At 68.4% G+C, this 54708-nt stretch carries 59 protein-coding genes and 2 pseudogenes (1 of these 61 only partly in view); 39 read left to right on the plus strand and 22 right to left on the minus strand.

Annotated features, from left to right (window positions below; genetic code table 11):
- Positions 1–231: 231 nt before the first annotated feature.
- The 5 genes and pseudogenes from WS64_RS16300 to WS64_RS16320 all read right to left on the minus strand — a co-directional run bounded on the left by WS64_RS16300 (position 232) and on the right by WS64_RS16320 (position 7733).
- On the minus strand, positions 232–1254 hold the full coding sequence (locus tag WS64_RS16300) for a c-type cytochrome (protein WP_155720440.1): 1023 nt from the start codon (positions 1252–1254) through the stop codon (positions 232–234).
- A gap of 81 nt (positions 1255–1335) precedes the next feature.
- Positions 1336–1745, minus strand: a pseudogene (locus WS64_RS35255) (cytochrome C oxidase subunit I).
- Positions 1746–4384: pseudogene (gene ctaD, locus WS64_RS34335) on the minus strand (cytochrome c oxidase subunit I); the annotation flags it as partial. It lies immediately after the preceding pseudogene.
- Positions 4385–4397: 13 nt separating this feature from the next.
- Positions 4398–5453, minus strand: coding sequence for a cytochrome c oxidase subunit II (coxB, locus tag WS64_RS16315; RefSeq protein WP_060966988.1), 1056 nt, complete (start codon positions 5451–5453; stop codon positions 4398–4400).
- Positions 5454–5906: 453 nt separating this feature from the next.
- Entirely contained in the window at positions 5907–7733 is a 1827-nt protein-coding gene (locus WS64_RS16320; RefSeq protein WP_060966989.1) for a thiamine pyrophosphate-requiring protein, read from the minus strand.
- 280 nt (positions 7734–8013) lie between these two features.
- Here WS64_RS16320 and copM point away from each other — a divergent pair, with 280 nt between their 5' ends.
- From copM to WS64_RS16345, 5 genes are all read left to right on the plus strand, one after another.
- On the plus strand, positions 8014–8397 hold the full coding sequence (copM, locus tag WS64_RS16325) for a CopM family metallochaperone (protein ID WP_059575094.1): 384 nt from the start codon (positions 8014–8016) through the stop codon (positions 8395–8397).
- Positions 8398–8524: 127 nt separating this feature from the next.
- A complete protein-coding gene (locus WS64_RS16330; protein WP_059575096.1) occupies positions 8525–9265 on the plus strand; it encodes an FRG domain-containing protein in 741 nt (246 codons plus the stop codon).
- A gap of 161 nt (positions 9266–9426) precedes the next feature.
- Positions 9427–9948: a low affinity iron permease family protein gene (locus tag WS64_RS16335; RefSeq protein ID WP_059575098.1), complete on the plus strand. Its 522-nt coding sequence runs from the start codon at positions 9427–9429 to the stop codon at positions 9946–9948.
- A gap of 165 nt (positions 9949–10113) precedes the next feature.
- On the plus strand, positions 10114–10593 hold the full coding sequence (locus WS64_RS16340; protein ID WP_060966990.1) for a BON domain-containing protein: 480 nt from the start codon (positions 10114–10116) through the stop codon (positions 10591–10593).
- A gap of 112 nt (positions 10594–10705) precedes the next feature.
- Complete coding sequence (locus WS64_RS16345) at positions 10706–11188, plus strand: hypothetical protein (protein WP_059637317.1); 483 nt, start codon at positions 10706–10708, stop codon at positions 11186–11188.
- Here the strand turns inward: WS64_RS16345 and WS64_RS16350 are convergent.
- Together WS64_RS16350 and WS64_RS16355 are read right to left on the minus strand one after the other, a co-directional pair.
- Positions 11163–11636 (minus strand): NUDIX hydrolase, encoded by a 474-nt coding sequence (locus WS64_RS16350; protein WP_059637321.1) that lies wholly within the window; start codon positions 11634–11636, stop codon positions 11163–11165. The two genes, WS64_RS16345 and WS64_RS16350, sit on opposite strands and share 26 nt — an antisense overlap.
- 210 nt (positions 11637–11846) lie before the next feature.
- Entirely contained in the window at positions 11847–12047 is a 201-nt protein-coding gene (locus WS64_RS16355; protein ID WP_060966991.1) for a hypothetical protein, read from the minus strand.
- 158 nt (positions 12048–12205) lie between these two features.
- Between WS64_RS16355 and WS64_RS16360 the strand changes: the two genes are divergently transcribed.
- From WS64_RS16360 to WS64_RS16370, 3 genes are all read left to right on the plus strand, one after another.
- Positions 12206–13597, plus strand: a complete 1392-nt coding sequence (locus tag WS64_RS16360; protein WP_060967459.1) for an HlyD family secretion protein — start codon at positions 12206–12208, stop codon at positions 13595–13597.
- A gap of 85 nt (positions 13598–13682) precedes the next feature.
- The gene (locus WS64_RS16365) at positions 13683–15275 is read left to right on the plus strand and encodes a DHA2 family efflux MFS transporter permease subunit (protein WP_059637324.1); all 1593 of its coding nucleotides are present in this window, start codon (positions 13683–13685) and stop codon (positions 15273–15275) included.
- Between the two features lies 1 nt (position 15276).
- The gene (locus tag WS64_RS16370; protein ID WP_155720441.1) at positions 15277–16905 is read left to right on the plus strand and encodes an efflux transporter outer membrane subunit; all 1629 of its coding nucleotides are present in this window, start codon (positions 15277–15279) and stop codon (positions 16903–16905) included.
- Between the two features lie 67 nt (positions 16906–16972).
- Here the strand turns inward: WS64_RS16370 and WS64_RS16375 are convergent, their stop codons facing one another.
- Positions 16973–17683 carry a response regulator gene (locus WS64_RS16375; RefSeq protein WP_059637327.1) on the minus strand — a complete coding sequence of 237 codons (711 nt, stop codon included), beginning with the start codon at positions 17681–17683 and terminating at the stop codon, positions 16973–16975.
- 473 nt (positions 17684–18156) lie between these two features.
- On the opposite strand from WS64_RS16375, the gene WS64_RS16380 reads away from it, so the two are divergent.
- Together WS64_RS16380 and WS64_RS16385 are read left to right on the plus strand one after the other, a co-directional pair.
- A complete protein-coding gene (locus tag WS64_RS16380; protein ID WP_244166604.1) occupies positions 18157–18579 on the plus strand; it encodes a hypothetical protein in 423 nt (140 codons plus the stop codon).
- A gap of 23 nt (positions 18580–18602) precedes the next feature.
- Positions 18603–18824: a hypothetical protein gene (locus WS64_RS16385; RefSeq protein WP_059575116.1), complete on the plus strand. Its 222-nt coding sequence runs from the start codon at positions 18603–18605 to the stop codon at positions 18822–18824.
- Positions 18825–18846: 22 nt separating this feature from the next.
- Here the strand turns inward: WS64_RS16385 and WS64_RS16390 are convergent, their stop codons facing one another.
- From WS64_RS16390 to WS64_RS16400, 3 genes are all read right to left on the minus strand, one after another.
- Complete coding sequence (locus WS64_RS16390) at positions 18847–19413, minus strand: GNAT family N-acetyltransferase (protein WP_060966993.1); 567 nt, start codon at positions 19411–19413, stop codon at positions 18847–18849.
- 333 nt (positions 19414–19746) lie between these two features.
- Complete coding sequence (locus WS64_RS16395) at positions 19747–19968, minus strand: hypothetical protein (RefSeq protein WP_059575120.1); 222 nt, start codon at positions 19966–19968, stop codon at positions 19747–19749.
- 65 nt (positions 19969–20033) lie between these two features.
- Positions 20034–20297, minus strand: a complete 264-nt coding sequence (locus WS64_RS16400) for an HPr family phosphocarrier protein (protein WP_059575122.1) — start codon at positions 20295–20297, stop codon at positions 20034–20036.
- A 359-nt stretch (positions 20298–20656) separates the two neighbouring features.
- Here WS64_RS16400 and WS64_RS16405 point away from each other — a divergent pair, with 359 nt between their 5' ends.
- Together WS64_RS16405 and WS64_RS16410 are read left to right on the plus strand one after the other, a co-directional pair.
- Positions 20657–21010 (plus strand): zinc ribbon domain-containing protein YjdM, encoded by a 354-nt coding sequence (locus WS64_RS16405; RefSeq protein WP_432206248.1) that lies wholly within the window; start codon positions 20657–20659, stop codon positions 21008–21010.
- A 67-nt stretch (positions 21011–21077) separates the two neighbouring features.
- The gene (locus WS64_RS16410) at positions 21078–21914 is read left to right on the plus strand and encodes a spermine/spermidine synthase domain-containing protein (protein WP_060966994.1); all 837 of its coding nucleotides are present in this window, start codon (positions 21078–21080) and stop codon (positions 21912–21914) included.
- Positions 21915–21958: 44 nt separating this feature from the next.
- Here the strand turns inward: WS64_RS16410 and WS64_RS16415 are convergent, their stop codons facing one another.
- Together WS64_RS16415 and WS64_RS16420 are read right to left on the minus strand one after the other, a co-directional pair.
- Positions 21959–22144: a ribbon-helix-helix protein, CopG family gene (locus WS64_RS16415; RefSeq protein WP_059575126.1), complete on the minus strand. Its 186-nt coding sequence runs from the start codon at positions 22142–22144 to the stop codon at positions 21959–21961.
- 79 nt (positions 22145–22223) lie between these two features.
- A complete protein-coding gene (locus WS64_RS16420; RefSeq protein ID WP_060966995.1) occupies positions 22224–22982 on the minus strand; it encodes a YoaK family protein in 759 nt (252 codons plus the stop codon).
- 235 nt (positions 22983–23217) lie between these two features.
- Between WS64_RS16420 and WS64_RS16425 the strand changes: the two genes are divergently transcribed.
- The 11 genes from WS64_RS16425 (at position 23218) to WS64_RS16475 (ending at position 32603) form a co-directional block, all read left to right on the plus strand.
- Positions 23218–23568: a hypothetical protein gene (locus WS64_RS16425; protein WP_060967461.1), complete on the plus strand. Its 351-nt coding sequence runs from the start codon at positions 23218–23220 to the stop codon at positions 23566–23568.
- The gene (locus WS64_RS16430) at positions 23565–23777 is read left to right on the plus strand and encodes a twin transmembrane helix small protein (RefSeq protein ID WP_060966996.1); all 213 of its coding nucleotides are present in this window, start codon (positions 23565–23567) and stop codon (positions 23775–23777) included. The genes WS64_RS16425 and WS64_RS16430 overlap by 4 nt, the downstream gene beginning before the upstream one ends.
- A gap of 72 nt (positions 23778–23849) precedes the next feature.
- Positions 23850–24146 carry a hypothetical protein gene (locus WS64_RS35260; protein WP_060966997.1) on the plus strand — a complete coding sequence of 99 codons (297 nt, stop codon included), beginning with the start codon at positions 23850–23852 and terminating at the stop codon, positions 24144–24146.
- A gap of 177 nt (positions 24147–24323) precedes the next feature.
- Positions 24324–25127: a transporter substrate-binding domain-containing protein gene (locus WS64_RS16440; protein ID WP_059637348.1), complete on the plus strand. Its 804-nt coding sequence runs from the start codon at positions 24324–24326 to the stop codon at positions 25125–25127.
- A gap of 4 nt (positions 25128–25131) precedes the next feature.
- Positions 25132–25866, plus strand: a complete 735-nt coding sequence (locus tag WS64_RS16445; protein ID WP_060966998.1) for an ABC transporter permease subunit — start codon at positions 25132–25134, stop codon at positions 25864–25866.
- Positions 25863–26630, plus strand: coding sequence for an ABC transporter permease (locus tag WS64_RS16450; RefSeq protein ID WP_060011094.1), 768 nt, complete (start codon positions 25863–25865; stop codon positions 26628–26630). Before WS64_RS16445 ends, WS64_RS16450 begins: the two co-directional genes overlap by 4 nt.
- Positions 26631–26656: 26 nt before the next feature.
- On the plus strand, positions 26657–28039 hold the full coding sequence (locus WS64_RS16455; RefSeq protein ID WP_060966999.1) for an LLM class flavin-dependent oxidoreductase: 1383 nt from the start codon (positions 26657–26659) through the stop codon (positions 28037–28039).
- 102 nt (positions 28040–28141) lie between these two features.
- Positions 28142–29719: a sugar ABC transporter ATP-binding protein gene (locus tag WS64_RS16460; protein WP_081103855.1), complete on the plus strand. Its 1578-nt coding sequence runs from the start codon at positions 28142–28144 to the stop codon at positions 29717–29719.
- Entirely contained in the window at positions 29716–30774 is a 1059-nt protein-coding gene (locus WS64_RS16465) for an ABC transporter permease (protein ID WP_060967000.1), read from the plus strand. The genes WS64_RS16460 and WS64_RS16465 overlap by 4 nt, the downstream gene beginning before the upstream one ends.
- Positions 30775–30941: 167 nt before the next feature.
- Positions 30942–32012: a substrate-binding domain-containing protein gene (locus WS64_RS16470; RefSeq protein ID WP_060967001.1), complete on the plus strand. Its 1071-nt coding sequence runs from the start codon at positions 30942–30944 to the stop codon at positions 32010–32012.
- Positions 32013–32072: 60 nt separating this feature from the next.
- Positions 32073–32603 carry an OsmC family protein gene (locus WS64_RS16475; RefSeq protein ID WP_060967002.1) on the plus strand — a complete coding sequence of 177 codons (531 nt, stop codon included), beginning with the start codon at positions 32073–32075 and terminating at the stop codon, positions 32601–32603.
- A 143-nt stretch (positions 32604–32746) separates the two neighbouring features.
- Here WS64_RS16475 and WS64_RS16480 read toward each other — a convergent pair whose 3' ends face one another.
- Positions 32747–33667 (minus strand): AraC family transcriptional regulator, encoded by a 921-nt coding sequence (locus WS64_RS16480; protein ID WP_060967463.1) that lies wholly within the window; start codon positions 33665–33667, stop codon positions 32747–32749.
- 138 nt (positions 33668–33805) lie between these two features.
- Between WS64_RS16480 and WS64_RS16485 the strand changes: the two genes are divergently transcribed.
- Positions 33806–34771 carry an SDR family NAD(P)-dependent oxidoreductase gene (locus WS64_RS16485; RefSeq protein WP_060967003.1) on the plus strand — a complete coding sequence of 322 codons (966 nt, stop codon included), beginning with the start codon at positions 33806–33808 and terminating at the stop codon, positions 34769–34771.
- An 82-nt stretch (positions 34772–34853) separates the two neighbouring features.
- Here WS64_RS16485 and WS64_RS16490 read toward each other — a convergent pair whose 3' ends face one another.
- The gene (locus tag WS64_RS16490) at positions 34854–36146 is read right to left on the minus strand and encodes a HipA domain-containing protein (protein WP_060967004.1); all 1293 of its coding nucleotides are present in this window, start codon (positions 36144–36146) and stop codon (positions 34854–34856) included.
- Positions 36136–36420: a helix-turn-helix domain-containing protein gene (locus WS64_RS16495; RefSeq protein ID WP_059637375.1), complete on the minus strand. Its 285-nt coding sequence runs from the start codon at positions 36418–36420 to the stop codon at positions 36136–36138. Before WS64_RS16495 ends, WS64_RS16490 begins: the two co-directional genes overlap by 11 nt.
- Before the next feature lie 502 nt (positions 36421–36922).
- Here WS64_RS16495 and WS64_RS16500 point away from each other — a divergent pair.
- The 4 genes from WS64_RS16500 (at position 36923) to WS64_RS16515 (ending at position 38627) form a co-directional block, all read left to right on the plus strand.
- Positions 36923–37633 carry an MgtC/SapB family protein gene (locus WS64_RS16500; protein ID WP_060967005.1) on the plus strand — a complete coding sequence of 237 codons (711 nt, stop codon included), beginning with the start codon at positions 36923–36925 and terminating at the stop codon, positions 37631–37633.
- Positions 37634–37704: 71 nt separating this feature from the next.
- Entirely contained in the window at positions 37705–38130 is a 426-nt protein-coding gene (locus tag WS64_RS16505) for a CBS domain-containing protein (protein WP_059575150.1), read from the plus strand.
- 27 nt (positions 38131–38157) lie between these two features.
- Positions 38158–38427, plus strand: coding sequence for a DUF2934 domain-containing protein (locus WS64_RS16510; protein WP_167351628.1), 270 nt, complete (start codon positions 38158–38160; stop codon positions 38425–38427).
- Positions 38428–38462: 35 nt separating this feature from the next.
- Positions 38463–38627 carry a zinc ribbon-containing protein gene (locus tag WS64_RS16515; RefSeq protein ID WP_060967007.1) on the plus strand — a complete coding sequence of 55 codons (165 nt, stop codon included), beginning with the start codon at positions 38463–38465 and terminating at the stop codon, positions 38625–38627.
- Positions 38628–38698: 71 nt separating this feature from the next.
- On the opposite strand, the gene WS64_RS34935 is transcribed toward WS64_RS16515, so the two are convergent.
- A complete protein-coding gene (locus tag WS64_RS34935; RefSeq protein WP_167351629.1) occupies positions 38699–38842 on the minus strand; it encodes a hypothetical protein in 144 nt (47 codons plus the stop codon).
- A 254-nt stretch (positions 38843–39096) separates the two neighbouring features.
- On the opposite strand from WS64_RS34935, the gene WS64_RS16520 reads away from it, so the two are divergent.
- From WS64_RS16520 to WS64_RS16545, 6 genes are all read left to right on the plus strand, one after another.
- Positions 39097–39378, plus strand: a complete 282-nt coding sequence (locus WS64_RS16520) for a hypothetical protein (protein WP_060967008.1) — start codon at positions 39097–39099, stop codon at positions 39376–39378.
- Between the two features lie 205 nt (positions 39379–39583).
- Entirely contained in the window at positions 39584–40510 is a 927-nt protein-coding gene (locus WS64_RS16525; RefSeq protein WP_060967009.1) for a TauD/TfdA dioxygenase family protein, read from the plus strand.
- Between the two features lie 48 nt (positions 40511–40558).
- Positions 40559–41590, plus strand: coding sequence for an ABC transporter substrate-binding protein (locus WS64_RS16530; protein ID WP_060967010.1), 1032 nt, complete (start codon positions 40559–40561; stop codon positions 41588–41590).
- Positions 41591–41657: 67 nt separating this feature from the next.
- Entirely contained in the window at positions 41658–42647 is a 990-nt protein-coding gene (locus WS64_RS16535; RefSeq protein WP_060967011.1) for an ABC transporter ATP-binding protein, read from the plus strand.
- Complete coding sequence (locus tag WS64_RS16540) at positions 42644–43531, plus strand: ABC transporter permease (protein ID WP_060967012.1); 888 nt, start codon at positions 42644–42646, stop codon at positions 43529–43531. Before WS64_RS16535 ends, WS64_RS16540 begins: the two co-directional genes overlap by 4 nt.
- A gap of 214 nt (positions 43532–43745) precedes the next feature.
- Entirely contained in the window at positions 43746–44963 is a 1218-nt protein-coding gene (locus WS64_RS16545; RefSeq protein ID WP_060967013.1) for an acyl-CoA dehydrogenase family protein, read from the plus strand.
- A 54-nt stretch (positions 44964–45017) separates the two neighbouring features.
- On the opposite strand, the gene WS64_RS16550 is transcribed toward WS64_RS16545, so the two are convergent.
- The 4 genes from WS64_RS16550 to WS64_RS16565 all read right to left on the minus strand — a co-directional run bounded on the left by WS64_RS16550 (position 45018) and on the right by WS64_RS16565 (position 49375).
- On the minus strand, positions 45018–46205 hold the full coding sequence (locus WS64_RS16550; RefSeq protein ID WP_060967014.1) for an LLM class flavin-dependent oxidoreductase: 1188 nt from the start codon (positions 46203–46205) through the stop codon (positions 45018–45020).
- A gap of 79 nt (positions 46206–46284) precedes the next feature.
- Complete coding sequence (locus tag WS64_RS16555; RefSeq protein WP_060967015.1) at positions 46285–46809, minus strand: c-type cytochrome; 525 nt, start codon at positions 46807–46809, stop codon at positions 46285–46287.
- Entirely contained in the window at positions 46802–48058 is a 1257-nt protein-coding gene (gene soxC, locus WS64_RS16560) for a sulfite dehydrogenase (protein WP_060967464.1), read from the minus strand. Before soxC ends, WS64_RS16555 begins: the two co-directional genes overlap by 8 nt.
- Before the next feature lie 132 nt (positions 48059–48190).
- A complete protein-coding gene (locus tag WS64_RS16565; RefSeq protein WP_059575242.1) occupies positions 48191–49375 on the minus strand; it encodes a porin in 1185 nt (394 codons plus the stop codon).
- A 489-nt stretch (positions 49376–49864) separates the two neighbouring features.
- Here WS64_RS16565 and WS64_RS16575 point away from each other — a divergent pair, with 489 nt between their 5' ends.
- The gene (locus WS64_RS16575; protein ID WP_060967017.1) at positions 49865–50209 is read left to right on the plus strand and encodes a DUF3088 domain-containing protein; all 345 of its coding nucleotides are present in this window, start codon (positions 49865–49867) and stop codon (positions 50207–50209) included.
- 51 nt (positions 50210–50260) lie between these two features.
- Positions 50261–51250, plus strand: coding sequence for an ABC transporter substrate-binding protein (locus WS64_RS16580; protein WP_060967018.1), 990 nt, complete (start codon positions 50261–50263; stop codon positions 51248–51250).
- A gap of 162 nt (positions 51251–51412) precedes the next feature.
- Here the strand turns inward: WS64_RS16580 and WS64_RS16585 are convergent, their stop codons facing one another.
- A complete protein-coding gene (locus WS64_RS16585; protein WP_060967019.1) occupies positions 51413–53110 on the minus strand; it encodes a M4 family metallopeptidase in 1698 nt (565 codons plus the stop codon).
- 832 nt (positions 53111–53942) lie between these two features.
- Here WS64_RS16585 and WS64_RS16595 point away from each other — a divergent pair.
- From WS64_RS16595 to WS64_RS32980, 3 genes are all read left to right on the plus strand, one after another.
- Positions 53943–54302: a type II toxin-antitoxin system HicB family antitoxin gene (locus tag WS64_RS16595; RefSeq protein WP_059637421.1), complete on the plus strand. Its 360-nt coding sequence runs from the start codon at positions 53943–53945 to the stop codon at positions 54300–54302.
- A gap of 95 nt (positions 54303–54397) precedes the next feature.
- Positions 54398–54655, plus strand: a complete 258-nt coding sequence (locus WS64_RS32975) for a colicin E5-related ribonuclease (RefSeq protein WP_244166620.1) — start codon at positions 54398–54400, stop codon at positions 54653–54655.
- A protein-coding gene (locus tag WS64_RS32980) for a colicin immunity protein (protein ID WP_244166606.1) crosses the window boundary here: on the plus strand, positions 54622–54708 show its start. Its footprint extends 306 nt past the window's final position; only the first 87 of its 393 coding nucleotides appear in the window; its start codon is at positions 54622–54624; its stop codon lies off the right edge, out of view. Before WS64_RS32975 ends, WS64_RS32980 begins: the two co-directional genes overlap by 34 nt.

A 54708-nucleotide genomic window follows, 5' to 3' on the forward strand; every position in this document is an offset into this window, starting at 1 on the left:
GAACTGCTCGCGAGCGCCGGCCCGTGATCGCGCACGCCCGTGCCGTCCGCACCGTGGCAACGTGCACAGAACCCGCATACACACCGGCCCCGGGCGCTTGCTGGCCGCTTTCCGGGCGCGGGCCGGCGGGCGTCAACCGCGGCACGCCGACGCCCAGCGGATTCGTCGCGGCGGTCGGTTGCGCGGGCAACGATTTGAGGTACACGGAGATCGCCCGACGATCGTCCTCCGTCAGCAATGCAGTGCTTTCGCCGACGACCGGGGCCATCGCGCCGAACACCGAGCCGCGCGCCGCATGGCGCTGCGCAGGAACGCGGCCGATGTCGTCGGTCCGACCAGCGGCCGAGGCCGTCCGAGTCCGCGCCGGTCAGGTTCGGCGCGAACCAGTGATCGTTGATACCGCCGGTCAGGAACGCGGGGGCTGCGTTCGTCGTAGCCGCGTTCGTTGTAGGCCGGCCCGCGCGGCGTATGGCATGCGCCGCAATGGCCGAGCCCCTGCACGAGATAGCGCACCGCGATTCCATTGCGCTGATTGCGACGGCTGGGCGTGAACCGGTCGCGGTTCGCGAACGCGAGGCTCCACAGCCCGAGGGCCCAGCGCTGGTTGAACGGAAACGGGAGTTGCGTGAGCTTCGCCGCGTTCGGGGAAGGCGCGACGCCGCGCATGAAATACGCGTACAGCGCGCGCACGTCGTCGTCGGTCAGGTGCGCGAGCGACGGGTACGGCATCGCCGGATACAGCCGGCTGCCGCGCGCACGCCGCGCCGCAACGCGTCGTCGAACTGGCGCAGCGTGTAGGCCGATCCCGTGCGTCGGGTCCGGCGTGATGTTCGGCGCATAGATCGGCCCGAACGGCGAATTCACCGGCTGGCCGCCCGCGTACGGCGTATGGTCGGCCGCGTCGTGGCACGCGGCGCAATCGCCGGCCAGCGCGAGATAGCGGCCGCGCGATCGTCGCGGCGTCGGCGCTCGCCGCCGCCGCAGCAATGACCGGGCGGGCGGGCGGTCGACGCGGGAGCGGAGTCCGGCGGCGGGGCGGCAAGCGCCGGACGCTGCCGCATTGGCGACACTCGCCTTCCGCTTGCGTGAAAGCCGCGGATCCTCTCTCGCACGAGCGGACATCGACGCACCGGCATCGGCCGCCGACGCGTGAATCCGCACGAACCGCCAGCCAGACGCTGGCTCGGGCGCTTCGGCCGCCGACGCGGCGTCGGCCGTATCGCCGGCTGCCGCTGCGTTGTCGTCGGGCTGCATGTCGCACGCGCCGAGCATGACACCACAGCGCGAGCGCGACACCCGCACGGCGGCCGGGAACGCAGCACGAAGCGAACGAGATCAGCGCCATGGACTGCAAGGCCCCACGAAAGCCGTGACGATTCCCGTGAACACGAGACCGATCACGAAGCCGAGCGCGGCGAGCATTCCGCAGCGCGCGAGAAAGCGCGTACTATCGTCGCGCGTCACGGCGGGCGCATCGGCATCGCGTCCGATATCGGTGCCGCCACGCCCGCGCGAGCCACGTCGCGCAGGCCGCGGCCAGTGCGAACGCGCCCGCGGCGATCAGTGCGAGCCACACGCCGACATGCGTCCAGCGCGGCGCGGCCTGCGCGACGCCGAGCGGATAGCATGCGGTGGACGCGAGCGTTTCGGACACGAGCATCTGCGCAAACCCACAGCGCGGGCGCGCCGACGAGGCCGGCCGCGATCGCGAGCAGCGGGGTCCACGCGCGTCGGGCGTCGCTCATCCCGTGCTCCTCCAGCCAGAACGGCGATACGTACAGCGCGGTGAAGATGAACAGCCACACGATGTCGACGAAGTGCCAGTAGAGCCCGCCGACCGTCCAGCGCGACGCGTCGCTCGCGGCTGAAGAAACCGGCGGCCGTCCACCCCCGCGAGCAGCGCGAGGATCGCGAGGCCGGCCACGACATGCGCGAGGTGGAACCCGGTGATCGTGAAATAGAGGCTGCCGTACAGGTGCGCGGTCGGGCCGTACGGATGGTCGCGCCATTCGTGAAGCTGGACCAGCGCGAACGCGGTGCCGAGCACCAGCGCGACGACGAGCATCGCGACCGCGCGGGCCTGCCGCTCGGCCCGCACCGCGCGCTCGGCGAGCCACACGAACACGCTGCTCGACAGCAGCACGACCGTGTTGACGGCCGCGAGCCCGATCTTCGGCATCCCTTCGGGCGGCCACGGCGCGGACCATTGCGACTGCAGGTAGAAATAGCAGAACAGCAGATAGCCGAACAGCCCGGCCTCGGTCACGATCAGCGTGAGCACACCCGACCAGCCGCCCCGCGCGTTCGCCGCAACTGCCGACCGGCAGCGGGTCGATGCAGCCGGCCGGCGCGCCGGCCGGTACCGTGGCCGACGGCGGTTCGGCCGGCTGCGGCCCGGCGGCCGCGGCAGGCGTCTGCGTGTTCGCGCGGGCGGGCAGGTGAGCACGTTGCCCGAGCGCGCGGCGCGGCCACAGCCACACGGCGGTGGCGACCGCGCAACCGGCCGCGGCCACGCACACGAGCGTCGGCGAGCGCACGAGCATCGCCGCGAACACGGCGGTCGCCAGCAGCGCGAGCACGAACGGCACGCAACTGTCGTCGGCATCTTCAGGATCGCGCTCGGCGCCGCGGCGAGCGGCGTGACGGCGAGCGCCTCGCGCCCGTGTGCGAGCCGGTAGCCGACCCGCAGGCTGGTGCGCGTCGGATCGTCGCGCGTTTCCCACAGCGGATGCCGCGACGCGACGAGCGGGAGCACCGCGAAGTTGTACACGGGCGTCGGCGACGCGACCGACCACTCGAGGCCCGCCGCGCCCCACGGATTGTCGCCGGCGCGCACGCCGCGCCGTGCGCTCACCAGCGCGTTGACGACGAACATCACGATGCCGATCCCGAACACGAACGAGCCGATCGTCGTCAGCAGGTTAGACGTGTCCCAGCCCATCCCCGATGGATACGTATAGATGCGTCGCGGCATCCCGAGCAACCCGGAAACGTGCATCGGGAAGAAGCCGAGGTTGAAGCCGATCAGCACGACCCAGAAGGTCCAGCGGCCGAGCCGCTCGTTCATCATCCGCCCGGTGAACTTCGGGAACCAGTACGCGACGCCGCCGAGCACCGGGAACACGTTGATGCCGAGCAGCACGTAATGCAGGTGCGCGACGACGAAGTACGTATCGGTGAGCTGCCAGTCGAGCGGCACGGCCGCCGTCATCACGCCCGACACGCCGCCGATCACGAACATCAGCACGAAGCCCGCGAAATACAGGAACGGCGTGCGAAACACGGGGCGGCCGGTCCAGATCGTCGCGATCCACGCAAACACCGCGACCGCGCTCGGAATCGAGATCAGCATGCTCGCGGCGCCGAAGAACGCGAGCGCGAGCGGCGCGATGCCGGTCGCGAACATGTGGTGGACCCACACCTCGAAGCCGATCAGCATCGTCGCCACCGTCGATACCGCGACGGCCTCGTACGCGACGAGCGGCCGTCGACAGAAGGTCGGCAGGGCGTCCGACACGATCCCCATCGCCGGCAGCACGACCACGTACACCCACGGATGCGCGAACATCCAGAACAGGTGCTGCCACAACAGCGGCCGGCCGCCGTGCGCGACGTCGAAGAAGTGCGTGCCCGCATTGCGGTCGAGCCACAGCAGCAGGAACGCGAGGCTCACCGACGGCACCGCCACCAGGTTCGCGACCGACGCGGTCAGCGTGCCCCACACGATGATCGGCACGCGGTCGATCGACATGCCGTGCGCGCGCATCCGCAGCAGCGTGACGACGAAGTTCGCGGCGCCGCCGGTCGTCGAGATGCCGAGCAGGATCATCCCGAGCGCATAGATGTCGATGTTCGCGCCGGCGCTGTAGTCGAGCGACGTGAGCGGCACGTAGTTGAACCAGCCGCCGTCCGGCACCGCGCCGAGCGGAAAGCTCGCGTACAGGAACAACCCGGCGAACAGGAACGACCAGTACGAGAACGCGTTCAGCCGCGGGAACGCCATGTCGCGCGAGCCGAGCATCAGCGGCCACAGGTAGTTCGCGAAGCCGGACAGCACCGGCAGCGCGTACAGGAAGATCATCGTGACGCCGTGCATCGTGAACAGTGAATCGTATTGCGCGGGCGTGAGCAGCGTCGCGTTCGGTCGTGCGAGCTGGATGCGCATCACGAGCGCCTCCACGCCGCCGAGCAGCAGGAAAGCGAACGCGGTGACGATGTAGCGCAGCCCGATGCGCTTGTGATCGACGGTGCCGAGCCAGCCGCGCCAGCCGGGTTCCGATTCCCACAGCTCGGCCAGCGCGCGCTCGTGCGCGGAACCGGGCGGCGCTTCGCCGAGATCGGGTACGCGGTTGAGCGGGGCCGGCGTGTCGCGGGCAATGGCCATCGGCATCCTCGATTCAGTGCAGCGTCGCCAGATACGCGGCGAGATCGTCGGCGTCGCGCGGCGCGAGCGCGATCGACGGCATCAGCGACTGCGGCTTGATCTGCTGCGCATGCGCGACCCAGCGGCGCAGGTTGTCGGGCGTGTTGTCGAGCGTGCCGGCCGCGAGCAGCCGGCGCGTGCCGACGTGCGTGAGATCGGGGCCCGCGTCGCCCGCCGCGTCGGTGCCGCGCACCGCGTGACAGCCCGCGCAGCGCGCGGCGAACACGCGCTGGCCGCGGCGTTCGGCGCTCGCCGCGGGGGCCGGAGCCGGTTGGCGCTGCGCGGCGAGCCACGCACGGAACGCGGCCGGCGGCTCGGCCACGACTTCGAACGCCATGTGCGCGTGCTGCGCGCCGCAGTATTGCGAGCACTGCCCGCGATAGACGCCCGGCCGGTCGGCCTGCAGCCATTGGCGATTGGTCTGGCCGGGTATCGTCTGCGTCTTGCCGGCGAGTTGCGGCACCCAGAACGCGTGGATCACGTCGGCGCTCTTCAGTTCGATTGCGATGGGTTCGCCTACCGGAATATGGATCTCGTTCGCCGTGACGAAGCCGGCCCCGTCAATATCGTCCGGATAACGCACGGCCCACCACCAGTCCTGCGCGGTCACGGCGATCGTCAGCGCGGGCGGACGCGGCGGCGCCGCGACGGCACCCAGCACCCGCAGCATGTAGACGAGCGCGCCGAACAGCAGCACGATCGAGATCGCGGTGCCCACGGTCACGATCGTCAGCCCGCTGCCGTGGCCGGCGCCTGCCTGCGCGCGACGGCGAAACAGCGCGATCAGCAGCAGCACCGCGATCGCGACGCAGACGAACGTGCACAGCGCGAGCAGCGCCCAGCCGAGCACGAAGACCGGCTGCGCCGCAGGGCCGGCCGCGTGCACGACGTACGCGAGCGGCAGCGGCGCGGACGGATTGCCGGGCTCGGCAGGCGCGGCGGCCGCGCGCGCGACGATCGGCACGATCGTCCACGCGACCGGTGCGATCCATGCGGCATGACGGGTTTTCAGGAACGGCGGAACGGGCAACGCGACTCCTTGCCGGGTTGGGCGGCATGACGACGGCCGTTCGCGGCGGAGCAAATTTCATGCGCACGCGGCTCGCACGCATGCGGCTGTGGAAGGGCGGGATGACGTGCACGACGGCCGGTGCGTTACAGCCGGCTTGTAAATTGGGCGGCCATTCACGTCGCCGAACGCGCTTTTCCGCGGCCGGCTTCCGGCTCGTGCAGGTGTACCGGATACAGCGGCGCGACGACGCGCACGCGCTGTTCGAACGGCCACTCGGCTTCCGTGACGATGTCGGGCTGCGATCCGAGGAGTACGACGTGAGGGCGCGGCCCATGTGCGGGATTTCCCGTTCACACTCGCGCAAGTCAGGCGTCGTAAACGCGGTGCTCGGCGGTGCTCGGCGGTGCTCGCACGGCCGGGCGACGGGCGAGACGACGCCGACATCGGCCAGCACCGTCCCGCGCGCTTGCCTTACGATTCGCCTTTGCCGCGCTTGTCGCCGTGTTCGCCGTTGCCGGGCAGCACGGCCGACAGCACCTGCCGCGCGGTCTCGACGATCACGTTCGCTTCACGCGGGTCGCCTTTCGCCAGCGTTTCGGCAAAATGCTTCGCCTGCTGCAGCGTCACGTGCGGCGGCAGCGGCGGCACCTCGGGGTCGCTCTTCACTTCGAGCACGACCGGCCGGTCGGACGCGAGCGCTTCGTCCCACGCGGCGCCGAGCTGTTCCGGATCGTCGACGTAGATGCCCTTGAGGCCGAGGAGGGTCGCGAAGCGGTAGTACGGCACGTTCGGGATCTGCTGCGACGCGTCGAACTTCGGGTCGCCCTCCATCACGCGCTGCTCCCACGTGACCTGGTTCAGGTCCTCGTTGTTCAGCACCATGCAGATCCAGCGCGGGTCGGGCCACTGGCGCCAGTATTTCGCGACCGTGATCAGCTCGGCCATGTTGTTCATCTGCATCGCGCCGTCGCCGACCATCGCGATCACCGGGCGCACCGGGTGCGCGAACTTCGCGGCGATCGCGTAAGGCACCGCGGCGCCCATCGACGCGAGGCCGCCGGACAGCGATCCCATCATCCCGCGCCGCATCATCAGGTCGCGCGCATACCAGTTCGCGCAGGAGCCCGAATCGCTCGTCAGGATCACGTCGTCGGGCAGGCGCGGCGACAGCTCGGTGAACGCGCGTTGCGGATTCACTCCGCGGCCCGCGCTGGCCTTCGCGGCCGCGCGGGCGGCGAGCGTCTCGCGCCAGTCGCGGTTCCATTTCGCGATCCGGTCGCGCCATGCGGTGTCGCGCCGCTCGTTCAGGAGCGGCAGCAGCGCGCGCAGCGTCTCGGCGCTGTCGCCGACCAGATTGACTTCCATCGGATAGCGCAGGCTCAGCATGTCGGCCTTCAGGTCGATCTGCACGCCGCGCGCCTGGCCTTCCTTCGGCAGGAACTCCGAATACGGAAAGCCGGAGCCGACGACCAGCAGCGTGTCGCATTCGGTCATCAGCTCGTAGCTGGGCTTCGTGCCGAGTAGCCCGATCGAGCCGGTGACCCACGGCAGGTCGTCCGGCAGCGCGGCCTTGCCCAGCAGCGCCTTCGCGGCGCCGGCGCCGAGCCGGTCGGCCACCGCGATGACTTCGTCGGTCGCCTTCAGCGCGCCGGCGCCGACCAGCAGCGCGACTTTCGATCCCGCGTTGAGCACGTCGGCCGCGCGCCGCAGGTCGTCCGCGTACGGGACGACTTTCGGTGCCGTATAGCCTACCCCCGAATGCACGGTGCCGTGCGCGCGCTTCGGTGGCGCGTAGTCGAGCTCCTGCAGGTCGTTCGGCAGCACGAGCGCGGTGACCGTGCGCGCGCCGAGCGCGGTGCGCACCGCGCGGTCGACCAGGTGCCGCACCTGGCCCGGTACCGTCGCAAGCTGAACGAATGCGCCCGCAACGTCCTTGTAAAGGGCCGGCAGATCCACTTCCTGCTGGTAGTGGCCGCCGAGCGCCGCGCGCGCCTGCTGGCCGACGATCGCGAGCACGGGCATGTGGTCGAGCCGCGCGTCGTACAGGCCCGTCACGAGGTGCGTGGCGCCGGGGCCGGAGGTCGCGACGCATACGCCGAGCTCGCCTGTAAATTTTGCATGCGCGGACGCCATGAAGGCCGCCATCTCCTCGTGGCGAGCCTGGATGAATTCGATCTTGCCGTCCGCGCGGTTCAGCGCGCCGAAAAAGCCGTTGATGCCGTCGCCCGGGTAGCCGTAGATGCGGCGCACGCCCCAGTCGTACAGCCGCTGGACGATGAAATCCGCCACTGTCGCCATGCCGTTTCTCCTTGGTTCGGGATGAGCCGATGCGGGGCTGCCGCGCAAGGCACGTGCCGCGCCGCGTGCGTCGGGCACGGCGGTTGCACGCGGCATCCGCGAGCAACGAGCAAGCTGACCGGAGCGCAACGATGGCCGCATTCGCACGCTGGTCGCGCCCAGCGACGCGCGTGCGTGGTGGCGGTAACGCGGGTCGCGCGGCCTCAGCCGTTTCAATGCGTGCGAACGGAAGGGGGATGACGCACGCGGACCGTTCACTTTCTTGTCGAGGATTCGTCTCATGCGTGCATTCAACCGTTCATCCATACGCCGTTGTGCCGCCAGCGCGCTGCTCGCGGCGTGCGCGTCGGCGCTGCCCGCGGCCGCACAGTTGCGCCCGGCCAATCCGGTCAGCGTGCCCGACACGTCCACGCAGGCGTTCAAGCGCGCCGACCGAAAAATGATGGAAGCGATGGAAAGCGCGCCGTATACGGGCGACGCCGACCGCGATTTCGTCGCGCACATGGCGCCGCATCACCAGGGCGCGATCGACATGGCGCAGGTCGAACTCAAATACGGCAAGGACCCGACGCTGCGGCAGCTCGCGAGCCGGATCGTCGCCGCGCAGCGCGACGAGATCGCGTTGATGGAGCGCTGGCAGAAGGAGCACGGCAGCACGCCGTGAACCGCGATGCGAGACGGCGATACGCGGGCGGCCGTACCGGTGGTTCCGCATCCGGCAAGCGGCGACGTCGGACGCGCGCCGAGTCGATGGCCGCGTGGACGGGCAGGCGCGACGGGAGGTGCGATGCATGGACGGTAAGCGCGAGAGCACAGGCCGCTCGATCGACAGCGTCGCCGACTACATGACCATGATCGGCGCGCAGCGGCAGACGATGGCGCTGCGGCTTTTTCGCGGCCAGTGCAATGCCGGCTGGCCGCTCGCGCCGGGCATCGCGCGGCAGCACGCGTCGCCCGACGTCGAAGCGCGGATGCTCGACGAATTCACGCGGCGCGCGCTGCCGCATCTCGAACCCGGGCAGAACCTCGAGGCATGCGACTGGCTCGCGCTCGCGCAGCAGCACGGGATGCGCACGCGCCTGCTCGACTGGTCCGGCAACGCGCTGGCCGCGCTGTGGTTCGCGGTCAGGCGCGCGGGCGAATCGGGCGGCGACGGCGTGGTGTGGTGCCTGTCGCACGACGCCGACGACATCGCGACCGCCGCGGACCGGCGCGCGCCGCTGGAGGTCACGCGCACCAAGGTGTTCCGGCCGCGTCACGTCATGCCGAGGATCACCGCGCAGGACGGCTGGTTCACGATTCACCGTTATGACGCGCGCGGCGGGCGCTTCGTGCCGCTCGACGAGGACGCGGATCTCGCCGGCCGCCTCGTGCGCATCGCCGTGCCGGGCGCCCGGTTCGCGTCGATCAGGCAGGAGCTTGCCGGCGTCGGCGTGAGCATCGCGACGATCTTTCCGGATCTCGACGGCATCGCCCAACTGACCGACACGCGCTATTTCCCGGACGACGAGGACACGCACGCACCGCGCTGAAGCCGGCGCTGCGTGGGCGTACGGGGCGGGCACGCGTGATGCTTCTCCCGACGGCGCGCACGCGGGACCGAACCCCGAGTGGCCGCTGGCGTACGGTTCGCGGCGGGCGGCGAGGCGGCTCATGCGCGCATTCAAACAGTCTATCGATCCGGGAGGCATTCATGCGCGAACTCAACGAACCACCGAGCGACCGTCGCGGCACGGCGTGCAAGCGCGGCGCCGGTTCCGGGCCGGCCGGGCACGCCGTTACCCGTGCGTTCGAACGTTTTGCGTCGCGCGTGACCACCTGGGCCGGCTCGCCGGTCGCGTTCGGCAGCGCGGTCGCGATCACCGCGATATGGCTCGTGAGCGGGCCGGTGTTTCACTACTCGGACGCGTGGCAGCTCGTCATCAATACCGGCACCACGATCATCACGTTTCTGATGGTGTTCCTGCTGCAGCGCAACCAGAATCGCGACAGCGTGGCGTTGCACCTGAAGCTCGACGAACTGCTCGCCGTCACGCGCGCGGCGAGCGACCGGCTGATCGGGATCGAGGATGCGTCCGAGGAAGAATTGCGCGCGTTGGCGCAGACCTACGTCGAAATGGCGCAGCGCGCGGCCGAGCGCGGCGACGACGAGCCGGGCGGAAAACGGGCGGAAGCGGCCGACACGAAAACGGCCGACACGCCGCCCGAATCCTGATCTCGCGATCGAGCGATGCGCGGCCCGATGATTTTTCAAACGCTTGTCGTTTCCGGCGCCGCATCGCGGCGCGACGGCTCGTACGCGCCGCTCGCGGCGGGGAACGGCACGTGCTGCATGCCGACACGAAGCCCGGTCGTTCCGGGTATAGCCCAGGGTGCCGCCATGAACTCCAGAGTCCCGTCGAATCCGTTGTTGAATCTTGCGGTGGCCGTCGCCTGCGGGGCGGCCGCGATGTACTTCCTCGATCCTGCGTCCGGCCGGCGCCGCCGCGCGTATCTGCGCGACAAGGCGGCCGCGGGCCGGCACGACGTGGCCGATTATGCGAATACGCAGGTGAAGCGGGCGGCCGACCATGCGCGCGGCGCGATCGCCGGGCTGCGGGCCGACTGGCTCGCGGGCGACGCGAACGACGTACAGGTCGCCGAGCGCGTGCGTGCGGCGCTCGGCCGGCTCGTCGCTCGCCCGCGCGACATCGACGTGAGCGTCGACCGCGGCAACGTGTGCCTGACCGGACAGGTCGACGAGGCCGAACGGCAGGCGCTGATCGACGGTGTCGCCGCGCTGCATGGCGTGCATCGCGTCGAGGACGCGATGGGCGCGCGCAGCGAATACAAGGCGCCGACCGACGGTCATTCGCAGTGACGCGGCCGCGGCTGCCCGCCCCGGCGGGGGCCGGTGAACGAGTACGACATGCATTCGGCGCACGCACGGCTGCCGGAACGACGGCAGCCTGGCGCCTCAACCGGAGCCACCCATGACCGAACGCCAGCCTCCCGACACGACGTCCGCGCATCCGGAGCCGGGCGCGCACGACGCGCTCGAACATCTGCTCGGCAGCCTGCATCGGCACGGCTTCCTGCGCTTCGCGAACGAGGTCGTCAGCGCGAACGCGCGGCTGGCCGACACGTTCGTCGACGCGCTCGACAAGCCCGGCATGCAGAGCGGCATGCAGAATCTCGCGATGCTCGTGACCGCGCTCTCGCGCATTCCGCCGGAACAGTTCGGCCGCGCCGCGTTCGCGGCGGCCGACGCGCTGCATCACGTCGGCGCATGGCAACCGGCGCAGCACCCGCACGTCGCGCCCGGCGTGCGCGGCGTCTACCGCTTGCTGCACGACGAGGCGCTGTGGGATGCATTGACGCCGCTGCTCGAAGGGCTGAAGGTCTTCGCACAAGGGCTTGCGCGCGATCCGCAGCCGCCCGTCGCTGGGCTCAGCGAGACGGCGAAAGACGCATGACCGCGCCCGGTCGCGGATCGCTCGCCACGCACAGGCCCGCGAACTGACGGATGATGCGCTGCGTCGGCGCGCTCGCCGGCCAGTGCGGCACCGCGTCGATGCCGACCCAGCGGCACAGCGCGATTTCCCGGCCCGGGCAAGCGTGCGCGCCGCGCGGCAGGCTCGCGACGAACACGTGATGACGCTTCACGCTGCCGTCCACGTAGAAGAAATACGCGAGTTCGAGACCGGTGAGCCCGGTTTCCTCGCGAAGTTCGCGATGCGCGGCGTCGAGCGCCGATTCGCCGCGCCGGATCACGCCGCCGGGCAGCGTCCAGCGCGACGATCGCCCGCGGGCGACCAGCAGCACGCGCCGGTTGCGATGGCAGACGATCGTGGCGCGTTCCTTCGCCAGCGGCGCGAGCGGTACCGCGCGAACGGGGAAATCGGACGGGTCGGGTAGCGTCATGCAGGGCAGGCGGCAGATGGGCGAAAGATCCATGCGCCGCCTGCCGCAACGTGCGTTCCCGCTTCGCTGTCGCATGTGCCCTCGTGCGAGTGTTTCGGGCCCTGCTGGCCAGCCTTCGTCCGCGATTTTTCAACGGCTTGTCATTTCTGCCGCCGCCCGCTGCGGCCGTTTCGCGCGAGTGGGACGGCGGTATGGCGCGACGCGCGTCGATCACGCGTCGCCGGGTTCGGCAGAGGGCGTGCCACGCGGCGGCGTCCCGCTTGGCGGTGCCGCCGGCTTGCCTTCCGCAGGGTCGTGCGCGCTGCGCGGCGGCGGCGTGGCGGTGCCGCGGCGCTTGCCTTCGGGGCCGGGCGTGCTGTCGCCGCGATCTTCGTCGCGTGTGTCGGTGTCGAGCGGGGTCGAGTGTGTCATGGTTCGCGAGTCCTGTCGGGGCGGTCGAGGCGTACACGTCGCGCATCGCGCATGCCGCGGTGGACGACGCGCGTTGCCGGGCCCGCTGTTTGCTCGATCGCGCGTTTGAGGTCGGCGCGGGCAATGGCGCCCGCGGCCGCCGCCTGGAGCCCCGTTTCATGTCCGATGCGATCCTGTGCCCGTGGTCCGTTCGTGAGCGATCTTGCGTCGCGCTGCGGCGCACGTCGACACCAGGACGGCGCGGCACCGGCGCGCCGGACGCGTTCGCGCCGGCGGTGGCCGGCGTCGTACTGTCGACGCCGCTGCCTACCCGCTGGCCTGCCGTCCTCGCCCGCGCGGGCGACGACCCGTCCGGCGGCGGCAGCGGCTCGGGAGCGGCGCCGGGCCGCAACGGCGAGCACCCGACCGACGCGCCGGGCGGCGGTGGCGGCGACGGCCATCCGCACGACGATCGTGGCGGCCGCACCGGCGGCGACGGAGACGGGAACGGCAACAACGGCGAAGGCGAACGCAAGCGGCCCAGTAAGAAAACGCTGATCATTCTCGGCGCGGTGCTGGTCGTGCTGCTCGTCGGCGGGCTCGTCTGGTGGCTCGCGACGCGCAACCAGGAAAGCACCGACGATGCGTACACCGACGGCAACGCGATCGCGGTCGCGCCGCACGTGTCCGGCTACGTGACGCGGCTCGCGGTCGACGACAACAGCTTCGTACGGCGTGGCGACCTGCTCGTCGAGATCGATCCGCGCGACTACCGCGCGCAGGTCGACGCGGCGCAGGCGCAGCTCGGTCTCGCACAGGCGCAGCTCGACGCGGCGCGCGTGCAGCTCGATATCGCGCGTGTGCAGTATCCGGCCCAGTACCGGCAGGCACGCGCGCAGATCGAATCGGCGGAAGCCGCGTACCGGCAGGCGCTCGCCGCGCAGGCGCGGCAGCGGGCGGTCGATGCGCGCGCAACTTCCCAGCAGGCGATCGATGCGGCCGACGCGCAACGCGCGACCGCCGACGCGAACGTCGCGATGGCCCAGGCGCAGGCGCGCACCGCGAGCCTCGTGCCGCAGCAGATCCGGCAGGCCGAGACGGCCGTCGAGGAACGCCGCCAGCAGGTGCTGCAGGCGCGCGCGCAGCTCGAGACGGCCAACCTGAACCTGTCGTACTGCGAGATGCGCGCGCCGTCCGACGGCTGGGTCACGCGGCGCAACGTGCAATTGGGCTCGTTCCTGCAAGCCGGCACGTCGATCTTCTCGATCGTCACGCCGCGCGTGTGGATCACCGCGAATTTCAAGGAGTCGCAGCTCGAACGGATGCGCGTCGGCGATCGCGTCGACGTGTCGGTCGACGCGTATCCCGATCTCGACCTGCATGGCCACGTCGACAGCATCCAGCTCGGCAGCGGCTCGCGCTTCTCCGCATTCCCTGCCGAGAACGCGACCGGCAACTTCGTGAAGATCGTGCAGCGCGTGCCGGTGAAGATCGTGCTCGACGGCCCGCTGCCGACCCGTCCGCCGCTCGGTCTCGGCCTGTCGGTCGAGCCGACCGTCCATCTGAAATGACCGGCCGCCGTGCCGCGGCCGGCGTCGACCGGAGCGATCCGATGCCCGATACCCGCATGCCGTTCCCGCCTCGCGAGGTCCGCCGATGAACCGGCCGCCCGACCGCGGCGGCGCGTCCGGCGGCGCATGGCGCCCCGCCGCGAACCCGTGGCTCATCGCGATCGTCGTCACGCTCGCCGCGTTCATGGAGGTGCTCGACACGACGATCGTCAACGTCGCGCTGCCGCACATCGCCGGCACGATGTCGGCGAGCTACGACGAGGCGACCTGGACGCTCACGTCGTACCTCGTCGCGAACGGCATCGTGCTGCCGATCTCGGGCTTCCTCGGGCGCCTGCTCGGCCGCAAGCGCTACTTCCTGCTGTGCATCGCCGCGTTCACCGTGTGCTCGTTCCTGTGCGGCGTCGCGACCAACCTCGGCGAACTGATCGTGTTCCGCGTGCTGCAGGGGCTGTTCGGCGGCGGGCTGCAGCCAAACCAGCAGTCGATCATCCTCGATACGTTCCCGCCCGAGCAGCGCAACCGCGCGTTCTCGATCTCGGCGATCGCGATCGTCGTCGCGCCGGTGCTCGGACCGACGCTCGGCGGCTGGATCACCGACCATTTCTCGTGGCGCTGGGTGTTTCTGCTCAACGTGCCGATCGGCGCGCTGACCGTGCTCGCGGTGATGCAGCTCGTCGAGGATCCGCCGTGGCGGCGCGGCGCCGAGCGCGGGATCTCGATCGACTACATCGGCATCGGGCTGATCGCGATCGGGCTCGGCTGCCTGCAGGTGATGCTCGATCGCGGCGAGGACGAGGACTGGTTCGGCTCGACCTTCATCCGCGTCTTCGCGGTGCTGTCCGCGCTCGGGCTGATCGGTGCGACGCTGTGGCTGCTGCGCACGAAGAAACCGGTGGTCGACCTGTCGTGCCTGCGCGACCGCAATTTCGCGCTCGGCTGCGTGACGATCGCGACGTTCGCGGCGGTGCTGTACGGCAGCGCGGTGATCGTGCCGCAGCTCGCCCAGCAGCATCTCGGCTACACGGCGACGCTCGCGGGGCTCGTGCTGTCGCCCGGCGCGCTGCTGATCACGCTCGAGATTCCGCTCGTGAGCCGGCTGATGCCGCACGTGCAGACGCGCTATCTCGTCGGGTTCGGCTTCGTGCTGCTGTGCGGCGCGCTGATCTATTCGCGCATGCTGGTGCCGGACATCGACTACAAGCACCTCGTGATGATCCGGTGCGCGCAGTCGCTCGCGATCGGCTTCATGTTCGTGCCGATCACGACGCTCGCGTACCTGACCGTGCCGCGGCGGCTCAACGACGACGCGTCCGCGCTGTTCACGATGTTCCGCAACGTCGCGGGCTCGATCGGCATCTCGGTGTCGACCGCGCTGATCCGCGAGCGCACGCAGGCGCGCATGGCGCACCTGTCCACGCACATGTCGACGCTGTCGCAGAACTTCCAGGATGCGCTGCGGGAGAACGCGCGCGCGATCGGCGCGCTGACGGGCGCGCCGCCGCCGGCCGCGTTGCAGACCGCGACCGGCCGGCTCTACGAAACGTTCGTCTCGCAGGCGACGATCCTCGCGTATATCGACGTGTTCGCGATCCTCGCGGTGTTCTGCGCGTTCAGCATTCCGCTGACGTTCCTGTTCTCGCCGGCGAAGGCCGCGCGCGGCGCGGGAGGGCATTGACATGCGCATGCGCCGCGACAATCGCAGCCACCGCCTGATTCGCCGCATCGTGTGCGGCGCGATGACGACGATCATCGCCGGCTGCACCGTCGGCCCCGATTACCAGCCGCCGCAAGCGGACGTCCCGGCCACCTGGCATGCGATGCAGGCGGACGGGCCGGCGGCCGCCCCCGCATCCGGCGTGGCCGCGCGGTCGTCGCCCACGATCGACGCCGATCCCGATCCGCGCTGGTGGCGCGCGTTTGGCGATCCGCTGCTCGACCGGCTCGTCGAGCGCGCCGCGCACGACAACCTCGACGTGCAGGCGGCCGTGCTGCGCATCGCGCAGGCACGCGCGCAGGTGCGCGCGGCCGCCGCGCAGGGCTTGCCGAACGTGCGCGCGAATGCGAGCTACCAGCGCGAGCAGCTCGGCCTGAAGGGCATCGTCGAGGAGCAGGGCATCGACCAGCGCGTCGATCGTCTCGGCGCGCCAGGCTCACCGCTCGACCGGTTCGGGCCAGGCACCGGAGCAAGCGTGCAGCAAGGTGCGCGCGGCGCGCTCGATGCCCTCGAATCGCCGGTCAACCTGTGGCAGGCCGGGTTCGACGCATCGTGGGAACTGGACCTGTTCGGCCGCGTGCGCCGCTCGGTCGAAGCGGCCGGCGCGCAGACGAGCGCCGCGGTCGCGAGCCGCGACGACGCGTTGCTGTCGCTCGAGGCCGAAGTCGCGCAGACCTATCTGCAACTGCGCGGCGCGCAAGCGCAGCGCGCGCTGGCCGACGACCTGCAACGCGCGCAGCGCGAATTGCTCGACCTGACGCGCGAGCAGGCCGCGCACGGTCTCGCGAGCGATCTCGACGTGCGCAGCGCCGACGCGCGGCTCGCGCAGATCCGCGCGCAACTGCCGCAGTTCGACCAGCAGATCGTGCTGCTGCGCAACGGTCTCGCCTATCTGGTCGGCGGCGCGCCGGGCGCGCTCGACGACTGGCTGGCCGCCCCGCGCGCGTTGCCGGCGGTGCCGCCGACCGTGCCGGTCGGCCTGCCGTCGACGCTCGCGCGCCGGCGCCCCGACATCCGCCGTGCGGAGGCCGAGCTGCATGCGGCCACCGCCGACGTCGGCGTCGCGGTCGCGCAGTTCTATCCGGACATTTCGCTGACGGGGCAGGTCGGCCTGCGCGCGTCGCACGTGCGCGAGCTCGCGCACTGGTCGCATCTGTTCTACGCGTTCGGGCCGGCCGTGTCGCTGCCGATCTTTTCCGGCGGCGCGCTCGTGTCGAACCTGCGGCTGTCGCAGGCGCGCCAGGCCGAAGCGGCGCTCGCGTACCGGCAAGCCGTGCTCGTCGCGCTGCGCGACGTCGACAATGCGCTGGCCGTATACCGCACCGACCAGGCGCGCGCGGCCGCGCTCGACGACGCGGTGAAGGCCGAACAGGGCGCGCTGGACCTCGCGCGCGATCGCTACCGGAAGGGCCTGTCGCCGTTCCTCGACGTGCTGGATGCCGAGCGGCAATGGGCGGAGGGCCGGCAGCAGGCCGAGCAGGGCGCGTTGCAGACGACCACCGATCTCGTCGCGCTGTACAAGGCGCTCGGCGGCGGCTGGCAGGCGGGGCCGGCCGCGAATGAGGATACCGGCACGGCGCGCGCGCAGTAGCCTCGCGCGCGCGGCGGGCATCGGGTGCCGCGCTCGCGCAACGCCGTCCGGCGGCCCGCGCGCGGCCTCAATCCCATGCGTGCTTGCTGAACTGATAGCCCCTGGAGCGGATGGTCTTGATCCGTTTCGGTTCGTTCGCGTCGTCGCGCAGCTTGCGGCGCAGCTTCGAGATGCGGCCGTCGATCGAACGATCGAGGCCGTCGAACGCGATGCCGCGCAGCAGCAGCGTCAGGTCTTCCCGGCTCACCACCTCGCCCGCGCGGCACACGAGGGCCCACAGCAGATCGAATTCCGTCGACGTCAGGCGCGGCATGCTGCCGTCGGGCAGATGCACGCGGCGATCGGCCCGGTCGATCGAGAACTTGCCGAACACGTATCGCTGCGGCGAATCCGGCACGGCGTCGCCCGCCGGCACGCGCGTGCGCCGCAACTGCGCCTTGATTCGCGCGAGCAGCAGACGCGGTTCGAGCGGCTTGCGGAGAAAATCGTCCGCGCCGAGTTCCAGGCCGAGCAATTCGTCGAACGGCTCGTCGCGGCCCGTCACCATGATCACGATGCCGTCGTACTGCATGCGCGCCGCGCGGCAGATCTCGAAGCCGTCCTTGCCGGGCAGGTTGACGTCGAGCAGCACCACGTCGGGGCGGCTCCCGACGATCGCCGCTGCCGCGCCGGCGCCGTCGCACAGCGTGTCCACCTGGTAATGATGCGTGCGCAGGTACTCGGCGATCAGCGCGGACAGCGGGACGTCGTCTTCGACGATCAGGATTCGGATGGGCATCGCTAAACGAAGGGGCAAAACGGGAAGGTGGCGAGCGGTCAGGCCCAGTCCGAGCGTGTCGTGGCCGAAGCGACGTGGATGATACTGCGCAACATTCCGATGGAATGTGGGGAAATCTGAATCGTTCGGTGAGCTTATCTACGCGCCAATCGCCGCCATCGGAGGAAACGCGCGGGGCGAGCGACGCGAGGCCGCGCGTGAGGCTGAAACGGTTCGACGCGAGAGCCGGCGCGGCGCTCGGGACGATGCGCGCCCGCGCATCCGTCAGACGAAAACGTTTGCGCCACTTCGACGCCGCGCACCGTTCCCGCACCGCCCGACACCAGGCCGGGCAAGGTTAGTCGACATATCATTACAAAATATTACCGACGTCCGCGTTCCGCTCCCTACAATCCACACACCTGATTCGCGCGTCGCGCATTGCGCCTGTTTCGCGATCGTATCGGCTACCGGTCTCGGCGAAGCGTCAAGTCATGTCGCTCACGCGCGAGTCGGGTCGCCGCCGCGGCGGCTCCCGATGGGCAGTCGGGCGGATGCGATCGATTACTGACGGGGGAAGCGAAATGACGCCGTTGCAAGTCGTCCAGAGTCTCGACGCACTCACGCATGCGATCGAAGCGGCGGTGGCGCGCGCCGACTGGAGCGAGGCCGTTCGGGCCGCCGAGACGCGTTCGGCGTTCATCGTTGCGCTTGCACCCGATCAACCGGACGAGGTCGTGTCGGCGCTGATGAAAGTGCAGGAGATCGACGTCCGGATTTCCACCGTCGCGCGCGACACGCTGGAGGCGCTCATCGCGGAGGGCTGGATGGCGCTGCACGCAGCCCGCACGACGACGAACGCGCTGAGGGCGCGGCAGCGGTCGCTCGATGCCGGCGCCGCAGCCACGCGACACTGAAATCCGTTTCCTTTGGTGATGGCATGAAATTCAGAGAACGCGCCAGTCAGGTCGATGCAACACGGTGGTTCGCCGAGGGCGACCATGAACGGGTAGAGCGCCGTCACGGCCTGTGGGCGATCGCGACGCCGGAAGGCTGGCGATCCGTGAAGCCGGGCGACTGGATCGTGCGCGACGAATCCGGCAACTGCTGGCCGATGGACGACGGCCTCTTCATGCATCGCTACGAACCGGTCGCCGACTGACTTGGCCGCCGGTTCGACGCGCCTACCGGCGCTTGCGTGAAAACAGCAATGAATCTGCGTCGTTGAAACGGATGCGCCGCGGCTCGCCGTACCCGGCTTTCTCCGCGACCCGGATCGACGCGACATTCGTCGGCGCGATCAGACACACGCTGCGCTCGAACCGCTGTTGCGCGTCGAGCCATGCGAGCGCGGCCGCGAGCGCCTCGGTCGCATAGCCGTTGCCTTGCGCCCACGTCGCCAGCGCCCAGCCGGCTTCCGGCACGCCGCGGATCGGCGGGTCGATGTTGCGGTGGAAATCCGCGAAGCCGAGATCGCCGACGTAACGCCCCGACGCCTTTTCGCGAATCGCCCAGTACCCATAGCCGAGCAGCGGCCACAGCCCGCGATACGCGAGCATGCGCATCCACGAGTCGCGCGGCGTGGAAGGCGTGCCGTTGAAGATGTGCGCGACGACGCCCGGTTCCGCCCACATCGTGGCGAGTGCGTCGAAGTCGCCGAGCGGGTGGCCTTCAAGGATCAGACGGGGCGTGTCGAGAACGGGCGGAGACGAGACGGGGGGCACGGCGCTGAATGTCATCGGGCGTTCCATGAGGAAGGGGCGGCGACGCAGGGCGCCGCGCTCGGGTCTCGTACGATACCGCGTAAACGGCGACGTGGACGCAATTCCCCGCCCGCATCGGGGCATGCGGGCGCATCGCGCGGACGGCGCCGGCCGGCGGTGCCCGCATGGACCGGCTCGCGTGACGACGTCGCGGTCGGACGCATCGCGCGGGGCGTTCGACGAATGCGGCTGTTCGTCGCCGTGTGCGAACGCCTGTAGCGAACCCCGACAGCGGCGAGCGGTCGGCCTGCTTCCTGACGGTGGTCATCGCCGCGCCCGCGTGCTGCGCGCAACGCGGGATCGCGCCCGTGCCGGACGGCGTTACTTGCGGCTTTTCAGGAACGAGCGCCCTTCGGCCGTGATCGATGCGCCGGAGCGGCCGTGCGGAGGATGGCTGACGAACCCGGCGTTGACGAGCTCCCGCGCGATCGACCAGCCGAGCGCCGGCGCATCGCGGCCGTAGCGAACATCGGCGAGGCGTTCGAGCGCCCAGATCGCGGAGGCCGACAGGTTGGGGGTGTTGGACGTGAGCGTATCGTTCATGGCTTCCTCGGGAAATAGCGTTTCGGGGTGGGCGGCACACGGCCGGACGGGAGGAGGTGCAAGCATCAGCTTGCCTGCAACAACGGCAGCAGCGCGTGCAGCGCCGCTTCCTCGTCGGGGCCGGTGGCGAGCACCTGGGCCGACGTGCCGCCGTGAACCTGCAGCGACGCGATCGCGCCGCTGTCTTTTGCGTTGCTGCCGTGCCCGTTCGCGATCAGCTGGATGTCGCTGTCGAAGCGGCGTGCCGCGTCGACGGTCGCATCGCGCGCGGCGCGGCCGCGATTGCGGTTCCATGCGGGGCCGATTTCAACGTACACAACGGTTGCCACGATGCTGGAAAGCCTCCGGACAAGTGGGCGGGGCGGCGCGCGACATGCAGGGTTACGCACGTGTAGCGGACATCGGGCGGCTGGCATGTCACGAATTCCCGCAGGGGCGCGGGTGCCGGCCGGGTGCATTGTACGCGCCATTCGGCGCGAACATGCCGACATCCGCTGCAAAGGCGTATTCAAATTCGCGGATTGTCGGAAAGTGGGGGATTATAATGCATCGGCCAGATCATGTGAATTACATTATAATGCCGTGTGCGCCGATGCCGGCCCGCGGCGTTGCCGGCGGGCGAGTCTCGGCGTATCCGGGCGCGCAACCTGCTCGCCCGGCATCGTCGACCGACCCGAACTCCTCCTGAATGGAAGTTGCAATGAATGCCCCCGCCTGCCCGCAATGCGCGATGGAAAACACTTACCCCGACGGCGCGCTGACCGTGTGCGCGGACTGCGGCCATGAATGGTCGGCCGACGCCGGCGCCGACGCCGGTGACGAACCGGCGGGCGACGTCGTCAAGGACGCGAACGGCAACGTGCTGTCGGACGGCGATTCGGTCGTGCTGATCAAGGACCTGCGCGTGAAGGGTTCGTCAATCACGCTGAAGATGGGCACCAAGGTCAAGAGCATCCGGCTCGTCGGCGGCGATCACGAAGTCGACTGCAAGACCGACATGGGCGGCTTCATGCTGAAGGCGTGCTACTTGAAGAAGGTCTGAGCGCACGGTCAGGCGACCGTTGCATCCGCGTTTTCAGCCGCTGTCTTTTTCATTCGACTACCCGCACATGGCCGAGGATCGCACTGCCTACGACGCGTTCGTCAGGTTCCTGGCGACGCCGCTGAACGACGGCCGGCCGTTCGTGCTGGAGACGCAGCACGCGGTCTCGCTGCACTTCGATCATTTCGGCACCCAGAGCTTCATGTCGCTGCATGATCCGGTGCGGCTCGCACTCGGTTATACGCGCGTGATGATGGGCTTCCTGCTGCTGCTGGCCGAGCCCGCACACATCTGCATGCTCGGGCTCGGCGGCGGGTCGCTCGCGAAGTACTGCTACCGCCACCTGCCCGGCACGACGATCGATGCGGTCGAGATCAATCCCGACGTGATCGCGCTGCGCGACACGTTCAGGATTCCTCCCGACGATGCGCGCTTCACCGTGGTGTGCGCCGACGGCGCGGACCATCTGGAGCGGGCGGACGTCCGCACGGACGTGATCCTGCACGATGCGTTCGTCGCCGACGGCATGCGCGGCCGCTGTACGGGCGCCACGTTCCTCGATGCGTGCCGCGCACGCCTGAGCGAATCCGGCGTGCTCGCGATCAACTTCATGGACGACGATCCGGCGTTGCCGCAGCACCTCGAGCAGTTGCGATCGGTATTCGGTTCGTCGTATGCGCTGGTGTCGTGCGGCGACGACAACAACTTCGTTGCATTCGCATGGAAGGACGGCAGCCTGTTGCCGTCGTTGCGTATCCTGCTGGAGCGGGCGCTCGCGTGCCCGCAGGCCGGTGAACTGAAGCTGGCCGCTACCGCGAGACGCATGAAGCGCGGCGAGGGCATCGATTCGCGGCGGCTGGTCTGGCGCGCGCAGTCGCACGAACGTTGGGAGATCGGCGCGTAGCCGTACCGAGGGGGGCGGGCCGTGCTCGGCCTGTGCGGCCGTGCTTACTTCACGCGCTTGCCGATCGCGCTGCGGGTCTTGTACGTGACGCCGTGCCGGTCGAGATAGTCGCGGATCAACTGCCGCACGACTTGCGACGGCGTAAGATCCTGCTCCGCGCAGAGCATCTCGAAGGCTTCCTTCTTCGCGGGATCGATCAGGACGGTCAGGCGGGCGGTTTTTGTTTCCATGACGGGGCGAGGGTGGTCGATATGTTAATCAAATTATAATCGATCCGCTTTCGGCGTTACCGCGGCGAGCGCCGCACGATCAGCGTTTGCTGCGCACCAGCGCGAGCAGATCGTCGATCACCGGCACGACGGCGAGCGTGACGAGCACCGCGGCGAGCGGCACGGTCGACACGTAGCCCACGTGCTTGAAGCCGATCGCGCCGGCCAGGCCGCCGACGAAGAACGACGAGAGCATCGTCGCGTGAATCCGCAGTTTCGACCGGTTGGCGATTACCGCGTGCGCGTCGACTTCGATGGCCGAGCGGTTCCAGTAGAACAGCTTGCCGAGCTCGATGCCGAGGTCGGTCACGATGCCCGTGATGTGCGTCGTGCGGATTTCCGCGCCGGAGAGCTTCGTGATCGTCGCGTTCTGCAACCCCATGATGAAGCACAGCAGCGTGACGGTCACCGGCACGAAGAACGTTTCCCACAGCGCGAGGTGGCTGCCGAGCAGCCCGAACAGCAACAGCAGCGCGGCCTCGACCAGCAGCGGCAGCATGAACTGGCTGTGCAGCCCGCGGCGGCGGCCCCAGTTGACGAGGATCGCCGAGCAGCCGGCGCCGATCAGGAACGACCCCAGCGAACTGATGCCGGCGAGCGCGAGCCGCACGTCGCCGAGCGCCGTCTGGTCGGCGATCGCCGACACGATGCCGCTCATGTGCGACGTGTATTGCTTGACCGCGAGAAAGCCGCCGGCATTGGCCGCGCCGGCGACGAACGCGAGCGAAAACCCGAGCTGGCGGTTCGCGTCCGCGCTGCGGTGTTTTCCGGTCAGGTTTCGAAAGTACTGCGCTGGCATAGGGGCTTCGCTCGATCGTCGCGGATTCGCGGGTACAGGCGGAAAACCGGTGCCGGAGGGCGTGGCGGGCCCGCCCCTTGCACCGGATGCCGGGGCTGTCGAATCATGTGATGGACATGATAATGTCATTATCATACTCTGTTGGCCGGATGGTGCATTCAGTACAATGACGGAAGGCGCCGCCGGCCGGCTGTTTCGCCGCCGCGCGGCGCTGATCACTTCTGCCCACCGCTTCATGACCCCGATCAAGTTCATCCTTCGCTACACGGCGATCCCGTTCACGGCCATCGTCGCCGTGGTGGTCTGGACCGTCATTCCATCGACGAAAGAGATCGATGCGAGACAATATGCGGCGCTGTCGCGTGCGTACGCGAGTTTCCCGCTGCCGTTCCGGCGCGAGATCTCGGACACGATGGCGCACGGCACGATCAACGACCGGCGCTACCAGACGCTCGTGCGCGATTCGCTGGGCAACGGCGTCGCGCTGGACTGGCCGGCGTCGGGCGTCGGCGGCGTCGCCGACGAGCGGCAAAAACTGGCCGAACTGATTCAGGCCGATTCGGATCTTCAAAGGCAACGGCAATGAAAACCCTGCTGGTTTCTGTGGCATTCGCGATGATCATCGCGAGCCTGATCGTCGCGCTGTACTTCATGAATCACGATCGCGGCAAGTCCAAGCGGATGGCGTGGTCGCTCGCCGCGCGCGTCGGATTGTCGGTCACGCTGTTTCTGTCGCTGCTGATCGCGTACAAGCTCGGCTGGATCGAGCCGACGGGGTTGCCGATCGGGCGGTGAGGCGCCGTCGTGTCAGGGCGGGCGGCGTGAGCGGGCGACGTCGCGTTGCCTGACCCGGAGCGGCGTTAGCGCGTGCGCGCCGAATCCGTCGATGTCGTTGGTGCGCGTGCGTTCGTCGCCGGGTTGCACCGGCAGGCAGCCGCGTCCGGTCGCGGCGATCGGCCGCCGCTCGTGATGAACGCGTTTCATTCGGTGACCGGCGAATCCGATGCCGACGTCGCGCGGCGGTTGCGTGACAAGCATGAGCGGATCGATGACGAACAGGGCGGGCTGAAGCTCGTCGACATGCCGGGCGGCGGCGTGGACCTGCGCGGCCTGGTGCTCGACCGGCCGCAGCGGGCGTTGCGGCGCGAGGCCACGGCGGCGTGAGAGGATGACCCGCGCACCGTGCGCGGGCGCTGGCCGGCGCGCGGTGCCGTGCATATCGCGCGATCAGATATCCATCGAAAAAATAACCATTTGGTACACGCGTCGGCGCGCATTACAGTCTCGCCTTCCGCCGGCTGCAACGCCGGTCGTTCCGACGTTATTCCAGATAATCGCCACATGAATCGTTCGATGCGTTCCAGGGTCCGCCGTGCCGCGGCCGCGCTGTTCGTGCTCGGCCTCGCGCCGGTTTCCCATGCGGCCCAGCCGACGTTGCGCGTCGGTATCGACGCCGAGTCATACCCGCCGTTCTTTTCGAAGGACGCCGCCGGCAAATGGAAGGGCTGGGAAGTCGACGTGCTCGATGCCGCGTGCGGGAAGCTGAACGTGCGCTGCGAGCTCACCGACATTGCGTGGGACGGCCTGATTCCGGCGTTGCAGAACCGCAAGATCGACGTGATCTGGTCGTCGATGACGATCACCGGCGAACGGCAGAAAGCGATCGATTTCAGCCGTGCGTATTACGAATCTCCGACGGTGTTCGTCGGTGCGAAAAGCGACCGGCGCCGCGTCGATTGCGCGGTGCCCGCGACCTTCAAGGGCCGCGTGATCGGCGTCGAGGCCGGCACCAACTTCTCGGCGTTCCTCGATGCCCGCTTCAAGCAGGACGCGCAGATCAAGGCATTCGACAAGTTCGACAATGCGCTCGCCGATCTGGTGTCCGGTCGCGTCGACTACGTGCAGGAAGGCAAGGGGCTGTTCACGGCGTTCCTCGCGTCGCGCGACGGCAAGGACTTCGAGGTCAAGGCCACGTGCGCGGACGATCCGGTGCTGGGCCTCGGCATCGGCGCGGGCGTGCGCCACGGCGATGCGCTGCGCGGCAAGCTGTCGACCGCGATCGCGCAACTGCAGCAGGACGGCACGTGGGATGCGATCACCGCCCGCTATCCGAACCTGAAGGGCACGATCGAGAAAGGCCGCTGACCCGATGGCCGCGGACGATTCGCTGCTCGCGCTGCTCGCCTTCGGCGACGGCGGATATGGCCGCGTGTTCGCGAGTGCGTTCGCGCTGACGTTCGGCGTTGCGGCCGCATCGTTCTGCACCGGCGTGCTGCTCGGCATCGCCGGCGCGCTCGGCATGCTGTCGCGATATTCAGCGCTTGTATGGCTGGCGCGGCTCTACACGATGCTCGTGCGCGCGCTGCCCGAGCTGTTGTGCCTGCTGCTGGCGTTCTACGCGGTCGCACCGGCTATCGAGAACGCGCTGCGCGTCAGCGGCATCGTGTCCGGCGACTTCGCGTTCGACCCGTTCGTCGTCGCCGCACTGTCGCTCGGTTTCATTCAGGGCGCGTATCTGACCGACATCTTCCGCGCGGCGCTCGTCAACGTGCCGGTCGGCCAGATCGAAGCCGCGCATGCGTACGGGATGACGCCATGGCTGACGTTCGCGCGCATCCGGCTGCCGGCCGCCGCGCGGCTCGCGCTGCCGGGCGTCGGCAACGTGTGGCTGAACGCGACGAAGGACGCGTCGTTCATCAGCGTGCTCGGTTCGTTCACGGATCTGCTGAAGGCGAGCCAGCTCGCGGCCGGCGCGACGCGGCACTACGTATTCTTCTATGTGGTCACGGCCGCGCTGTTCCTGTTGCTGAGCGTCACGTCGGCGGGCATCTTCGCGGCGCTCGAACGGCACGCGAATCGCGGCACGAGGCGTGCGACGACATGATCTTCTCGCTGCCTTTCCTGCTCGACACGGTAATGCCGAAGCTGCTCGCCGCGGTGCCGACGACGCTGGCGCTGACGCTATTGTCGGGTGCGGCCAGCATATTGCTGGGCGTGCCGCTCGCGCTCGCCGCCGGCGCACGCCATACGCCGGTGCGCTGGTCCGCGCGCGGCTGGCTCATGCTGATCCGCGGCACGCCGCTCCTCGTTCAGCTCTATCTGCTGTACTACGGATTCGGGCAGATCGTCCCGCGCGAGTGGATGCGCGACAGCTGGGCGTCGCCGCTGCTGCGCGACGCGTTCTGGTACGCGATCGTCGCGTTGAGCGTGAACGAGAGCGCGTATGTCGCGACGATCCTGCGTGGCGCGATCGCCGGCGTGCCGGCCGGCGAGATCGAGGCCGGCCACGCATACGGGATGACGCGCGTGCAGGTGCTGCGCCGTATCGTCGGCCCGCGAGCGTGGCGGCTTGCGCTGCCCGCGCTCACCGGAGAGGCGATCCTGCTGCTGAAATCGACCGTCCTCGCGTCCACCGTGACCGTGTTCGACGTGATGGGCACGGCCAATACGCTGCGCTTCGAGACGTTGCGCGTGTACGAACCGCTGGCCGGTGCGGCGATCGTCTATGTCGTGCTGGTCGCGCTGCTGACCATTCCTGCCGCCCGTCTCGAGCAGCGCGTCAATCGCTACCTGACGCGCGCACCCGACGAACGCATGCCCGCCCGGCGCCGCCGCGCGTCGTCGGGCGCGTGGGCGGCGCCCAACTGATTCCTGCCCTGGTAACGAGTTCCACGATGTCCGATCCTCGCCCCTTGCTGTTTTCCCTGTATGAACAAGCCAGCGTCGGCTGCGGCGGCGCGCCCAGCCTGTGGACCCATCCGGCTGATGAACGGCTGCGTGCGAATACGCTCGGGTTCTGGTCGAACCTCGCGCGCACGGCCGAACAGGCCGATCTCGACATGCTGTTCTTCGCGGACGTGCTCGGCCTGTACGACGTCTATGGCGGGTCGGCCGACGCGGCGCTGCAGTGGGCGGTCGAGGCGCCCGCGAACGATCCGATGATGCTGATCCCGGCGCTGGTCGCGCAGACGGAGCGGCTCGCGTTCGGAGTGACCGCGAGCACGACCTACGAGCATCCGTTCGCGCTCGCGCGCCGCTTCAGCACGCTCGATCATCTCAGCAACGGCCGGATCGGCTGGAACATCGTGACGTCCTACCTGACGAGCGCCGCACGCAACTTCGGGCTGGACCGGATGATCGGCCACGACGAACGCTACGCGCGCGCGGAGGAATTTCTCGACGTCGTGTACAAACTGTGGGAAGGGAGCTGGGCGGACGATGCGGTCGTCGCCGACAAGCACGCGCCGCGCTATGCGCGTGGCGACCGCGTGCGGCCGATCGCGCACGAAGGCGCGCACTATCGCGTGCAGGGGCCGCACGTCTGCGCGCCGTCGCCGCAGCGCTCGCCCGTGCTGATCCAGGCCGGCTGGTCGGGGCGCGGACGCGAGTTCGCGGCGAAGCATGCGGAGGTGGTGTTCGTCGCGAAGTCGAACCCGCACGAGATCCGTGCGGGCCTCGACGAGATTCGACGACTCGCGGCCGAACGCGGCCGGGCGGCGGACGACGTGAAGTCGCTGACGGTGCTGCGGATCGTGACGGCGCGCTCGTCGAGCGACGCGAAGGAGAAATATCACACGCTGCAGCAGCACTATCACCGGCACGCGCAACTCGTCAGCTATGCGGGCGACACCGGCATCGACATCGACCGCTATGCGGACGACGAGCCGCTGACGACGTACACGGAAGGGCTGACGTCCTACGTGGTGCGGCCGGACGGCAGCGGCAAGCCGCTCACGGCCGGCGACGTGCGGCGCAAGTTCGCGAGCGTCACGCGGGGCACCGACCTGATCCTCGTCGGCTCGCCCGACGAAGTCGCGGACCAGCTCGCCGAGCATGCGCGGCAGTCGACGACGAGCGGCTACATGCTCAATCCGCTGGTCAGCCCCGGCACGCTCGACGATTTTGCCGAACTAATCGTGCCGGAACTGAAGAAGCGCGGCCTGTACCGGACGACGCCGGCGAGCGGCACCTTCCGTTCGCGGCTGAGCGGCCGCGACCGCCTGCCCGATACGGCCTACGGTGCTTCATTCCGGTTTCCCGTGCCGGAAGCGGGCTGACGAGGCGATCGATGCCGGACGACCCTCAGCGGAGTTGCATGACATGACCGACGACGTACTGTTCCTGCTGCAACTGCCTCGTGCCGACCGGAATCTTCGGGCATGAATGGCGCGACGAACGAAACCATGGACGCGCCGCGGCGCGAAGATCGATCGCATCGATCGGCGTCGCCGCCCGTCCTGAGCGCCGACGGCATCGCGAAACGCTTCGACGCGACCGTCGCGCTGGCGGCGCTCGATCTGTCGATCGGCGCCGGAGAAGTCGTCGCGCTGATGGGCGCGAACGGCGCGGGCAAGTCGACCTTCGTCAAGATCCTGAGCGGCGCGCTGCAAGCGGACGGCGGCACGCTGACGCTGCACGGCGAACCGTATCGGCCGGGTTCGCCGCATGCGGCGAAGCGGCTCGGCGTCGCGACCGTGCACCAGTCGGTGGCCGATGCCGTCGTGCCAACGCTGTCGATCGCCGACAACCTGCTGCTGGACCGGCTGTGCGATCCGGCCTCGCCGTGGCACGTGCCGCCGGCCGCGCGGCGTGCCGCGGCGCGATCGCTCGCCGCGCGGGTCGGGCTCGACGTCGATCTGGCGGCGCCGCTGGCCTCGCTGTCGCTGGCCGACCAGCAGCGCGTGACCTTGGCGCGCGCGCTGGCCGGGCAGCCGTCGTTGCTGATTCTCGACGAGCCGACCGCCAGCCTGTCCGCAGCGGAGGCCGAGCGGCTGTTCGTGCTGGTGGACGCGTTGCGCCGAGATGGCGTCGCGATCCTGCTCGTGTCGCATCGGCTCGGCGATTTGCGTCGCATCGCCGATCGTGCGGCGATCGTCCGCGACGGCCGGATCGTTGCCGATCTGGCCGCGCCGATCGATTTCGACGCCGCGGTGGAAACGATGATCGGCCGGCCGCTGCCGCGTACGCGTGCAGCGGCGCCGGAGCGTGCCGGTCTGGCCGGGCTGGCCGGATCCGGGGCCGAGGTCGGTTCAGGCTTCAGCGTGCGGCAGATCCGGCTGACGCCGACCAGTACGCCGTTCGACCTCGATGTCCGGCGCGGCGAGATCGTCGCGATCGCGGGCCCGGTCGGCGGCGGCAAGTCGCGCTTCGCACGGACGATCTTCGGCGCGGTGCGGGCGGCGGCCGGCGAGATGACGCTCGACGGCCGGCCGTGGCGGCCACGTTCGCCGGCGCACGCGATTCGCGCCGGCGTATTCCTGGCCGGCGAGGATCGCTGGCGCACGTCGCTGTTTCCCGACAGCGTGCCGTTCGCGTCGATCGCGGGCACGATCGGCTTTCCGTTCCTGGCGCGCTGGTTCGCGAGCGGCGCGGTGCGCCGAGCCCGCGAACGCACGGCGGCCGCGGCAGCGATCGCGCGGTTCGGCATTTGCTGCGAGGGGCCCGACGATCGCGTCGCGCACCTGTCCGGCGGCAACCAGCAGAAGGTCGTGCTCGCGCGCTGGCACGCCGAACCGGCGCGGCTGCTGCTGCTCGACGAACCGTTCCAGGGCATCGATGCAGGCGCGCGCGCCGATATCGTCGATACGCTGCGCCGTCATGCGCATGAGCGCGCGACGATCGTGTTCGTCAGCGATCTCGAGGAAGCCGCCGAGATCGCCGACCGTATCGTGCGCTTCGATCGCGCGACGCTCGATGGCCTGCCTCCGACTTCTTCCATCGTGGGTGCTTGCTCATGAAACCCGTGACTTCTTCCGATGTACGTCATGCCGCATCCGTCGAACGGTCGTCGCGCGCCGGGCCGGCGCGCATCCGCGATGCGCTCGAACGAACCGGCATCCTGCTCGTGCTGGCCATCCTCGTCGGCGTATTCGCGCTCGAGGAGCCCGCGTTCCTGAACCTCGACAATCTGTTCAGCATCCTGCAGGCGGTGTCGATCGTCGCGTTGCTCGGCGTCGGCGTGACGGTCACGCTCGCGGCCGGTGGTTTCGACCTGTCGGTCGGCAGCGTGGCCGCGACCGCGCAGATGGCCGCGAGCTACGTGCTGGTCGTCTGGCACGGCAGCGCGTGGGCGGCCGTGATCGCCTGCGTCGCGCTCGGCGTGGCCGCCGGATTGTTCAACGGCGTGCTGATTACGCGGCTGCGCGTGCCCGACCAGCTCGCGACGCTCGGCACGCTGTTCCTGCTGGCCGGCCTGCAGTTGATCCCCACCGGCGGCCGTTCGCTGGCGACCGGCTCCGTGCTGCCCGACGGCACGGATGCGACGGGCGTGTTCCCCGACGCGTTTCTCGCGCTCGGCCGGCTGCGCGTGTTCGACGTCGTACCGTTGCCGGTGCTGGTGCTTGCGGCCGTGACGGTGCTGGCCTGCATCACGATGGAAGCGACGCGCTGGGGGCGCGTGATCTATGCGATCGGCGGCAACGAAACGGCCGCGCGGCTGGCCGGTGCACCGGCCGCGCGCTACCGCGTCGCCGCATATGTCGTGTCGGGTGCGATCGCGTCGCTGGGCGGCGTGCTGATCGCCGCGCGGGTCGGCCGCGGCGACGTGAGCGCGGGGCACTCGCTGCTGCTCGACGCGGTGGCCGCCGCGCTGATCGGTTACGCGGTGTGGGGCGCGAAGCGGCCCAACGTGTTCGGCACGGTCGTCGGCGCGGTGTTCGTCGGCGTGCTGCTCAACGGGCTGACGATGCTGAACGCGCCGTACTACATGCAGGATTTCATCAAGGGCGTGCTGCTCGTGCTGGCCTTGGCGTTTACGTTCGGCATCGGTCGCCGTGCGGACGCCCGGGCGTGACGGGTGAGGTCGCCGAGACTCGGATCAGGCATGGACGGGTTCGAAGAATCTTCAGGCTGGACTGTTTGTTATCCAAAGTAATATCGATTGCCGAATCGGTCGGTTTGAGTTTGCGTGTCGCGCTGATAGATTGAACCGATATCGTTCTATATGGGGACAGACGCGCCATGTGCTCATTGCTTCGCCGAAAGTCACGCATCGAACCGAAACTCGGCGCGCTCGCGCTGGGCGTCGCGCTCGTGCTGGGTGTGTCCGCGGCGTACGCCGGCCCGCTCAAGGGCGCGCCGGCGCCGTTCGACAAGGGCGGCGTGAAGATCGCGCTCGTCAACTACCTGTCGACCGGCGATTTCTTCCAGGCCTACGAAGCTGGCGCGCAGAAGCAGGCACGTGCGCTCGGCGTCGATCTGCGCATCTACGAAGGCCGGCAGGACGCGGCCGAGCAGCGCGAGCAGATTCAGCAGGCGATCAGCATCGGCGTGTCCGCGATCATCGTCAATCACGGCTTGCCGGAATCGCTGAAGGACGTCGTTCAGCGTGCGCTGGACAAAGGCATCAAGGTCGTTGCGTTCGACGTCGATCTCGCCAATCCGAAGGTGCCGCAGATCGAGCAGAACGATCGCGACCTGGCGAACCTGCTGCTCGATCAGGCCGTGAAGGACAACGGCGACGCGTTCGCGGCAGGGTACGTGTACGTGGCCGGATTCGCGCCGCTCGACCGGCGCGATGCCGCGTGGCGCGATTTCAAGCGCGCGCACCCGAAGATCCGGGAAAAGGCGCGCTGGGGCACCGTCGACAATCCGATCGCGCAATCGGTCGCGAACCAGGCGGCGGCCGTGTATCGCGCGAATCCCGACATTCGCGTCGTATTCGCGCCGTACGACGAGTTCGCGCGCGGCGCGAAGCTCGCGGCCGACGAGGCCAGGCTGTCGTCGAAGCTGCGCATCTACAGCGCGGACGTATCGACGGCCGACATCGAGGCGATTCGCGCGCCGAACAGCGCGTGGGTCGCGACGGCCGCGACCAATCCGGCGGTCGTCGGCGCGGTGTCGGTGCGAGCGGCGGCGCTGCTGGTGGCCGGGCAAAACCCGGGCGCGCGCATCGCGGTCAAGCCGACGCTGATTACGCGCGACGATCTCGTGAAGAACGACATTCATACCGTGGCGGAACTCGGCGCGAAGTTTCCGGCGTTCCGCGCGAGCGATGCGGCGACGGCTGCGTGGATTCCGGCGGTCGACTGATCGCCCTGGCGCGCAACGAACCGATCGGTCGCCTGCGTGCCGCCTACCCATGACTCGACCATGACGACCCTGAACGACTATCTTGCACAAAAGCGCGACGCCTGGCGAGCGAAGCAGCAGGCCGCCCGCAACGATCCCGATCTCAAGGCGACGCCGCTGAAGGCGACCGTGCGCGCGCTCGGTCGCAGCGGCGTGCGCGAGATCCGGATTCGCGACTTCCAGGTGATCAGCGACAGTCCGCCCGATTTCGCGGGCTACAACCTCGGGCCTGCGTCGCCGGAACTGCAACTGGGCGTGCTCGGCAGTTGCCTCACGCACATCACGTTGATCCAGGCCGCGGAGCGGGGCCTGAAGATCGACGCGATCGAAGTCGAAGTCACCGGCGACCAGCATCCGCTCGCGCAGCAGCCGGGGTTCGAGCACGTTCCGGTATTCCCGCACAACATCCGCTATACGCTGGACATCGTGTCGCCGGAGCCGCCGGAGGTCATTCGGGCGTTGCATCAGGCGGTCGAAGCGGTGTGCCCGATCTTCAATTTGCTGAGGTCGCCGCAGCACATCGACGGGGAATTGCGGCATACGAGCGGGTAGGGCACTGGCGCGGTGACGCGTGACAGAGTTTTGCGGAGAAATCGATATATTGTGATAAGAATACTTATCCAGATGGCCGTAATTCAAGTGGCGAGCGTTGGCGTATTCGGACCACCGCGTGCCCGACGAGGGCCGTAACGACGCTAGTTGCCCGGTTCCTTCGTCACGTCATGACGATAGGCGCGCGGCGAGCAGCCCACGATGCGTTTGAACGCATGGCCGAACGCGCTATCCGAGTCGTAGCCGAGCCGCTGCGCGATCGCCGAGATCGACGCCGTGGAGTGGCGCAGTTCGCGCATCGCCAGCTGTATCCGCCACCGCAACACGTATTCGAGCGGCCCGAACCCGAGCCGCCGCTTGAAATGCAGCGCGAACGTCGAACGCGACACATGGCAGCAGGCCGCCAGCGCGTCGACGGTCCAGCGTCGCTCGGGCGCCGCGTGAATCGCGGCCAGCGCCGCGCTGACTCGCGAATCCGCGAATCCGGCCAGCCACCCGACGTCGCCGTTCGCGCCGGCGTCCACATAACGCCGCAGGATCTGCACGAGCATCATGTGTCCGAGATGCCGAACCATCAGCGACCCGCCCGGCGACGCCGCGACGAACTCCCGTGCGAGTTGCTGCAGCGACCAGCGCAGGACCGCCGCCGGTTCGGAATCGCCGCTCACGATCACCACGGGCGGCAGGCTGCCGAGCAGCAGCGGCATCCGTTCCTCATAGGCGAAGCGGCCGCCGATCAGAAAGCAGTCGGCCGGTTCGCCATAGTGCGCGATACCGTGGTCGACATGTCGGTACACGTCGGCGGCGGGCACCGGCGCGACCGACGGATCGCTCGCCAGCGAAAATGCCCGCGGCGCGGCGAGCAGGAAGCAGTCGCCCGTGCGCAGCCGGACGGGTGGCCCTGCACCGTCGACGGTCAGCCAGCAACTGCCTTCGACCACCGCGTTGAACTTGATCCCGTCGGGCGGGGGCAGGTCGACGGCCCATGGGCCACCGGCCCGCAGGCCGGTGAAAAACGAGTCGCGCGTTTCCAGCAGCGACAGCACTTCCGATAGCGGGTCCACGCGCAATCCCGGACGATCTCGACGAAAAACCGGATTCTATTGCATTCACAGTCCGGATGCGCGGCCGGAGAATGGGCTCGTGCAGTGACGCGGCCGATGGGCGGCCGCGGGCTTCGCACGCCGTTCCTGGAGCTTTCAATGACGAGCAGGCAGCAACCCCTTCATTCCGGATTCGACGCTGCATCGACGGCGAGCGACGTCCTGGCCGGTCTCGACCTGCGCGGCAAGACCGCGATCGTGACGGGCGGCCATTCGGGTCTCGGGCTCGAAACCACGCGTGCACTGGCGCAAGCCGGCGCGCGCGTCGTCGTCGGCGCGCGAAGCGTCGCGGCCGCGCGCGAGGCGACGCGCGACATCGCCGGCGTGGAGATCGCGACGCTCGATCTGGCGGACCCCGCGAGCGTGGATGCATTCGGGGCCCGGTTTGTCGACGCGCGGCGCAACGTACATATCGTGATCAACAGCGCGGGCATCATGGCCTGCCCCGAGACCCGCGTCGGCGACGGTCGGGAAGCGCAGATGGCCGTCAATCACCTCGGTCACTACGTGCTCGTCAACCGCCTATGGCCTGTGCTCGCGCACGGAGACGGCGCACGTGTGGTCGCGGTGTCGTCGCTCGGGCACCGGCTGTCGCCGATCCGTTGGGACGATATCGCGTTCACGCGCGGTTACGACAAATGGCTGGCGTACGGACAGTCGAAAACCGCCAACGCCTTGTTCGCGGTGCAGCTCGACGTGCTCGGTGCGCCATTCGGCGTTCGCGCATATTCGCTGCATCCCGGCAAGATCGCGACGCCGCTGCAGCGCCATCTGACGCGCGAGGAAATGATGGCGCAAGGTTGGGTGGACGAGCACGGTGTGCCGATCGATCCGACTTTCAAGACACCTGAGCAGGGTGCTGCAACCCAGGTATGGGCGGCGACGTCGCCGCGCCTGGCCGATCTCGGCGGTGTTTATTGCGAGGATTGCGACGTCGCGACAGTGACGCGCGGCAACGAGGAATCAGGCGTGCGGCCGCATGCGATCGATCCGGAGGAAGCCGCGCGGCTGTGGGCGTGGTCCGCGGCCGCGACGGGCGTCGATGCCTTTGCCGTGCGGCGCTGACGCCCAGGTATGCGTCGGGCCGGGTGCCGCGCGGGTATCCGGCGGCGGCACGACATCCGCGCGCGGCAGCCTATCCGCACGTCTACCGCAGCGCCCGCCCCATCTCCGCGATCGGCATCGCGACGATCGAATTCAGCAATCGCATTTCCCCGGCGTCCGGATGCGCGATGTGCCGCACTTCATCGAGCGCCTGAACGACGAGACGGTCGAGCGGTTCGAGAAAGCGCCGCAGTTCGCTGGCGGCCGCTTTCTCCCTGAGCCCGAGCGCCTGGCCGAACGCGACCAGTGCGTCCATGTCGATATCGGCGAACCGCGTGGCATGCCCGAGCGGCATCGTCAGCTCGCAGTGCGGCCAGTGATCGCCGCGATGGTCGGGCCGGTGCGTCGGCGTGTGATACACGACCGTGCTGACGATGTCGTAGAACGGCGCGAGCCGGTAGCCGCGCGCGTCGACGAAGAACGACAGGTTCTTCAGGTGCGCGTCGGCATTGCCGACCACCACGTTGAACACGGTCCAGCGGAACACCGACAGGCGCGTGAGCGCTCTCGTGCTGGTGCGCTCGATCGCGCGGGCCAGTTCCTGTGCGTTCGCCCGCTGATATTTGAAACCGCGGTCGTAGTTGAGCAACTGCATCGCGTCGATCGTATGCACGCGCCCGGCCGGTTCGGACGCGACGTCGCGGTCGAACCGGTCGATTACGTAACACGCGGACGGCGCGCGCAGGAAATGCACGTCCGGTACGTCGAGCCCCATCTTCTTCGCGAGCCGCATGCAGAAGAACTCGTTGATCGCCGAATGCGGATAGCCGGCCGCACGCATGTCGGGTTTGAGCAGGTGCATCGACGGTTCGCTGCCGACCGGCTCGAACAGCGCGTAGTCGGGCGCGTCGCCGCGCAGCACCAGCAGCAGCTTCTGCTGCGCGCCGGCCGCCGACATGCGCTTGGGTGCGGTCGCCGTCAGCGCGCGTTCGGGCATCGCCTGGATTCGCCGTTCGAGCTCGTCGAGCGGCAGCGGCTGCAGGCCGCCGGGCGCTTCGTGTTCGCCTTCGGCCAGCAGCGTCAGCGCGCCGGCCGATTCGCGGCCGAAGTACGCGAGCAGGCCCCACGCGTCGGCCGCATCGACCTTCGCCTCGCGCGCGAGCGACGTGCGCATGCCTTCCTCGGGCAGCAGGTTGTCGAAGAACCACTGCACTGGACGATCGGTCGACGTGTCGGTGAACACGCCCGCGCGCAGCGGGAACGCCGGCGACAGCGGATACGCGGCGGGTGACGCGAGCCATTGCGGGTCGTACGCGAACGACCAGATGCCTTTATCGTCGGTCAGCGTGCCCATGCGCACGCCGTTGGCGGACGCGATCAGCGTTCTAGCCGCCATGGCTGCTCCTGCGGCGTTGCGCGGCTTTCAGCGCGGTGGCTTCGGATATCTCGACCGACGACTCGGCGTACAGGCGCACGCCGAGCTCGCCCAACAGCAGCATGACCTTGCCGATTTGCGCGGTTGGCTTGCCGGCTTCCACCTGACTGATGAATTTCGGCGACAGGCCGGTCGCGTTCGCGAGCTCGTCCCGCGTGAACCCCTGCTGGATCCGCGCGGAACGAATGAGGTGGGCGAGCGCGCCGATCGTGTCGACGGACTGGGACTCCGACATGACGTTCTCCGTGCTTCGTATCTGAGCGGGAACAGTATCGCATAACTCGCCAAGTCGAGCGGTAATTCGTATTCGTACGGGAACGAACAGATGCTTCCGAGGCCGGGGGACGGCATTTCGTACCCGTTCGGGAACAGATTGTCTGGAAACGGCCGTTGAGAGCCGTCCGCGTATCTGATCGGATACGGAGCGAGGGGCGCCGGGCGCCTTTGCATGCGCGTCCGACCCGCCACGCCGGGAAAGGCACCCGGCGGATGTTCGCGGGCGGCGGGTCGGTTCGTCGCCGTCTGCGCCCGGCGTGGCGACGCACGATCATTCCGCGAACGGGCGCCGACCACCTTCGCCACGGTGGCACGGTGCGCGCCGAACCCCCTTTCTACAATTCCGTCCGACGTACTACAGGCGCCGCCGCACCCGAAAAGCAGGCCCGGTCCTTGCGCCGGGCAGGCGTCGGCGGCGGCGTTCGCGCCCCGCCACATGACGATTTGCACGGGAGTCGCGCATGGAACCGATGCCGGTCGTACTGCTGTGGCACGACGTTCTCGTCAGGATCGTTCTGGCGCTCGTCGCGGGCGGGCTGATCGGCCTCGATCGCAGCGAATCCGGCAAGCCGGCCGGGCTGCGGACGACGATCCTCGTCTGTCTCGCCGCATGCCTGTCGATGCTGCAGGTCAATGCGCTGCTGCTGCAGGCGGGCAAGCCGGAGGGCGCGTTTTCGGTGCTGGACCTGATGCGGCTGCCGCTCGGCATCCTGACTGGAATGGGCTTCATCGGCGGCGGCGCGATCCTTCATCGCGATGGCCTCGTATCCGGCGTCACCACGGCCGCGACGCTGTGGTTCGTCACCGTCATCGGGCTGTGCGTCGGCGGCGGCCAGTTGTCACTCGGCGCGCTCGGGCTGGTGCTCGCCTTGCTCGTCGTCTGGCCGCTGCGGCTGGTCGAGCAGCGCTTGCGGCGCGTCCGGACCGCGCTGGTCACGATCGAATATCCGCCGGGCTCGGTTGCGCGCGAACAACTGATCGCGAAATTGTGCGGGGCGGGATTCACGTGCCGGACGAAAAGCTTTTGCGAAACGGCTGCACGCGCGGTGCGCGAGGAAGAACTGTTCGTGCAGTGGCGCGAAGCGGCCAGCGCCGACGTGATGCTGAAGCAGTTGATGCGGATCGTCGAATCCGCGGGCCTGACGTCGGTCCGCTGCGCGACGGAGAACTGACGCGCGCCGCCGCTGGAACGCGCGATGCTCGTGCAGCAGGCCGCCGTGGGCGGCTTACCGAGGAGCGAAACATGACATGTGTATCGGAGGTGATGACACGCGACGCCGCGACCATCGGCCCGACGCAGAGCCTGCGCGAGGCGGCCCGGCTGATGAGCGAGCTGAACGTCGGCGCGCTGCCCGTTTGCGATGGCACGCGGCTGATCGGGATGCTGACGGACCGCGACATCGTCGTGCGCGCGGTGTCGATGGGCGTGCCGCCGAACGAGTCGATCGAGGGCGTCGTCAGCGGACCCGCGAACTGGTGTTATGAGGACGACGACATTTCAGTGGTGCAAAAGAAGATGGAAGATGCGCAGATTCGCCGCGTGCCGGTGGTCGACCGGCAGAAGCGGCTGGTCGGCATCGTCGCGCTGGGCGATCTGGCGACGGCCGCGGACGGCGCGATGTCGTCGACGCTCGGCGCGGTGTCGGCGCCGGCGCGCCCGGATCGGTGAATTGCCATGACAGACACGGAGAACGACATGAACGAAGACAGGGAAACGCAGGTCCGCGAGCGTGCGTACCGGCTGTGGCAGGCAGACGGCGCTCCGGACGGTCGGGCCGACGAATACTGGCAGCGGGCCGAGCAGCAGCTCGATGCCGAGGGCAGCAGCGCGGACGGGCGCGCCGGGCAGACGGCCGATTCGCCGGCCGATCAGTCCGCGAAGCGCCGCATTCCGGGCGAGCCGCTGCAGGACGTCGATGCGGTGCCGACCGGCGAGCTCGCGCATGAAAGGCGGCGTACGCGGTGAAGCGCGGGTAAGGCCGAGCCGGAAGGAGGACGAAGATGACGGCGCATGCGGGCGAAAAGGCGGAAAAGACCGGTAACTTTCGATGCGAGAAATGCAATCGGTCGACGCACGTGCAGGCGGGGCACCCGATCCCGACGTGCCCGCATTGCGGCAACGACACGTACGGCGAGCGAACGCGCGAACCGGGCAACAAGCAGTAAGGTGATGCGGGCGGCGCACTTCGCTTCGCGCGACGCGCAGACCGGCAACGCGCGCCGCGGCGACACGCGTGCTAACCGTCCTCGCCCACTTCGGTCGGGTCCGGCAAGTCGGGCAGGTCGTCGTGACGGTCGTCGCGCTCCGGCGGCGGAATGTCCGGCGTGTCGGTCATATCGTCGTCGTTCGGTGTCGCGTTTGTCGCGGGCGTCGTGATCATGATCGTCCTCCTCGGTGTCGAAAGGGCACCGGCGCGCAGCCGGCATGTCGCTATCGAGCATCGCGCGTGCCACGGGTATTGCCGTTCCTGCATCGGGTGATGCGTCGCTTGTAATTTCTTCAGCGGATTCATCCGCTGGCCGTGCGACGAGGCAGCCCGATAACGGCATGTCGCTTGCTGGAAGCGTTGCAGGCTGCCGCACCGCCCGTCGCCGCGTGGCGCGGCGCAGTCAGCATCCGGACAGGGAGAACGTCATGACGCAGGACACTCAACGACAGCACACCGCGTCGCCCGATGCGGCACGCGAGACGACCGACGCGCCGGACCGGCGCAAGCCGGCGCCCGGTGGCGAATCGACCGCGCGCCGCGGCCATGCGCCCGGTGGCGGCGAACTCGACACGATTCCGGAGGACCAGGCGCGCAAGGTCGTGCCCGACGATCCGCGCCAGACCGAGGTGCGCGATCCGGCCGGCAAGCCGTGGCCCGACGAGCACGACGCGCCGGACGATTCGGGCAGTCGGCCGCGGCCGCTGTAGCGCGGCTCGCGGTGCAGGCCGACGCGGGATGAACCCGGGTGGAGTCTCCGGTCAACGGCACCGGCTGCACGATCCCCCGAGCGGCGCCGTATGCGCGAGCAGCGATCTTTATCACCGCAGCAGATAAACGTATCGGAATCGCTTCGTTGACGCACGCCGGCACGGCCTCGTAGATTCGCGTTTTGACCGAATCAGGGGCCGTGCCGTGACGACTACCGCCATCCGCGACGCCGCAACGCTTTCCGCCGGGCATCCCGCCTTGCGGCCGGACGGCGCGGCGCAGCATTTCGACATCGTGCCGTTCGACGCGCCGCTCGGCGCCGAGGTGATCGGCGTCGACCTGTCGAAACCGCTCCACGACGACGATTTCGCGCGCATCCATCGCGCGCATCTCGATCATCACGTGCTGGTGTTTCGCGACCAGCGCATCACGCCGGACGAGCACATCGCATTCAGCCGCCGCTTCGGGCCGCTGCAGATTCACGTGCTGCATCAGTTCGCGCTGGCCGGCCACCCGGAAGTGCTGATCGTGTCGAACATCGTCGAGAACGGCAAACCGGTCGGGCTCGGCGACGCCGGCCATTTCTGGCACTCCGACCTGTCGTACAAGGAAAAGCCGAGCCTCGGCTCGCTGCTGCACGCGCAGGAATTGCCGGCGGAAGGCGGCGACACGCTGTTCGCGAACATGCACCTCGCGTGGGACACGCTGCCGGCCCACTTGCGCCGCGCGGTCGAAGGGCGGCGCGCCGAGCATACGTATCTCGCGCGCTATGCGGAGCTGCAGGCGCGTAGCCCGTGGCGTCCCAACCTGTCGCCCGAACAGATCGCGCAGGTCGCGGCAGTCGTTCATCCGGTCGTGCGCACGCATCCGGAAACCGGCCGCAAGGCGCTGTTCGTCAGCGAGCATTTCACGACGCGTATCGTCGGGCTGCCCGACGACGAAAGCCGCGCGCTGCTCGACGAATTGTTCGCGCACAGCGTGCGCGCCGAGCACCTGTATCGGCACGCGTGGCGCGACCACGATCTGGTGTTCTGGGACAACCGTTCGCTGATGCATCTGGCCGCCGGCACGCCCGACCACCTGCGCCGCAAGCTGTACCGCACGACGATCGAAGGCGACGCGCCTTTCTGAGCCGCGCGCCGCGTCCTTCATTTCCGTCCCTTTCTGACCGGAGTTCCGATGTCGTTTTCGTTCTTGCCGGCGCGCCGCGCGCTGGCGGCCACGCTCACCGCCGCGCTCGCCTTCGCGGGTGCGGTGATCCCGCAAGCCGCGCACGCGGAGGGCCGCATCCGTATCGCCGAGCAGTTCGGCGTCGTCTACCTGATGCTGAACGTCGTGCGCGACCAGCAACTGATCGAGAAGGAAGGGCGCAAGGCCGGCCTCGACATCAAGGTCGACTGGGTGCGGCTGTCGGGCGGCGCGGCCGTGAACGACGCGCTGCTGTCCGGCGCGGTGGATGTCGCGGGCGCGGGCGTCGGCCCGCTCCTGACCGTGTGGGATCGCACGCGCGGCCGGCAGAACGTGAAGGGTGTCGCATCGCTCGGCAATTTCCCGTACTACCTCGTGAGCAGCAACCCGAACGTGAAGACGATCGCCGACCTGAGCGCGAAGGACCGCATCGCGGTGCCGGCGGTTGGCGTGTCGGTGCAGTCTCGCGTGCTGCAGTACGCAGCGGCGAAGCAGTGGGGCGACAAGCAGTTCGACAAGCTCGACTCACTCACCCAGGCGATTCCGCATCCCGACGCGACGGCCGCGATTCTCGCGAACAGCAACGTGATCACCGGCCACTTCGGCAATCCGCCGTTCCAGGAGCAGGAGCTCGCCGGCAATCCGAACGCGCACATCGTGCTGAATTCGTATGACGTGCTCGGCGGCCCGAGCTCCGCGACGGTGCTGTACGCGACCGAGAAATTCCGCGACGACAACCCGAAGACGTATCGCGCGTTCGTCGCCGCGCTGGCCGATGCCGCACGGCAGATCGCGGCCGACCCCGAGCGTGCGGCCGATACCTACGTTCGCGTGAACGGGTCGAAGATCGATCGCGCGCTGCTGCTGAAGATCCTGCGCAATCCGCAGGTGCAGTTCAAGACCGCGCCGCAGAACACGCTGCCGCTCGCGCAGTTCATGCATCGCACCGGGGCGATCCGCAACGAGCCGAAGTCGTGGCGCGACTATTTCTTCGACGATCCCGCGACGGCAGGCGGCAGTTGAGCGGAGCCGATGCCGCGGCGCCGCGATCGACGCTTATGCGTCGGCGCGGTTTCGATATGCGCAATCGATGGTTGGTCCGCACGGTGCCCGGCCGTATGTTGATGCTTTTCCCGCAAGAGATTCGATCGTGAACGCCACTTCTCCCCGAACCTGGTTGCCGCCGTATGCGGCACGTGGCGGCGTGTCGCCGGCCGCCTCTGCCGTGCCCGATACACGTGCGGAGGATCGCCCGGCCGCGCACGCCGCACCGGCCGGCACGCACAGCGAACGCCTGCTGGCGATCGACCAGGTCAGCCTCGAATACCGCAGCGGCACGCGGATCGTTCGCGCGACGCATCAGGTGAGCTTCGACGTATACGGCAGCGACCGCTTCGTGCTGCTCGGCCCGTCGGGATGCGGGAAGTCGACGCTGCTGAAGGCGATCGCCGGCTTCATCGAGCCCGTGTCGGGTTCGATCGCGCTCGACGGCCGGCCCGTGCGCGGGCCGGGCCCCGACCGCATCGTCGTGTTCCAGGAATTCGACCAGTTGCCGCCGTGGAAGACGGTCGTCGAGAACGTCGCGTTTCCGTTGCGCGCCGCCGCGAAGCTGTCGCGCGCCGAGGCACGCGAGCGCGCGCTGCGCTATCTCGACAAGGTCGGGCTGAGCACGTTTGCCGATGCGTATCCGCATACGCTGTCGGGCGGCATGAAACAGCGCGTCGCGATCGCGCGGGCGCTGGCGATGCAGCCGCGCGTGCTGCTGATGGACGAACCGTTCGCCGCGCTCGACGCGCTCACGCGCCGCAAGATGCAGGAGGAACTGCTGCGGCTGTGGGATGAATTCCGCTTCACGCTGCTGTTCGTCACGCACTCGATCGAGGAGGCGCTCGTGGTCGGCAACCGGATTCTGCTGCTGTCGCCGCATCCGGGCCGCGTGCGCGCGGAGCTCAACAGTCACGAACATTCGCTCGCGAACGTCGACACCGGCGACTTCCGCGACAACGTCGCGCGGATCCACCGCGTGCTGTTCGACACCGACACATCCCGGGCACCCACGACGGAGGACGCCGCATCATGAGTACGATCGATCCGGTCCTGCCGCCGCTGCCGCCCGTGCGCGCCGAATATACGCGCACGCTCGACACGCCGCCCGATGCCGAGCGTGCGGCGCCGGCGCCGTTGCTGCGCCGCGTCGCCGGCGCCGCGTGGTTTCGCCGCGGCGTCATCGCGCTCGTGTTGATCGCCGCATGGGAGATCGTCGCGCGCATCGTCGCGAACGATCTGCTCGTGCCAACCTTCGGCGCGACGCTGGCCGCGTTCGTGCAAGGCATCGAGTCGGGCGAACTGCTGGTCAAGACCGGCATCTCGATGTCCGTGCTGCTGCGCGGCTATGCGCTGGGCGTCCTGCTCGCGTTCGCGCTGACGTCGCTCGCGGTATCCACGCGCATCGGCCGCGATCTGCTGACGATGCTCACGTCGATGTTCAATCCGCTGCCGTCCATCGCGTTGCTGCCGATCGCGCTTCTGTGGTTCGGGCTCGGCACCGGCAGTCTGCTGTTCGTGCTCGTGCACGCGGTGCTGTGGCCGCTCGCGCTCAGCATGTATACCGGCTTCGCCGGCGTGCCCGCCACGCTGAAAATGGCCGGGCGCAATTACGGGCTCACGGGCCTGCGCCAGATCGCGCTGATCCTCGTGCCGGCCGCGCTGCCGTCGATCCTGTCGGGGCTGCGCGTCGGCTGGGCATTCGCGTGGCGCACGCTGATCGCGGCCGAGCTCGTGTTCGGCGCCAGCGCGGGGCAGGGTGGGCTCGGCTGGTACATCTTCCAGAACCGCAACGAGCTGTATACGGACCGCGTGTTCGCGGGGCTTGCGGCCGTCATCGTGATCGGGCTGCTGGTCGAGAACCTCGTATTCGATACGCTCGAACGCGCGACCGTGCGGCGGTGGGGCATTCAGCACTGACGCGTCCGTTCGCGATCAATCCCGGCGCGGGCATAACGTAAGCTGAAATCGGTTTTTCACGCGCGGTGGGCGCGTCTCTATACTTTGCGGACGCGTGTAACAGACGCCGTGTAACGGACGCGTGTAACAGACGCCGTGTAACGGACGTGTGTAACGGACGCCGTGTCGCGCGTTGCCGCGACGCTCCCCATCTCCCCAAACAAGGACCTGCCGAATGACTGCCCGTGACGCCGTCGATCCGCGTGAAGCATTGCGCGACGCGCTTGCCGCGCTGCCCGATCTCGCGACCGCGATCGGGCAGGATGCCGCACAGCGCGAGGCGCGTCGCGAGTTGCCGTTCGAAGGCTTCGCGATCTTCCGGCGCTCGGCGCTGGGCGCGCTGCGGATTCCAGTCGCGCGCGGCGGCCTGGGCGGCACGCTGGTCGACCTGTTCGATACGATCGCGACGCTGGCGGCCGCCGATTCGAATCTCGCGCACGCGCTGCGCATCCACTACGACCAGACCGAGACGCTGCGGCTGTCGCCTCGCACCGCATTCAACGACGTGCAGCTCGAGCGCGTGCTGGCCGGTGCGATCTTCGGCGGCGCGTCGACCGAGCGCGGCACGTCGCGCCCGGGCGAGAACACGACCGTGCTGCGCCGCGACGGCGATCACCATCGCGTGACGGGCCGCAAATACTATGCGACGGGCACCGCGTTCGCCGATTTCGCGCGCATCAACGTGGAGAACGAGCAGGGGGACGCGCTCGCCGTGATCATTCCCGTGGCGCGCGACGGCCTGCAGGTGCTCGACGATTGGGACGGCATGGGGCAGCGCATGACCGCGAGCGGCAGCCTGCTGCTGAACGACGTGCAGGTGTTCGCGGACGAAGTGGCCCCGCGCGACGGATCGACGCTCGTCGGCCGTCATTGCGGCGCGCTGCGGCAGCTTCATCTCGTCGCGACGGGCGCGGGCATCGTGCGCAACGTGGTGGCCGACGCGCGCCGCTATGTGCTCGCGCACGGCCGTCCCGCGCTGCACAGCCCCGCGCCGACCGCGCGCGACGATCATTTCGTCCAGCAGATCGTCGGCGAGCTGTCCGCGCACAGCCACGCGATCGATGCGCTCGTGCGAGAAAACGCGCGCGCGCTCGACCGCTCCGCCGACGCAATCGAAGCGGGCGCCGCCGATGCGGATGCGCTCGTGCTCGACAGCGCGCTCGCCACTGCCCGCACGCAGTTGATCGTCAGTAAGCTCGCGCTGCATGCGGCCGAGCGGCTGTTCGAAGTGGGCGGCGCGTCGGCGACGGCGCGCACGCACAACTTCGATCGCCACTGGCGCAACCTGCGCACGATCTTCAGCCACAACCCGCTGCTACACAAGGCGCGTGTGGTAGGCGATTACGAATTGAACGGCGTGACGACGCACCTGACCGAAGGGCGCGTGTTCTGACGACGGCCACCGCCGGCTATGGCGGTGCCGGCACGCCGGGCTTCGAATCCGGCTTCAACGCCGCAAGCCGGCTTCGCGCAGCAGCGGCAGCACGCGCTCGCCGAAGAAGTCGAGATCGGGCTTGAAATCGTAGAAACTCAACTGGATACCGTCGATGCCCGCGCGGTGCAGCCGCACGATGGTATCGGCGACTTCGTCGGGCGCGCCGGTGATCGAGATGTTGCCGCCGATCGCGCGTGCGGCGGCCTGCGCACGCTGCTCGAAACCGCCGCGCCACGCATGTGCGTCGCTGTCGAAGCGGTGGAAGCTGCCTTCGTCCGCATGCGCGACGATCGCGTCGCGGTACGCGCGCGCTTCGGCCGCCGTCTCGCGGCAGATCACGAGCGGATTGAGCAGCGTGCGGATCGTGCGGCCGCGCGCGGCGGCGGCGGCCTTCACGCGTGCGGTGTGCGCGGGCAGCGCGTCGATCGCGCGTTCGGCGTCGGGGCCGGCCGGGCTCGTGACGAACACGATGTCCGAATAGCGTGCGGCGAACGCGATGCCCGCGTCGGAGCCCGTCGCGTTGATCAGCAGCGGGCGGCCATAGCGCGGCTTCGGCGTCACGAATGCGCCGCCCAGCCGCCAGCTCGACAGTTCGGGCGTGTAGCTGAAATTATCCGGTTGCGCCCACAACTGCTGGACCGCGTCGAGGAATTCCGCGGCCATCTCGTAGCGCCGGTCGTGTTCGATCCGGTTCCAGCCGAACATCTCGTGCTCGATCGCGCGATGGCCGGTCACCACGTTGATGCCCCAGCGTCCACGCGAGATGTGGTCGAGCGTCGCGGTGAACTTCGCGAAATGGAGCGGATGCCACGGCCCGTAGAGCACGTGGCTCGTCGCGACGAGGATGATCCGCTCGGTGCGCGCGGTCAGCGCGGCGAGCGTCATGAACGAGTCGAGCGCCTGACCGTCGAACACGCCGCCGTAGCCGCCTTTCGGCAGCCACTGCGACAGCGCGAACACGAGATCGAAGCCGAGCGCTTCAGCGCGCGCCACGAGATCGGCGTTGTAGTCGAACGTCCAGTCCGTTGTGCGCGGCAGCGTCGATGCGCTCCATCCGCCGGCCTGGATCGGCAGGAACAGCCCGAGCATCAACGGCTGCGCGAGCGTGCGCGACACGGGGCTGTCGGGGAAATCCGCCGGCGAACGCACGTCGACGAACGGCGACGGCGCGAGCGGGGCGGTGACGGAGGAGTCGCTCATCACGGGGTCCTTGCTGAAAGGTGCGGCGCGACGCACGCGGGTGCGCGGCTCGATGCGGCGGCAAGCGGTGCGGGACGCGTCATAGCTTGCCCGGCCTCGGATCGGGCACGAAGCCGTCGCGGTTCGGCATCCGCACGCGCGGCAGCGTGCGCGCGTCGAGCCGGGCGTCGCCGGGCACGATGCCGTTCAGGTGGAGAACATACGCGGTGACCGCATAGACGTCGTCCGCGCTCAGCGATTGCGGCGCGTTGTACGGCATCGCCCGGCGAATGTAGTCGAACAGCGTCGTCGCGTAGGGCCAGTAGCTGCCGACCGTCTTTCTGGGCTTCGCGCTCGCGAGCGAGCCGATGCCGCCGACGAGCGGATCGCCGACGCCGCCTTCGCCGCCGGCGCCGTGACACATCGCGCATTTGTCGGCGAACACATGGCCGCCGCGTACGACCGTGCCCGCGCCGGGCGGCAGGCCGCTGCCGTCCGGCGCGACGTCGATGTCCCACGCGGCGAACGCCGCGCGATCGGCCGGCTGCCCGAGGCCGAAGCCGGCGCCGAACGCGCCCGACGTCATCATGCAGGCCGCCAGCAGGCAAGCGAGCGGCTTACGCATTGCGCACCTCGCCGTCCGTGCCGACACGCCAGTTCTGGATGCCGTTGTAGTGGTACTGCGAGTTCAGGCCGCGCGCGGCGACGAGCGCGTCGCGGGTCGGCTGCACGTAGCCGGTCTCGTCGGTCGCGCGGCTTTGCAGGTCGGCCGGCTCGCCGCGCCATACCCAGTCGGCCTCGAAGCGCGTCAGCGCACGGTCGCGTACGTCGCCGGCGAGCCGCGCGGGGCGCCACGTGCGGCCGCCATCGGTCGACACGTCGACGGCGCGAATCCGGCCGCGGCCCGACCACGCGTAGCCGCCGATCGCGTAATAGCCGTGCGCGGCGAGCCGATGGCCGGCCGACGGCCGCGTGATCACCGACTTCGCGTCCATCTCGAACACGAACTGCCGCGCGCAGCCGTCGGGCAGCAGGTTCGTGTATTTCGACGTTTCCTCGCGCGTCATCTCCGGCGCACGCACCAGCTTCAGCCGTCGCAGCCACTTGATGTTCGTGTTGCCTTCGAATCCCGGCACGATCAGCCGCACCGGGTAGCCGTTCTCCGGACGCAGCCGTTCGCCGTTCTGCGCATAGACGACCAGCGCGCGCTCGAGGATCCGGTCGAGCGGCAGGCTGCGCGTCATCGCCGCGCCGTCCGCGCCTTCGGCGAGCAGCCAGCGTGCGTCGGGATCGATGCCCGTTTCGTCGAGCAGCGTCGACAGCCGGACGCCGGTCCATTCGCAGCACGACAGCAACCCGTGCGTGAACTGAACGGGCAGCCCGCTCGGGCCGTTCCATTCGCTGCCGGTGTTGCCCGAGCATTCGAGGAAGTGGATCCGCGATTCGGACGGGAAGCGCAGCAGGTCGTCGAGCGTGAAGACGCGCGGCTCGCGCACGAGGCCGTGCACGACGACGCGATGGCGTTGCGCATCGATGTCCGGCACGCCCGCGTGATGACGCTCGTAGACGAGCCCGTTCGGCGTGATGTCGCCGAACAGGTCGGCGAGCGGCGTCATCGACGAGCCGGAACCGGGTAGCACAGGGGGGCGGGCGCTGCGACGGATCACGTCGCGCTCGTGCTGCCCAGGCATACCGTACGGTGGCGACAGCAGCGGCGCGCCGGGCGCGCGCGTCCACGGCGGCACGTCGAGCGGCGGGCTCGCGAGCGCGCCGCCCGCAGGCAGCATCGCGGCCGCCCAGCCGCCGGCGAGCTGACGCAGCGCCGCGCGTCGGCCGGCGCGCGGCGCACGGGGAGGGAAACGGGAATCGGTCATGGTCGAACGCGTGTCGCGCGCGGGGGCCGCGCGCAGGGAAACGATCATTTTCGGCAACCGGGCGCGGCGCGGCAAACAACGATTCCCGCTTTGCTTATCGTGACGATTGCGCCGCGCCCGATGCACATGCCGTCAGAACTTCACGCGCAGCCCGCTGACGAATGCAAGCTGACGATTCGTCGACGATGCGCTGCCGATGTTCGAGATCGCTGCGATCTTGCGATAGCCGCCCGAGGTCGAGGTGCTCGCATCGCCGGCCGCGAGCTGGTAGATGCCCGACACGTAGATATCGGTGCGCTTCGACAGCGCATAGTCGAACCCGAGCGTGAACTGGTGCCAGCGCGGTTTCAGCGTCTGGCCGCTCGTGCCCGGCAGGCCGCTCGCGCGCCCGTCGGTAAACGTATAGACACCGATCAGCGTGGCCGCCGGCGTGAGCTGGTAGCGCGCGTTCACGTCGTAGTTGTTGAACTTGCGCGACGAGCCGTCGAGATAGTCGAGCTGCGTGTGGCTCCACGCGAAGCCGAGCGTCGCGCGGCCAAGCGCGTAATTCGCGCCCACCGCGCCGATCTGCTGCTTCAGTACGCCGCCGTTCAGCCCGTAGAAAAACGCGCCGCTGTAGTCGTTGCCGGTGGTCGAGGTCGCACCGCCCACCGCGCCGCTCGTATTCGACGCCGCATTCGGATGATTGAACCGCACATAGCCGCCGCCGAACGACAGCGGCCCGTTCACGTAGTTCGCCGATGCACCCCACGCGTTGTTGTTCGAGAATCCGGTGCCCGCGCCGCCATTGGCCTGGTTGCTGAACGCATAGAGTAGGTCGGCCGTGAAGCCGGCGATCGTGTCGCTGCGGAACTTCACCGCGTTGTTCAGCCGGAAGCTCTGGTTCAGGTTGTCGTTGTCGCCCACGTGCGTGGCCGGCGACCAGAAACCCGGCCCCGAGTACGGCGCGACGAGATCGGTGATCGGCTCGTACTGACGGCCGAACGTCAGCGTGCCGAGGCCTTTCTTGCCGAGGCCCACGTACGCTGAGCGGCCGAACAGGCGGCCGCCCTGGCCGAGCCCGCCGTCGCTCGGGCGGAACCCGCTTTCGAGCGTGAAGACCGCCTGCACGCCGCCGCCGAGATCTTCCGCGCCTTTCAGGCCCCAGCGGCTGCCGCTCAGCTTGCCGCTCGTCTGCTGGATGTTGCTCGCGCCGCCCTGGTTGTTCGTATACGCGATGCCGGCATCGACCACGCCGTACAACGTCACCGAACTCTGCGCATGCGCGCCGACCGAACCGATCGAAACCAAACCCAGTACCACCGTTTTTTTGATCATGACCATCCTCTGTTTTTATCAGTACGTTTGTGAGGATCACGATGCTATTGACGATGGACGCGCCGATGAACGGCCGATCCGTGGTTTGTAATTCGCTGCGCGGCCGATTTGTAATGTGCGCTGTCGTCGGCCCGGCAGGTGCGCCGCGATCGCGTCCGGCGCGCCTGCTGCGGCGAACGCATCGCGCCGACCGCGAACGTCGCTCGCCGGAAATGCACGTATGCGGTCATATCGATCGATGAAATCATTCGATATGCGCAATACCCGTCGTTTGCACGGCGATGCGTTTACGCAACGACCGCTAGGCGGCGACCGGACGATGCGCTATGCGCGTTCGCATATCGATTTCGCAAAACGTTGGTAGGGCCGCGCGGGGCGCAACGGTAGAGTCTGGCATCCGGCCGCGGGCCAGCATGCCTCGTGAGCGGCAGGGCGCTCGGCATGCGCGCTTGCCGATTGGGCCGATCAACGACAAAGGAGCCGTTTGACATGAGTCGCGATGTACTGTTTCTGCTGGAACCGGGCTTTGCCGATCCGAAGCATCCGGGCCGGCGCTTCGTCTGTCCGCATGGACTGCCGATCGAGGGGCTGCTGGCGAGCGCGCCCGATCTCGCGGCGCGCCTCGACGTGGAGCGCGTCGGCTTCGAGCGGCCGCGGCCTGCGGTGATCGACGCGCTCGACGACGCGCACCAGGGTCTGCCGGTGCTCGTGCTGGGCCGCGACCGGCCCGCGCCGGACGATGCGCAGACGCTCGGCGACGTGCGCTTCGTCACCGACGCGCGCCGCATCCTCGAACTGCTGGCCGAGCGCCACGGCTTTCCGGCGCTGCATTGACGCGGCGGTTTCGCTTTCCATCCGATTCCATCCGATCGACAGGAGCATCCGATGTCGTCAATGTCGGCGGTACGTCGCCGCCTGCTGCTTGCCGGCGCCGCAGTGGCGGCGCATCCATTGGCCGCGTTCGCCGCGCCGGCCGCCGACGCCGATCTGGCCGGCACGACGTTGCGCGTCGCGACCTACAAGGGCGGCTGGCGCGCGCTGCTGCAGGCAGCCGGGCTCGGCGACACGCCGTACCGGATCGAGTGGCGCGAGCTGAACAACGGCGTGCTGCATATCGAGGCGCTCAACGCGGACGCGCTCGATATCGGTTCGGGTAGCGAAATTCCCGCCGTGTTCGCCGCGCGCCAGAAAGCCAATGTGAGATTCATCTCGCGTGTGCGCGAAGACCTGAACAACCAGGTCACGCTCGCGCGCAAGGACACGCCGATCCGCGGCATCGCCGATCTGAAGGGCAAGCGCGTCGGCTACGTGCGCGCGACGACCTCGCACTATTTCCTGTATCGACAACTGGCCGAAGCCGGCCTGAGCTTCGACGATATCCAGCCGATCAACCTGTCTCCGACCGACGGGTTGTCCGCGTACGATCGCGGCGACATCGACGCGTGGGCGATCTATGGCTACAACGGCCAGCTCGCGCGCAATCGCTACGGCGCCCGCGTGCTGAAAACGGGGAAGGGCTATCTGTCGGGCAATTTTCCGGTGTACGCGAATCCGCGCACGCTCGACGACGCGCGCCGCCGCGCGGCAACGGGCGATCTGCTGCTGCGGTTCCGGCGTGCGTATGCGTGGGCGAACGGGCATTTCCGCGACTACGCCATCGCGCAGAATCGCGAGACGCGCGTGCCGGTTGCCGACCTCGTCACGATGTTCGACCAGCGCAGCGAGGACTACGCGCTGCTGCCGGTGACGCCCGACGTGGTCGCCCAGCACCAGCAGGTCGCAGACGTGTTTGCCCGCATCGGCGTGCTGGACGGGACGGCCCATGTCGCCCCGTTGTGGGACACGTCGTTCAATCCGCTGGTTGCGGCGGGATGATGCGAAACCCGCGCGGCCGCCGACCGCCTGCGCGTACAGGCGGCCGGTTGGCACATTCCCGTCATTCACTCGAGCGCCGCGTGACCATGACCGAATCGCTCTCCTCCGAAGCGAGGCCCCGCCACGCCACGTTCGGCGTTCGACGCGTTCACCCGCACGCCGTCAGTTCACCCCGACCGCGCTCCACGCGCGCGCGACCGTCGCGCTTTCGGCCGAGTTCACGCCGTACAGGTCATTCGCCGCCTGGATCGACGCACGCCGCGCGTTCGGGTAGCTCGAGTTGGCGTTCAGGTACACGGTCAGCGTCCGGTACCAGATCTTGCCGGCCTTGTCGCGGCCCAACCCGCTGAAGGTCGTGTCGCCGTTGCAGACCAGTTGCGTCCTCGACAGGCCGGTGTCGGTGGACGGCACCGTCGGCCCTTCCGACAGCAGGTAGAAGAAGCGGTTGCCGACACCCGACGTGAAATGCGGATCGTGGCGCGGATTCGACCACGAGAAGCCGCCGGACGGATAGCAGCTGTACGACCGGCCGTCGAGATCCTGCTTGTACATCTTCCGCAGGCCGCCGCTCACGACGCGCGCCCCGATCACGTAGTTGCCGGGATCGTTCGGATTGTTCGCATAGAACTTCACCAGCGTGCCGAAGATGTCGGACGTCGCCTCGTTCAGGCCGCCCGCGTCGCCCGAATAGTTCAGGTTGGCGGTGGCCTCGGTCACGCCGTGGCTCATTTCGTGCCCGGCAACGTCGACCGACACCACGGGTTTCGGCAGGCGCGTGCCCGGCTCGCCGTCGCCGTATGCCATCACGCGCGACGACAGCCATGCCGCGTTCGCGCCGGTCGTGCCGCTGCCGGTATTGAACACCACGTGGGCGTAGCTTTTCACGCCGCGGCCGTCGTTGAAGATGCCGTTGCGGTTGTGCGTGGTCTTGTAGTAGTCCCAAGTCAACGCGAGCCCGTAGTCGATGTCTGCCGCGACGGTCTGCCGGTCGGTGGTCGTATTGTTGCCCCACACGTTCGTGCTGCTCGTGAAGATCGGCAGGTCGGTCGCCTGTTCGACTTCGTCCGAGCTCAGCCCGCGGCCATCGTAGACGGAACCGCCGCCGCGGCCCGGGTCGAGCATCCGGTACGCGTTCGTGCCGGTCTGGTCCGTCGTGAGCGTCAGGTTGCCGTAGTACAGCGAGCGTCCGGTGCCGGTCGCGGCGGCGGTCTTGATCAGGTCCTGTGCGTCGAGCACGGTGCCGGTGCGTGCATCGACGTAGTACAGCACGGCGTCGCCGTGCGTATCGGTCGCCTTGCCGTAGACGCGCACCGCGTAGGCCAGCGTCGGCGTGATGTCGCGTGCGAACACGACGAGTTCCGGGTCGTCGACGCGGCGCACGTCCGAGTTGAAGCGTGCGGCCGCGATGTGTCTGGCCCGCGTCGCGCCTACGTCGGGTGCGTTGCGCACCACGGCGCGGTTCCCGACCTTGCCGATCGTGCCGGCGAGATTGATCGGTGCGAGCTGGGTCACGCTGGCCTGCTTCAGTTGCCCCTTGCTCGAGTGGACCACCACGTCGCCGCCTATCACGGGCAGGCCCGCATGGAACCGGTCGAAGCGCACGTGCTCGGTGCCGTCGGGATCGACGATCACGTCACGTACCTGGAACTGATCGCCATCGGTCGGTGCGGTTGCTTGCGGCCCTGCGAACTTCAACGTGCGTGCCGTGCCGCCGGTAGCCACACTGAAGGCGGCCGGGTTCTGCTGGATCAGTTGCAGCGCCTTGTCGACTGCGGCCGGCGGGTCGCCGGCCTGGGCAAAAGCGCTGAGACTCGCGATGGTAATCGCGGTGATGGGCAGCAGTCGAGACAGTTTCTTCATGTAATTCCCCAGGTTATGAATGGGTTTGTTCGAGGAATGCATCAAGTGATGACTTTTAAACAAGACATGTCGCGAACAGCAGGGGGATGCTAGGAGGTCGTTTTTATAATTACAAGATATTTTCTTTATTATTAATTTTTCATTTCGCTGCCGTTAATCAAGTCGGTATTTGGTGAGGAATTTTAAATGGTTATTTCGGGTGCGGCGGGAATATCGGAGGCGGCCCACTGCGGTGGATAACGTCGAAACTTTGTGATATTCGGGCGAGGCAGGTGTGATCAGATGAAGTACCCGGTGGCGTTTGCGCGGTTGGCCGTCGGTGCATCAAAAACGACCTATTTAGAGAGAGGCCGGCGGGGAGGGGACTGCGATTTCCGGGCGCGGGGTCGGAGGCTCGTGCACCTGCCCCGGCCCCTAACCCCGACGTCCGCCGCTCTGCTAGGCGTGCGGCCTCACAGGAATACCCGAGACCGCCCCAACGGCCGGCGGCGCCAGCGGCCTGCTATCGCGTCGGGGGGGAAGCAGATAGCACATTTTGCTATCATTCACCCGTCTGGTGATATCAATTTCTGATATCGCCCACCCATGAAAACGAAACGCGCTCGCACGCTGACCGCGATCTATACGAAGCCAACCTTCGGCGGCATCGTGTGCGCGGATATCGAAGCTTTGGTTGTCGCGCTGGGCGGCAGCATTCACGCAAGCGCCGGGTCGCGCATCGCCTTCAAGCTGAACGGGGGGGCGCCGATACCTGCATCGCCCGCATCCACGAGGCAAAGCGCTATCAGGTGGAGGATGCGCGCGACTGGTTCAACGAATAGGGGATAAAGCCATGACCAACGCAATGACGTACAAGGGCTATTACGCTCGCGTCGATTTTGACGGCCGCGACAATATTTTTGTCGGGCACGTGCTCGGCGTCGACGACAAGATCAGTTTTCACGGTGAGACGGTCGCCGAGCTGACGCAGGATTTTCATGCGGCCGTCGACCACTATCTCGAAGAATGCGCACGCATGGGGCGATCACCGCAAAAGCCTGCGTCTGGAAAGCTGATGCTGCGACTCAATCCTGAGACACACGCGGCCGTCGGTGTCGCGGCGGCCGTTGCAGGCGAGAGCGTGAATCAATGGTCGGAAGAGGTATTGGGGCGCGCCGCGCGCGAAGTGCTCGAACGTGCTGCACACGCCTGATAGAGGTTGTTGGAAATATGACGTATCGGGTCGATGGCTCTCGCGCGATCTGATGGCCGAAACCAGCGTCACGCAATCTTATTATCGACGACAAAATCGCGCGGCAGACCGACGAGCGCGGGTGGACGGATAAAGAGGTTCAGGCGACCGTTGACGATGGCCCTGCAGGGACGACGATGGACAATCGGGGGGCATCGAAGACTCCGGATGGTATTCCCAGAAATGACCCGGCGACTGTGTATGGGTCACAGGATGGTTATGTCATAGTAAATGACATAACCGGAGAAGTTCTCCAGGTGAGCGGGAAGAATGATCCAACATGGATTCCCGATGGTCGGATCAAATGGAAATGAACACAATGAATATCGATCATCACCGCGTATACGATTCATCGAATGATTTTTTC

Source organism: Burkholderia anthina (assembly GCF_001547525.1).
Taxonomy (GTDB): Bacteria; Pseudomonadota; Gammaproteobacteria; order Burkholderiales; family Burkholderiaceae; genus Burkholderia; species Burkholderia semiarida.

Bases quoted from the DNA above. Each gene is read 5' to 3' on its own strand.
- WS64_RS16300 (WP_155720440.1), bottom strand. From the start codon at position 1,254: ATGCAGCCCGACGACAACGCAGCGGCAGCCGGCGATACGGCCGACGCC.
- WS64_RS16320 (WP_060966989.1), bottom strand. From the start codon at position 7,733: ATGGCGACAGTGGCGGATTTCATCGTCCAGCGGCTGTACGACTGGGGC.
- copM (WP_059575094.1), top strand. From the start codon at position 8,014: ATGCGTGCATTCAACCGTTCATCCATACGCCGTTGTGCCGCCAGCGCG.
- WS64_RS16330 (WP_059575096.1), top strand. From the start codon at position 8,525: ATGGACGGTAAGCGCGAGAGCACAGGCCGCTCGATCGACAGCGTCGCC.
- WS64_RS16335 (WP_059575098.1), top strand. From the start codon at position 9,427: ATGCGCGAACTCAACGAACCACCGAGCGACCGTCGCGGCACGGCGTGC.
- WS64_RS16340 (WP_060966990.1), top strand. From the start codon at position 10,114: ATGAACTCCAGAGTCCCGTCGAATCCGTTGTTGAATCTTGCGGTGGCC.
- WS64_RS16345 (WP_059637317.1), top strand. From the start codon at position 10,706: ATGACCGAACGCCAGCCTCCCGACACGACGTCCGCGCATCCGGAGCCG.
- WS64_RS16350 (WP_059637321.1), bottom strand. From the start codon at position 11,636: ATGACGCTACCCGACCCGTCCGATTTCCCCGTTCGCGCGGTACCGCTC.
- WS64_RS16355 (WP_060966991.1), bottom strand. From the start codon at position 12,047: ATGACACACTCGACCCCGCTCGACACCGACACACGCGACGAAGATCGC.
- WS64_RS16360 (WP_060967459.1), top strand. From the start codon at position 12,206: ATGTCCGATGCGATCCTGTGCCCGTGGTCCGTTCGTGAGCGATCTTGC.
- WS64_RS16365 (WP_059637324.1), top strand. From the start codon at position 13,683: ATGAACCGGCCGCCCGACCGCGGCGGCGCGTCCGGCGGCGCATGGCGC.
- WS64_RS16370 (WP_155720441.1), top strand. From the start codon at position 15,277: ATGCGCATGCGCCGCGACAATCGCAGCCACCGCCTGATTCGCCGCATC.
- WS64_RS16375 (WP_059637327.1), bottom strand. From the start codon at position 17,683: ATGCCCATCCGAATCCTGATCGTCGAAGACGACGTCCCGCTGTCCGCG.
- WS64_RS16380 (WP_244166604.1), top strand. From the start codon at position 18,157: ATGTCGCTCACGCGCGAGTCGGGTCGCCGCCGCGGCGGCTCCCGATGG.
- WS64_RS16385 (WP_059575116.1), top strand. From the start codon at position 18,603: ATGAAATTCAGAGAACGCGCCAGTCAGGTCGATGCAACACGGTGGTTC.
- WS64_RS16390 (WP_060966993.1), bottom strand. From the start codon at position 19,413: ATGGAACGCCCGATGACATTCAGCGCCGTGCCCCCCGTCTCGTCTCCG.
- WS64_RS16395 (WP_059575120.1), bottom strand. From the start codon at position 19,968: ATGAACGATACGCTCACGTCCAACACCCCCAACCTGTCGGCCTCCGCG.
- WS64_RS16405 (WP_432206248.1), top strand. From the start codon at position 20,657: ATGGAAGTTGCAATGAATGCCCCCGCCTGCCCGCAATGCGCGATGGAA.
- WS64_RS16410 (WP_060966994.1), top strand. From the start codon at position 21,078: ATGGCCGAGGATCGCACTGCCTACGACGCGTTCGTCAGGTTCCTGGCG.
- WS64_RS16415 (WP_059575126.1), bottom strand. From the start codon at position 22,144: ATGGAAACAAAAACCGCCCGCCTGACCGTCCTGATCGATCCCGCGAAG.
- WS64_RS16420 (WP_060966995.1), bottom strand. From the start codon at position 22,982: ATGCCAGCGCAGTACTTTCGAAACCTGACCGGAAAACACCGCAGCGCG.
- WS64_RS16425 (WP_060967461.1), top strand. From the start codon at position 23,218: ATGACCCCGATCAAGTTCATCCTTCGCTACACGGCGATCCCGTTCACG.
- WS64_RS16430 (WP_060966996.1), top strand. From the start codon at position 23,565: ATGAAAACCCTGCTGGTTTCTGTGGCATTCGCGATGATCATCGCGAGC.
- WS64_RS16440 (WP_059637348.1), top strand. From the start codon at position 24,324: ATGAATCGTTCGATGCGTTCCAGGGTCCGCCGTGCCGCGGCCGCGCTG.
- WS64_RS16445 (WP_060966998.1), top strand. From the start codon at position 25,132: ATGGCCGCGGACGATTCGCTGCTCGCGCTGCTCGCCTTCGGCGACGGC.
- WS64_RS16450 (WP_060011094.1), top strand. From the start codon at position 25,863: ATGATCTTCTCGCTGCCTTTCCTGCTCGACACGGTAATGCCGAAGCTG.
- WS64_RS16455 (WP_060966999.1), top strand. From the start codon at position 26,657: ATGTCCGATCCTCGCCCCTTGCTGTTTTCCCTGTATGAACAAGCCAGC.
- WS64_RS16460 (WP_081103855.1), top strand. From the start codon at position 28,142: ATGAATGGCGCGACGAACGAAACCATGGACGCGCCGCGGCGCGAAGAT.
- WS64_RS16465 (WP_060967000.1), top strand. From the start codon at position 29,716: ATGAAACCCGTGACTTCTTCCGATGTACGTCATGCCGCATCCGTCGAA.
- WS64_RS16470 (WP_060967001.1), top strand. From the start codon at position 30,942: ATGTGCTCATTGCTTCGCCGAAAGTCACGCATCGAACCGAAACTCGGC.
- WS64_RS16475 (WP_060967002.1), top strand. From the start codon at position 32,073: ATGACGACCCTGAACGACTATCTTGCACAAAAGCGCGACGCCTGGCGA.
- WS64_RS16485 (WP_060967003.1), top strand. From the start codon at position 33,806: ATGACGAGCAGGCAGCAACCCCTTCATTCCGGATTCGACGCTGCATCG.
- WS64_RS16490 (WP_060967004.1), bottom strand. From the start codon at position 36,146: ATGGCGGCTAGAACGCTGATCGCGTCCGCCAACGGCGTGCGCATGGGC.
- WS64_RS16495 (WP_059637375.1), bottom strand. From the start codon at position 36,420: ATGTCGGAGTCCCAGTCCGTCGACACGATCGGCGCGCTCGCCCACCTC.
- WS64_RS16500 (WP_060967005.1), top strand. From the start codon at position 36,923: ATGGAACCGATGCCGGTCGTACTGCTGTGGCACGACGTTCTCGTCAGG.
- WS64_RS16505 (WP_059575150.1), top strand. From the start codon at position 37,705: ATGACATGTGTATCGGAGGTGATGACACGCGACGCCGCGACCATCGGC.
- WS64_RS16510 (WP_167351628.1), top strand. From the start codon at position 38,158: ATGAACGAAGACAGGGAAACGCAGGTCCGCGAGCGTGCGTACCGGCTG.
- WS64_RS16515 (WP_060967007.1), top strand. From the start codon at position 38,463: ATGACGGCGCATGCGGGCGAAAAGGCGGAAAAGACCGGTAACTTTCGA.
- WS64_RS34935 (WP_167351629.1), bottom strand. From the start codon at position 38,842: ATGATCACGACGCCCGCGACAAACGCGACACCGAACGACGACGATATG.
- WS64_RS16520 (WP_060967008.1), top strand. From the start codon at position 39,097: ATGACGCAGGACACTCAACGACAGCACACCGCGTCGCCCGATGCGGCA.
- WS64_RS16530 (WP_060967010.1), top strand. From the start codon at position 40,559: ATGTCGTTTTCGTTCTTGCCGGCGCGCCGCGCGCTGGCGGCCACGCTC.
- WS64_RS16535 (WP_060967011.1), top strand. From the start codon at position 41,658: ATGGTTGGTCCGCACGGTGCCCGGCCGTATGTTGATGCTTTTCCCGCA.
- WS64_RS16540 (WP_060967012.1), top strand. From the start codon at position 42,644: ATGAGTACGATCGATCCGGTCCTGCCGCCGCTGCCGCCCGTGCGCGCC.
- WS64_RS16545 (WP_060967013.1), top strand. From the start codon at position 43,746: ATGACTGCCCGTGACGCCGTCGATCCGCGTGAAGCATTGCGCGACGCG.
- WS64_RS16550 (WP_060967014.1), bottom strand. From the start codon at position 46,205: ATGAGCGACTCCTCCGTCACCGCCCCGCTCGCGCCGTCGCCGTTCGTC.
- WS64_RS16555 (WP_060967015.1), bottom strand. From the start codon at position 46,809: ATGCGTAAGCCGCTCGCTTGCCTGCTGGCGGCCTGCATGATGACGTCG.
- soxC (WP_060967464.1), bottom strand. From the start codon at position 48,058: ATGACCGATTCCCGTTTCCCTCCCCGTGCGCCGCGCGCCGGCCGACGC.
- WS64_RS16565 (WP_059575242.1), bottom strand. From the start codon at position 49,375: ATGATCAAAAAAACGGTGGTACTGGGTTTGGTTTCGATCGGTTCGGTC.
- WS64_RS16575 (WP_060967017.1), top strand. From the start codon at position 49,865: ATGAGTCGCGATGTACTGTTTCTGCTGGAACCGGGCTTTGCCGATCCG.
- WS64_RS16580 (WP_060967018.1), top strand. From the start codon at position 50,261: ATGTCGTCAATGTCGGCGGTACGTCGCCGCCTGCTGCTTGCCGGCGCC.
- WS64_RS16585 (WP_060967019.1), bottom strand. From the start codon at position 53,110: ATGAAGAAACTGTCTCGACTGCTGCCCATCACCGCGATTACCATCGCG.
- WS64_RS16595 (WP_059637421.1), top strand. From the start codon at position 53,943: ATGACCAACGCAATGACGTACAAGGGCTATTACGCTCGCGTCGATTTT.